Here is a 54,851-nt window from a genome sequence, read left to right as displayed (position 1 = left end):
CGAGACCCTGCCCGGGCCGCTCCTCATGGACGGCGCCCTCGAAGCCCTCTTCCGGGCCGTCATGCCCTACAGCAGCGACACCCTCGACCTGCCCGAACAGGACGCCGCCGTCGAGGAGCTGGCCGCGGAGCTGCTCGCCGCCGGCGACGAACTCGCCCGGCACGTCACCATCGGCCTGCCCGCCCCCGCGAGCGCCCGGCTCCGGGTCGCCGCGCTCAGCGCCGAGAGCCAGCTCGGGCACATCAACACCGGCCGCAGCCCGTACGCCGTGAAGACCTGGGCCGTCGCCAACGAACTCTCCACCGCCCTCGGCCTCGCCAAGATGCGCGCCATCGCCGCCGTCTGGCCGGTCGTGTGGCAGCGGGCCCTCGACGGGGACCTCCGCTACGGCAGCGCCGCCCGCGTCCACCGCCTGTGGACCCGGCTCCGCCACCGGCACCCCTGGCTCGCCCCCGACCCCGTGGACGGCCTGCACCGCCTGATGCACCGCTGGCAGATCGACCGCACCGTCCGCCTCACACCCGACCTGCGCCGCACCGTCGCCCTGCGCAGCATCCGGGCCTGGGGCGCCGGACTGCCCACCCTCACCGGGTTGAGCGCCGACGACGTCGCCGCGCTCCTCGCCGAGGCCACCCGGCCCCACCCAGAGCTCCTCCCGGCAGGCGTCAGCGCCTGACCCGGAGGTGAAACAGCACCACTCACGCACCACCCACCCAAGGAGAAGACATGAACGACAAGCAGATCGCCCTCGACACCAACGCCGCCGAGCTCGTCGAGCTGGAGATGCAGGAGCTCGAGGCCATGCACGCCCCGGGCTGGGCCACCAACGTCGGCGTCTCCGTCGGCATCTCGATCGTCTCCGTCGCCTGGAGCCTCACCTGATCGAGCCGGCCGCCGGCCGCCCGCTCCACCCCCACCCACAGCCGAACCCACCTCAGGAGAAACAGAGATGAACGAGAACCAGGACATCACCACCGCCGCCGCCCCCGAGCTCGTCGAGCTGGAGATGCAGGAGCTGGAGGCCCTGGAGGCCCCGGGCTGGGGCACCTGGAGCGTCGCCTTCTCGACCGGCGTCTCGGTCGGCGTCTCCATCACCCTCACCTGATCCCCCCCGTACCCCCTCACCGATCAACTCACCCAAGGAGAGACAGACATGAGCGACAAGCAGATCACCCTCGACACCGCCGCCGCCCCCGAGGTCGTCGAGCTGGAGATGCAGGAGCTGGAGACCCTGGAGTCCCCCGGCTTCTGGACCGGTGTCTCCGTCGGCGTCGGCATCTCCGCCTCGGTCGCCACCTCGATCACCCTCACCTGAGCGTCGAGGAACCGAGCACGACACCGGCGAGCGCACTGACGCGGTGGGAGACGGCGTGACCGACTCCCCGCCGCACCTCGGAACCCCACTCGGGTGACGACCGAGGATCTGCGGTGGTCCGGCCGGCCCCCGGTCCGGCCGGACCACCGCAAGGGTGTCGCACGCTCCTCCCCCTGCCCGCCGCCTCGACAAGGAACATCCCGTGAGCGCTGTCACGAGTCCCCCCGCCCCCACTCTCCCGGCCCACGCGAAGCGCCCTCGCCTCGCCCCGAGCGCCGAGGTCCACTCGCCCGCCGACGGGCAGGGCGAATGGGTCCTCCAGCACGGCGCCCGCTACGTCCGCATCACCCCGCACATCGCCCAGCTCGTCCGGGAGTTCGACGGCGAGCGCGACCACGAGGCCCTCGCGGCCCGGCTCGGCGGCGTCTGGAACGCCGAGAACGTGGGCAGCGCCGTCACCCGCCTGGACACCCTGCGCCTCCTCGACGACGGCGAGACGCCCGCCCCGCCCGTCGCCCCCCGCTTCCAGCTCGTCCCCCCGATGACCCTCCAGCTCACGCTGCTGCGCCCGGGGAAGACCATGCAGGCCATGCGGCCGTTCTTCGCCCGCCTCTTCTCCCGCGGGGCGACGGCCGTCGCCGCCCTCGGCATCCTGCTCGGCATGGGCGCCATGGCCGCCCAGTGGGACGCCGTCGTCACCACCCTGAACAGCCCGCTCTCCGCCGCCGCCTTCACCGGCGTCCTGATCGCCCTGCTGATCGGCGTCTCGATCCACGAACTCGGCCACGCGGCCGTCCTCATCCGCTACGGCGGACGTCCGTCCCGCATCGGCGTCATGCTCTTCTACCTGATGCCGGCGTTCTTCTGCGACGTCTCCGACGCCTGGCGGCTCCCGGACCGCAGGCAGCGCGTCCACACCGCGCTCGCCGGCCCCGCCGTCCAGACCTCGCTCGCCGCCGTCTCCGCCTTCGCCGCCTGGCCGCTGGCCGACGGCACCGCCAAGACCTGCCTGCTCTTCTTCGCCGTCTCCAGCTACGCCACCGCCCTGCTGAACCTGACGCCCTTCATCAAGCTCGACGGCTACATCGCCCTGATGAGCCACGTGGACGTGCCCTTCCTCCGCGACCGCTCGATGACCGACGCCCGCCGGTGGCTCGCCCGGACCCTCTTCGGCGGCACGTACGAGCGGGAACTGCCCACCCGCTGGACGACCGTCTACGGCCTCGCCTGCCTCGCCTTCCCGCTGTACTTCCTCACCACCGCCCTCCAGACCTGGCTCGGCACCCTCCAGCGCGTCGGCTGGGTCGGCCTCCTCTTCGCCGCCACCGGCCTCTCCTACGCCCTGTGGATCCTGATCCGCGGCGCCCTCCGGCTCTCCGCCGAGGTCAGGGCGGCCGGCGTCCGCCGCGGCCGCGTCCTCGCCGTCTGCGCCCTGCTCGCCGCGGCCGCCGCCGGCACCCTGTTCCTGCCGGTCCAGCAGACCGTCTCCGCCGCGTACGTCACCGACACCGGCGGCGCCACCCGCCTGGTCCTCCCCGAGGGCGACGCGGCGGAGCTCGTACGGCCCGGGCAGCGGGTGACGCTGACGACCAACGGCCTGATCCTCAACGACGCCGTCGGCACCGCCCGGATCGGGTCGGCGCCCGCCGCCGCCACCCAGGTGCCGGTCTCGACCTACTTCCCGGTGGACCTCGGCGGCGCCGTGGGCATGGACTCGACCGCCTTCCCCCTCGACCTCGACCGGGCGCCGGCCCCGGCCGCCGGAACGGCCGAGGTGGAAGTGGGCCGGGTGCCGCTGTGGACCTCGCTCCACCGCACCTACGTCCTGCCCTTCCTGCCCTTCTGATCCCCCTGGAGACACCGTGCTCGACACCCGGTTCATCAACTTCTGCCGCGCGGACACGCTCTTCTACGACGCGCCCGCCACCGAGTCCACCGGCCAGGACTTCCGCGAGGGCCGCCCGCTCCCCGAGGGGTGGACCGCCACCCGCGGCCAGGAATGGACGGTCTGCGTCCCACCGGACTCCCGGACACCCGACCAGGGCTGGAAGATCCACGTCGCGGCCTCCCCCGGCAACGCCGCCGAACTCCTCGACGCGGTCGTCCCCTACTGCGTCGAGCACCGGCTGATGTTCAAGTACATCTCCGACCCCGAGACCCTCGGCCGGCGCGGCAGCAAGTACGGCGACCGCAGCGCCAGCGGCAAGTTCATCACCCTCTACCCGGTCGACGAGACCGAGCTGGAGCGGGCGCTGAACGACCTGGAGGAGCTGGTCGGCGGCACCCCCGCCCCCTCCATCCTCAGCGACCTGCGCTGGCGCGAGGGCCCCCTTCACGTCCGCTACGGCGGCTTCGTCCTCAAGACCACCCGCCTCAAGGACGGCACCCTCGCCCCCGCCATCACCACCCCCGACGGGGAACTCGTCCCCGACGAGCGGCGGCCCGGCTTCCACCCGCCGTCCTGGGTCGAGATCCCGCCCTTCCTCCAGGCCGCCCTCGCCGAACGGCGCGCCCGCACCCTCGCCGACTTCCCCTTCCGCGTCCACAAGGCCCTCCACTTCTCCAACGGCGGCGGCGTCTACCGGGCCGTCGACAAGCGCGACGGCACCGAGGTCCTCCTCAAGGAGGCCCGCCCGCTGGCCGGCCTCGACGCGGCCGGCGACGACGCCGTCACCCGCCTCGAACGCGAGCACTGGGCGCTCTCCCGCCTCGCGGGACTCCCCTCCGTCCCCGCCCTCCGCGACGTCCGCCGCGGCAACGAACACCACTTCCTCGCCCGCGACTACGTGGAGGGCACCCCGCTCACCGAGCTGGTCCGCACCCGCCACCCCTACGGTTCCACCGACAACTCCGCCCGGGCCCGCGCCGAGTACACCGCCTGGGCGCTCCACATCCTCGACCAGGTCGCCGCCGGCATCGACGCCATGCACGAGCGGGGCGTCGTCTTCGGCGACCTGCACCCCGGCAACATCCTCGTCGGCGAGGACGACACCGTCGCCTTCATCGACCTGGAGACCGCCACCCCCACCGAGGAGGAGCGGCCGCAGGCCATGGGCTCCCTCGGCTTCCGCGCCCCCGACCACCTGCGTGGCAAGGCCGTCGACCTGTTCGCCCTCGACGTGCTGCGGCTCACCCTCTTCGTGCCGATGCCGCACGTCGTGCCGTGGGGCACCGAGAAGATCCGCACCCTCCTCGACGCGGCCGTCCGCGACTTCCCGCTCCCCGCCGCCTTCGTGGAGCAGATCCGGCGCGGCCTCGGCGACGACGTCCTCGGCGCCCGCACCGACTACGGCGTGACGTGGCCGGCCGGCGCCCGCGACACCGTCCTCACCTCGGCGATCGCCGCGTCCATCCTCGACGCGGCCACCCCCGAGCGGGACGACCGGCTCTACCCCGGCGACGTCATGCAGTTCGTCCTCGCCGACGGCGGCGTCACCTTCGCCTACGGGGCCGCCGGCGTGCTCTGGGCGCTGCACCGGGCCGGCACCGAGGTGCCCGCCGCGCACGTCGACTGGCTGCTGCGCAAGGCCGGGACGGCGACCGGCGAGGGCCCCGGGCTCTTCACCGGCCTCTCCGGCATCGCGTACGTGCTGGGCGAACTCGGTCACCCCGACACCGCGGACACGGTGCTCGACCGCGCCTTCGCCCTTGCCCAGTCCGACCCCAACGTCGGCTCGACCGTCGCCAACGGCCTCTCCGGCCTCGGCCTCGCCGCCCTGCACCGGGCGGGCGCCGGCGGCGGCGACCGCTACCTCCGGAAGGCGGTGGAGCTCGCCGACCGGCTCCCCGACACCCCCGCCCCGAACCGCATCGGGCTGCTCAACGGCCGCTGCGGCCACGCCCTGTTCCTGATCCGGCTGTACGAGGCCACCGGCGACGCCCGCCTCCTGGACCGGGCCGTGGAGGAACTCCGCGGCGACCTGGACCTCCTCGAGGACCCGCGCTTCGACGAACGCTTCCTCACCTCCGGCCTCGACGGCTCGGCCGGCATCGCGATCGCGCTGCGCGCCGCCCTGCCGCACCGGCCCGGCGACGAGCGGCTGCGGGCCGCCGCGGACCGGCTGCTCGCGGTGCGCCGCGGCGGCTTCTCCACCCCGTGCGGGCTGCTGCACGGCCGGGCCGGCGAGATCCTGGCGCTCGGCGAGGGCACCCGCCCCAGCGAGCGGCACGTCCTCGACGCCCACCTCGACGCGCTCGGCTGGGAGGCCATCGCCTCGGAGCCCGGCCGGGTCGACTTCCTCGGCCAGTACGGCTACCGGCTCTCCACCGACCTCGGCACCGGCTCGGCCGGCGTCCTGCTCGCCCTGACCGCCCTGCGCGACGGCCGCCCCGCGCTGCCGTTCCTCTCCCCGGCGGCGCCCGCGCCCCTGGCGGTGGCGTGATGATCGACGTCCCGGCCACCCTCGCCCCCGCCACCGGCGTCGCCCTGCGCTACGCGGTGACCCCGCCACACGCGGGCGAGCCGCTGTGGAGCAGCGCCGTCGAACTCCCGCCGGTCGGCCTCGACTTCGTACGCGAAGAGGCGGACGTGCCGCTCTCGGCGCGGTTCGCCGGCGCCAGCGGCCCGTCCCGCACCGACGCCCTGCTGCGCGGGGCCGGCGAGGCCGTCGAGCGCCGGGCCCTGCACCCCTCGGCCGCGCTCCCCGCCCGCCGGGGCACCGCCGCCGAGCTGGGCGCGCTCACCCTGGACGCGTACCACCCGGGCCACGCCCTGGCCCACCCGGACGCGGCGACCGCCGTCCTGGACTGGCACGAGGCCCGCGCCCTGGACACGGACCGCCCCGTCCTCGTCCCCGCGGACCTGGTCAACTGGCCGGCCAGGAACGACGTCCTCTTCGACCCGAGCCCGTCCGGGGCGGCGGCCGGCGCCGGTCACGACGCGGCGCTCGGCGCGGCCCTGGTCGAGGTCGCCGAGCGCGACGCCCTCACCGTCGCCTGGGGCCGGCAGCTGCGGCTGCCGACCTACACCCCGGCCCCGGAGGACACCCGGCTGCGGGCGGTCTGGCAGCAGGCCGAAGCGGAGGGGCTGCGGCCCGTCCTCGCCCGGATCCCGGTCGCCGCGACCGGCCTGTGGTGCATGACGGCCCTGCTGATCGAGGCCGACGCGCCCGGGGCCGCCGTACCGCTCGCCGCCGTCGGCATGAAGGCGTCGACCCGCCCGGCGGAGGCCGCCGTCAAGGCCTTCCAGGAGGCCCGCCAGGTGCGCACCGCGCTGCGGGCACTCCGCGCGCAGGGCGGGACCGGGCCGCGCGGCCCGCTCGTCGTCACCGAGCACGACCGGCTCTGCCACATGCTGACCCGGCCCGCGTACGACGCGGTGCGCGCCTGGGCGGACGGCTTCCTGGAGCCCGTCCCGCTGCCCGGCCCGTCCACCGTCTCGCCGCTGCCGGTAAGGGAGTTGACGGAGTCCATGAACGCCGACGGCGCCGCCCTGCTCGTCGTCGACCTCACGCCCCGGCTCCCGGCCCCGGTCGCCGACATGGGCTGGAAGGTCGTGAAGGTGCTGGCCCCCGGGTACCAGAATCTCCGCATGGACGAGACGCACCGGTGGAGCTGGCACCTCCCCCGGCTGGCCTCGGCACCGGAGCGCACCGGCTGCCCCGCCCGGCTCGACGACCCCCGTGACGCCGCCCCGCACCCCCTCCCCTGACCGCCCCGACCGCCCGCCCCGCCCTGGAACCGAAGGAAGACTGAGATGCTGGAACTGGAAGAACTCGTACGCGACTTCGGGGGTCACCGCGCCGTCGACCGGGTGTCCTTCCGGGTCGCGGAAGGCCGCATGACGGGCTTCGTCGGCGGGAACGGGGCGGGCAAGACCACGACCATGCGCATGATCATGGGCGTGCTCGCCTCGAACGGCGGCACCGTCCGCTGGCAGGGCTCCCCGGCCACCGCCGAGGACCGCCGCGACTTCGGCTACATGCCGGAGGAGCGCGGCCTGTACCCGAAGCAGACCGTCCACAGCCAGCTGGTCTACCTGGCCCGGCTGCGCGGCCAGGGCACCGCCGAGGCCCGCCGCGAGACCCTGGACCTCCTGGAGCGCCTCGGCCTCGCCGAGAAGGCCCAGGCCCGCCTGGAGTCGCTCTCGCTCGGCAACCAGCAGCGGGTGCAGATCGCGGCGGCGCTGCTCGGCAGCCCCCGGCTGCTCGTCCTGGACGAGCCGTTCTCCGGCCTCGACCCGCACGCCGTCGACACGATGGCGGAGCTCCTACGGGAGTACGCGGCGGCCGGCGTCCCGGTCCTCTTCTCCTCGCACCAGCTCGACCTGGTGGAGCGGCTCTGCGACGACCTGGTCGTCATGGCGAAGGGCCGGGTCGTCGGCAAGGGCACCGCCGACGAGCTGCGCCACCGCGACCGCCCCCGCTACCGGCTGGTCACCGGCGCCCCCGCCGGCTGGACCCGCGCCCTGCCCGGCGTCACCGCCGTCGAGGAGCTCCCCGACGGCGCCCGGGTCGAGCTGGCCGCCGACGCGGATCCCGGCCGGCTCCTCACCGAGGCCCTCGCCCGGGGCCCCGTGCACGCCTTCACCCCCCTCGTCCCCAGCATCGCCGACATCTACCGGGAGATGACCGCCGCATGAGCACCGTGACCCAGTCCCCCGCACCGCGGACCGAGCCGGCGGCCACCCCCGTACGCCCCGAGCCCGCGCCGCGCGCCGCGTCCTCCTCCCGTACCGCTCCCTGGCGGATCGTCACCGCCCGCGAGATCCAGGTGAAGCTGACCAACCGCGGCTTCCTCCTCTCCACCCTCGTCACGCTCGCCCTGATCGTCGGCGCCATCGGCCTCCAGCTCTACCTGGCCGACGCGATGGGGAAGATCACCGTCGCCGTGGCCGAGCAGCCGGCCGGCAAGCTGGCCGGCCAGGCCGAGGCGCTGGCCGTCGGCGCCGGCCAGGACGTGGAGATCACCGTCCGCCAGGAGGCGTCCGCCGAGCAGGTCCGGGCGACCGTCCGGGCCGGCGAGGCCGAGGCCGGCCTGGTCCGGGAGGACGGCCGCTGGGTCCTCCTCGGCGACACCGGGCAGAACGACATCGCCGCCACCTGGATCGGCGCGGCCGTCCAGCAGACCGCGCTCGCCGAGAACGCCGCGGCCGCCGGCACCAGCCTGGAGGCCCTGAGCAAGGACACCGGCCTGGAGCGGGTCCTGCTGTCGCCGGACAAGACGCCCGAGGGCCCGGTCCGGATGACCACCTACTTCTTCGGCTTCCTCTTCTACCTGGCGGCCGTGCTGCTCGGCGCCGCCCTCGCCACCAGCGTCGTCGAGGAGAAGCAGAACCGGATCGTCGAACTGATCGCCAGCTCCGTGCCGGTCCGCTCGCTGCTGATCGGCAAGATCGTCGGCTCGACCGTCCTCGCGCTCGCCCAGATGACCCTCTTCAGCCTGGTCGGCGTCGCGGGCCTGCTCTTCACCGGCGAGAAGGAGCTGCTGGCCGACATCGGCTCCGGCCTCGGCTGGTTCCTCGTCTTCTACGTCGTCGGGATCGCCGTCCTCGCCTGCCTGTTCGCCGCGGCCGGCGCGCTCGCCACCCGTACCGAGGACATCCAGTCCACCACGACCCCGGTCAACGCGATCACGGCGCTCGTCTTCATCGTCGGCGTCACCGTCTCCGGCTCCACCCGGGAGATCCTCTCCTTCGTCCCGCTGACCTCGACGGTCACCATGCCGGCCCGGGTCCTCGCAGGCGAGGCCGCCTGGTGGGAGCCGGTCGTGGCGCTCGGCCTCTCCCTGGCGGCGGCCGCTGCCATCGTCACGGTGAGCGCGCGGGTCTACCGCCGGGCGCTCCTCCAGACCGACCGCAAGCTCTCCTTCGGCCAGGCGCTGAAGCTCACGGACTGACCTCCCGGCCGGTCCCCACGAACCCGGCTCCGGCCGCCCCCACGGCGGCCGGAGCCCGTCACCCCCCTCACCGGACCCGAAGGAAAGGAACCCCCATGTCCTCCTCCACCGCCACCTCCCACCGCACCCTCCTCGCCGCCCTGCTCGCCGTCCTGGCGATCGCCGAGGTCGTCCTCGTCACCGGCGACGCCTCCGACGGCCTCCGCTACGGCGGCGGCGCGGCCCTCGCGGTGGCCATCCTGGCCGTCGTGTACCGCCTCTCCAAGGGCTCGTCCGCCCGCTGACGCGTCCCCCCGCCCCGCTCCCCGGACCGGCCGCCGCCCGCACGGCCGGTCCGGGGCACCCACGTCCCGGAGCCGACCATGCCCCCGTTAGCGCCCCCGCAGCAGCCGCCCCGGCCGACCCGGTCCGACCAGACGGCCCCGCTGCCCCAGCCGCCCCAGGTGGCCCATCTGCCCCAGGTGGCCCTCGTGGGCCCGCCCGGAGCACCGCCCGCGCTCGCCGCGATCCGCTTCATCGCCCTCCTCCCGCCCGGCTGGCGGGCCACCCTCACCGACTGCGACGAGACGGCGGCCCTGCTGCGCCTGTCGGCCCCCGCCGCGACGCCCCCGGCCGAGGCGACGGCCGCCCTCGCCGCCCTCCTCACCGACCCGGCCCTCACCGGCTGGCGGCTGACCCTCCCCGACGCCCCGGCCCCCGGCCGCACCGCGACAACGCCCGCCGACCCGCCCGACGGTGCCTAGACTCCGCAGTCATGACGACCAAGCACCACGACCGCCACGACATCGCCGCGATCGCCGCCGACCTCGCCCCCACCGGGGTCCTGCGGGCCTCCATCAACCTCGGCAACCCGGTGCTCGCCCAGGGCAGCCCGGAGGCCCCCGCCGGCATCACGGTCGACCTCGCCCGGGAGATCGGCCGGCGGCTCGGGCTCCCCGTGGAGACGCTCTGCTTCGACGCGGCGCGCAAGTCGTTCGAGGCGATGGCGGACGGCCGTGCCGACCTGTGCTTCCTCGCCGTGGACCCGGCCCGGGAGAAGGAGGTCGCGTTCACCGCCCCGTACGTCGTCATCGAGGGCGTCTACGCCGTCCCCCGGGACTCGCCGCTCACCACCGTCGAGGAGATCGACACCCCCGGGGTCCGCGTCGGCGTCAAGCAGGGCTCGGCGTACGACCTCCACCTCACCCGCACCCTCACCCACGCCACCGTCGTCCGGGGCGCGGAGGGCGTCGACACCTTCCGCACCCTGGACCTGGAGGCCGGCGCAGGCATCCGCCAGCCGATGGCCGCCTATGTCGCCGCCCACCCCGAAGTGCGCCTGATCGACGGCCGGTTCATGGAGATCCGGCAGGCCGTGGGCACCACGGCGGACAGGGCGCCGGAGACGGTCGCGTACCTCCGCTCGCTCGTCGAGGAGCTGAAGAGGAACGGCTTCGTCACCGACGCCCTGCGCCGCTCGGGCCAGGACCCGGCCCTGGTCGCGCCCTGACCGCCCGCGCCGGACGACGCGCGCCCTGACCTCGCGCGCCCTGGCTACTCCGCCAGCAGAGCCAGGAGTTCGGCCTCGCGCGCCCTGGCTACTCCGCCAGCAGAGCAAGCAGTTCGGCCTCGCGCGCCGGGCTGAGCCCGGCCCGGCGCTCCCGGTCGAGCCCCTGCTCCCGCTCCCAGGCCAGCGTGTCCGCGATCGTCTCGGCCGAGGGCCGCTGCCGCAGCCCGGCGGCGGCGGCGGCCGCGCCCGTACGCGCCTGGAAGCCGGCCCAGTCCTCCGCCACGATCCACAGCGGCAGCGACTCGGGCCCCATGAACTCCTCGACCCCCTGCTCCAGCAGCCACGCCGACGCGGCCGGCACGACCGGCCCGGTGTGCCCGGCGACCTCGCGCGAGAGGGCGATCCACTCGCCGAGGAACATGTTCCGGCCCACCGTGTCGAAGGTGCCCGCCAGCCCCTTCTCCGCCGAGTCGAGGATCCAGTCGACGAGGTCCCGCACGTCGATCACCCGCGTCGGCAGCATCGGCTCGTCCGGCACCAGCATCGGCTCCCGCGGCTCCCGCGCGGCCCGGGCCGCCCAGTAACCGGTCCGGTCGCTGACGTCACCGGGCCCGCCGATGAGCCCCGCCCGCGCGATCAGCAGCCGGTCTCCGACGGCGGCGGCCGACGCCAGCTCGCAGGCCGCCTTGGCCTCCCCGTACAGCTCCCGCCCGACCTCGTCCAGCTCGGTCGGCGCGAGGATCTCCGCGGACTCGTCCGCCCCGATCTCGGACTGCGAGGCGTACACGTTCCCCGACGACACGTACGTCCAGTGCCGGGCCCGCCCGCCGAGCGCGTCGAGCGCCCCCCGGACGAACCCCGGCTGCCAGGACACCTCGACCACGGCGTCCCACTCCCGGTCGAGCAGCCCGTCGTACGCCCCCGGCTCCCGCCGGTCCGCCGCCACCAGCCGCGCCCCCGCGGCCACCTCCCCGCTCTCCCCCCGCGCCAGACACGTCACCGCGTGCCCCCGCGCCAACGCCCGCCGCGACACTTCCCGCCCCAGCCAGGCCGTACCGCCCAGCACCAGAATCTCCATGCCGCCCAGTCGACCACCCAACCCCCCACTCCGGGAAAGCAGTTCGCCGTCGGCGCACGAAATGCGCCGACGGCGAACGAACGGCTCCGGCGAGGGCCGGGAACAGCCCTGCCCGAGGGCCCCGAAAACCCACCCCGGCGTCCCCCGGAAAGCCCCCTCACGGCCCCGCCAAGGCCCCTCCGCCACGACCTCGGGCCCCGCCCGGGGGGACGACTTACCGAACGCCCGGAACGCCCCTCACGCACCCTCACAGCCCCTCGCCCGCCACCCCCAACACCCCCTTTGACCTGGGCATTTGACGCTCCCACCCCTACCCTGGAACTCACGTCGAGGGGAGATCCACATGGAGCAGACGGTGCCGAGGACGGACCGGAACATCCGCACGATCGAGGACGTCCTGACCCTGCTGGACGGGCTGTTCGCGCCCGGGGCCGACCGGTGGACGGAGGGCGGTGCCGCATGGTGGGACGGCTTCTACGCGGACCGGGAGCGGCCGGTGCCGTTCTTCGTGCCGAAGCCGGACGAGAACCTGGCGGCGTACGCGGAACGGGGCCTGCTCAAGGGCGGCGGACGCGCCCTCGACCTGGGGTGCGGCCCGGCCCGCAACGCCCTGTACCTCGCCTCGCTCGGCTACGAGGTGGACGCCGTGGACCTCTCGGCGACGGCGATCGGCTGGGCACGGGAGCGGGCCCGGGAGAACGGCGTCGAGAACATCCGCTTCCTCTGCGGCAACGCCTTCGCGCCCGGCACGGTCGAGGGCCCGTACGACCTCGTCTACGACTCCGGCTGCCTCCACCACCTGCCCCCGCACCGCCGCGTCAGCTACCTGGCCCTCCTGGACCGCGTCCTCGCCCCCGGCGGCCACTTCGCCCTGACGGCGTTCGCGGCGGGCGAGGGCGGCATGGGCTCGGAGCGCCCCGACGCCGACTTCTACCGCGCGGGCGCCCTGGAAGGCGGCCTCGCCTACACGGACGCGGACCTCCGCGCCCTCTTCGCCGACCGCCTCACCCCGCTCGAACTCCGCCGCATGCACGACGAACCCGCCGACTCCCCCCACTTCGGCAGAAGCTTCCTCTGGACGGCCCTCTTCCGCCGCCCGTAGCAACGGGCGGAGGGCGCCGAAATCGCGGGCACGGCCGCCCCGTCCGCCCCTACCCTGCCCCCATGGGAGTCAAGAGGTCCTCGTACGTGTGCCTGCCGTGCCGGGGCTCGTACAAGCAGGGGGACGAGCACGGTCACGAGCACCGGTGTCCGCGGTGCGGCGAGCCGATGGTGGGCGTCGGCACCGCGTTCCAGCCGCCGAAGCGGCGGGACGACGAGGCGTGGCGGGTGCTCTCCGTGCTGCTGCACGCGGGGGTGCGGTTCCACACCAGCTGCTGCCAGGGCTGCGGCCCCGGCTACCGCCCCCGCACCCTCGCCGAGGTGAAGGCCCGCGTCGCGTACGCCCGCCGCACCGGTGAACCGCTCGCCGAGGCCCTCGTGCGGCCCGTCGTCTGAGTGCCGGGAACGCGCCGAGGGCGGCACCCCCTTCGCGGGGGTGCCGCCCTCGGTTCGCGTGTCAGCGATGAACCACCGATCCCTCGGGATCAGAAGTCCATGTCACCGCCCGGCATGCCGCCGCCGGCCGGGGCCGCGGCCTTCTCCGGCTTGTCGGCGATGACGGCCTCGGTGGTGAGGAAGAGCGCGGCGATCGACGCGGCGTTCTGCAGCGCGGAGCGCGTCACCTTGGCCGGGTCGATGATGCCCTCGGCGACCAGGTCGACGTACTCGCCGGTCGCGGCGTTGAGGCCGTGGCCCGGGGTCAGGTTGCGCACCTTCTCGACCACGACGCCGCCCTCGAGGCCGGCGTTGACCGCGATCTGCTTGATCGGGGCCTCCAGGGCGAGCTTGACGATCGCGGCACCGGTGGCCTCGTCGCCGTCCAGCTCCAGCTTCTCGAAGACGCTGGAGGCCTGGAGCAGGGCCACGCCACCGCCGGCGACGATGCCTTCCTCGACGGCCGCCTTGGCGTTGCGCACGGCGTCCTCGATGCGGTGCTTGCGCTCCTTGAGCTCGACCTCGGTCGCGGCACCGGCCTTGATGACCGCCACGCCGCCGGCGAGCTTCGCGAGGCGCTCCTGGAGCTTCTCGCGGTCGTAGTCGGAGTCGCTGTTCTCGATCTCGGCGCGGATCTGGTTCACGCGGCCCGCGACCTGCTCGCTGTCACCGGCACCGTCGACGATGGTGGTCTCGTCCTTGGTGATGACGACCTTGCGGGCGCGGCCCAGCAGGTCGAGACCGGCCGACTCCAGCTTGAGGCCGACCTCCTCGGAGATGACCGTGCCGCCGGTGAGGATGGCGATGTCCTGGAGCATGGCCTTGCGGCGGTCGCCGAAGCCCGGGGCCTTGACCGCGACGGAGCGGAAGGTGCCGCGGATCTTGTTGACGACCAGGGTCGACAGGGCCTCGCCCTCGACGTCCTCGGCGATGATCAGCAGCGGCTTGCCCGACTGCATGACCTTCTCCAGGAGCGGGAGGAGGTCCTTCACGGAGGAGATCTTGGAGTTGACGATGAGGATGTACGGGTCCTCGAGCGCGGCCTCCATGCGCTCCATGTCGGTCGCGAAGTACGCCGAGATGTAGCCCTTGTCGAAGCGCATGCCCTCGGTGAGCTCGAGCTCCAGACCGAAGGTCTGGGACTCCTCGACCGTGATGACGCCTTCCTTGCCGACCTTGTCCATCGCCTCGGCGATGAGCTCGCCGATCTGCGTGTCGGCGGCGGAGATGGAGGCGGTGGAGGCGATCTGCTCCTTCGTCTCGACCTCCTTCGCCTGGTCGAGGAGGGCGCCGGAGACGGCCTCGACGGCCTTCTCGATGCCGCGCTTGAGGGCCATCGGGTTGGCACCGGCGGCGACGTTGCGGAGGCCCTCGCGGACGAGCGCCTGGGCGAGGACGGTGGCGGTGGTCGTACCGTCGCCGGCGACGTCGTCCGTCTTCTTGGCGACTTCCTTGACCAGCTCGGCGCCGATCTTCTCGTACGGGTCCTCGAGCTCGATCTCCTTGGCGATGGAGACACCATCGTTGGTGATCGTGGGGGCGCCCCACTTCTTCTCGAGGACGACGTTGCGGCCCTTGGGGCCAAGGGTGACCTTGACGGCGTCAGCGAGCTGGTTCATGCCGCGCTCGAGACCGCGCCGGGCCTCCTCGTCGAACGCGATGATCTTGGCCATGTGAAGTGGTCCTCCCGGACATGGGGTGGATAACGCTCCAGGACCGCGCCGACGCCCGCGACGGACGGCCTCCGCGTTCCGCGTGGTTCCTTGCCCCACCCGGGTCGGCGGCCTCGCCGTGCTCGGTCCTCGTAGCACTCTCACCTTCCGAGTGCTAACGCCAATGATTAGCACTCGACCCATGCGAGTGCAAGCGACTCTCGTGGATCGGGCAGGGGAGCGGGCGGCGGATCGGGCGGTGGATCGGGCGGTGGGCCGGCCAGTGGATCGGGCAGCGGATCGGCGACTCCGCGCCGGAGCGGCGAGACGCTCCCGGGAACGCGTGAGGGGCCCGCATCCCTGGGGATGCGGGCCCCTCGACGACGAGACGTCGGTGGCCGATCGCGCCGCGCCTCAGGCGGTCACCTTGACCATGTCCGCCTGCGGACCCTTCTGACCCTGCGAGATCTCGAACTCGACTCGCTGGCCCTCTTCGAGGCTGCGGTACCCATCCATCTGGATGGCGCTGTAGTGGACGAAAACATCCGCACCACCGTCGACCGCGATGAAGCCGTAGCCCTTCTCCGCGTTGAACCACTTGACGGTGCCCTGAGCCATGCCTAACTCCCCTATTACGTACTGGCCCTTGAGCGGACCCGCACTTCGCGGACCCGGGTCAGAACCTGCGCCGGAACGCGTCGACCGCCGCTGAATGTATCTGTCCAACTGCCCTCTGCAACAGGGCAATCGAGCGGGAATTCTGGAAGGCGCGGAAAGGGGGATCGGGAAGAAATCCCAGAATTGCGGGGCAAGTCGGGCCGGGCGAAAGGCACATAAGGGGCAGACTGTGCGCGCTTTTCGGCCGCTTGTTGTCGCATTCTTGTCAGGTCCGAGGCCGCTCTCATATGCGTCCGGCATGAGCGGCGGAGGGGACTTCCCCAACTCTACCGCGCTCAACCATGCAGAATTGCCCCCTCCGCTTTCTCTCGCGGAAGGGGCAATTCTGGAACGAAAGCTACCAACAGGTAGGGATCAGCCTCCGGCGACGGCCGGGATGATCGAGACGCCCGCGCCGTCCGGCGTGGCGGTCTCCAGGCCCTGCTCGAAGCGGACGTCGTCGTCGTTCACGTAGACGTTCACGAAGCGGCGCAGCTTGCCCTGGTCGTCGAGGACGCGGGCGGCGATGCCGGTGTGGTTCTTCTCCAGGTCGGCGATGACCTCGGCGAGGGTCGCGCCCTCGGCGGCCACCTCGGCCTGCCCGCCCGTGTAGGTGCGGAGGATGGTGGGGATGCGGACGTTCACGGCCATGGCTGTCGTCGTGCCTCTCTGGGTCAGTGGGCCAGGCCCGCGTCGCGGAACGCGTCCAGGCTCGGGCGGATGGTGGCGGTCGCCTGAGAACTGTCGGCCACGGCGTCCAGGGTCTTGAGCCCGTCGCCGGTGTTGAGGACGACGGTGGTGAGGTTCGGGTCGATGACGCCGGCCTCGACGAGCTTGCGCGTCACGCCGACGGTCACGCCGCCCGCCGTCTCGGCGAAGACGCCCTCGGTCCGGGCGAGCAGCTTGATCGCGTCCACGATCTGCTCGTCGTTCACGTCCTCCACGGCGCCGCCGGTGCGGCGGGCGATGTCCAGGACGTACGGGCCGTCGGCCGGGTTGCCGATCGCGAGGGACTTGGCGATGGTGTTCGGCTTCTGCGGGCGGACCACGTCGTGGCCGGCCTTGAAGGCCGCTGACACCGGGGAGCAGCCCTCCGCCTGGGCGCCGAAGATCTTGTACGGCTTGTCCTCGACCAGGCCCAGCTTGATCAGCTCCTGGAGCCCCTTGTCGATCTTGGTGAGCTGGGAGCCGGAGGCGATCGGGATGACCAGCTGGTCGGGGATGACCCAGCCGAGCTGCTCGCAGATCTCGTACGCGAGCGTCTTGGAGCCCTCGCCGTAGTACGGACGCAGGTTGACGTTCACGAAGCCCCAGCCCTCGCCGAGCGGGTCGCCGATGAGCTCCGAGCAGAAGCGGTTGACGTCGTCGTAGTTGCCCTCGATGGCGACCAGGTCACCGCCGTAGACACCGGCCATGACGACCTTGCCCTGCTCCAGGTCGTGCGGGATGAAGACGCAGGAGCGGAAGCCGGCGCGGGCGGCGGCGGCGCCGACGGCGCCGGCCAGGTTGCCGGTGGAGGAGCAGGAGAGGGTGGTGAAGCCGAAGGCGCGGGCGGCCTCGATGGCCTGGGCGACGACCCGGTCCTTGAAGGAGTGCGTCGGGTTGCCGGAGTCGTCCTTGACGAAGAGCCTGCCGGGGGCGACGCCGATCTCGCGGGCCAGGTTGTCGGCCTTGACGAGCGGGGTCCAGCCGGGGTTCAGGTTCGGCTTCTCGGCGACGTCGGCCGGGACGGGCAGCAGGGGCGCGTACCGCCAGATGTTCGCGGGGCCGGCCTCGATCCGCTTCCGCAGCTCCTCGGGGTCGCCGGCCGGCAGGTCGTAGGCCACTTCGAGGGGGCCGAAACACAGCTCGCAGGCGAAGATCGGGCCGAGGGCGAAGACCTCGCCGCACTCGCGGCAGGAAAGCCCGGACGCGGGACCGAGGTCGACGGCGGGGGCGGCGTTGTCGGCAGCGGCGGGTGCGACAGTCTGTACAGCCATGGAGGCGAGGCCCTTTCTCCTCATCTTCCTCATGGCGCATTTCGCCATGAGACGGATTTGGCACCTTCCCTAGCCGGGGGCCTCGCTGGCGCAAGACAAACCGACTGGAGGGTTGCCGGGGCTTCAACGGGCCGTATCCCTCTGCCCCTCTGGATGAGCGGTATTCGATTGTGGGACGCGGGTGGGACCCCGACATGCATCGGGCCTCCGCGTTGTTCAAGACTGTAACCGAAGGCTTCGAAGGTGGAGACGGTCGTCCGATCCGCGAGATGGAGATCACGTTGCTGGAAGAAGTGGAGCGCTGGCTGACCCGGCGGTCCTGGTCCGTGTCCGACCGCCCCCTGGAACGGGTGCTCGCCGCCAAGCGGGGGACGAAGGTCAGCGTGGTGCTGCCCGCGCTGAACGAGGAGGCGACCGTCGGGGACATCGTCAGCGTGATCCGGCGCGAGCTGATGACCGAGGCGGTGCCGCTGGTCGACGAGCTGGTGGTGATCGACTCGGGCTCCACGGACCGCACGGCCGAGGTCGCGGCCGCGGCCGGCGCACGGGTGGTCGCGCGGGACGACGTACTCCCCCGCATCCCGGCCGTCCCGGGCAAGGGCGAGGTCCTGTGGCGCTCACTCATGGTGACGAGCGGGGACGTGGTCTGCTTCGTCGACGCGGACCTGAGGGACTTCTCCGCGGACTTCGTCACGGGGATCGTGGGCCCGCTGCTCACCGACCCGGACGTGGACTTCGTGAAGGCGATGTACGACCGCCCCTTCGCCGGCACCCCTGGTCAGGGCGGCCGGGTGACGGAGCTGGTGGCGCGCCCGCTGCTCAATCTGCACTGGCCGCGGCTGGCCGGCTTCGTGCAGCCGCTGGGCGGCGAGTACGCGGCACGCCGCTCGCTGCTCGAACGGCTGCCCTTCCCCGTCGGTTACGGAGTGGAGCTGGGCCTCCTCGTCGACGCGCTGCACACGGTGGGCCTGGACGCGCTCGCGCAGGTGGACGTGGGGGTCCGCAAGCACCGGCACCAGGACGGCCAGGCGCTGGGCCGGATGGCGGCGGCGATCTACCGGACGGCGCAGCTGCGGCTCTCCCGGGGCCATCTCGTGCGCCCGCAGCTGACGCAGTTCGAGCGGGGGGAGAAGGGCTTCGAGCCGCGGACGTACGCGGTGGACACGGAGGAGCGCCCGCCGATGGCCGAGATAGCGGAGTACGCGCGGCGGCGCGTGGCCTGAGGGGCCGGTGGGGCCGGTGATGCCGGCGGGGTCGGTGGGGCCGGAGATGCCGGTGGGGCCGGCCGGATCGGTGAGGGGCGGCGAGGGGCGGCGGGGCCGGGGAGGGAGCGGGTGCACCGCCGCGTGGCGTAACGCCACCACATAGTGCGCTTTGCCTACATTGCCCTTTTATGCGCTTCGTACGATCTCACCCCGCCGGGGTGCTCGCGGCGGGCCTCCTCGCCGCGGCCGCCCTCCCCCTGGCGGCGCCCGGCCCGGCCGCCGCCGATGTCGTCGAACCCTTCGGGGAGCGGTACCAGGAGTCCCTGTACGGGGACTTCACCACCGTCGGCAACACGGTCATGGGCTGCCCGACCGCCCCCGCCGACCCGGCGGCCCGCTGCGCCGCCGCCACGAAGGGCGAGGGCGCCGACAACAACAACACCTTCGTCATGCGGCGCCTCGACACCGACGGCACCGGCGCGGCGTACGGCTCCAGCACCGGCCGGGTCCGGATCCCCGAGGGCGCCGAGGTGGCCTACGCCCGCCTCTCCTGGGGCGGCAACGACGGCACGTACCGGGGTCCCGGCGGGGCGCGGCTGAACCGCTGCGACCTGTCCGGCGCGGACGTCGAGCGCTCCCCCGGCGACCCGGCGACCACGGCCCCGCTGCTCGCGGTCGGCGGGAAGCCGGCCGCGCCGGTCTCGATCGACAGCATGGTCGTCGACCCGGCCGACACCGGCGGGCCGCACTACTACACGGGCGAGTCCGACGTGACCGCCGCCTTCGCGGGCGTCTCGGGGACGAGCGCGCCGGTGGCGGTCGGCGTGGGCGGGGTGTGGGCGCCGAACGGCAAGGGCTGCGTCGCCGGCTGGTCCCTCACCGTCGTCCACCGCTTCCCGGGCCCGGACCCGGTGAAGGCCCCCGAGCGGCGCTCCGTCCACGTCTACGGCGGGCACGTGCTCCAGCGCTCGGCCTCGCCGGCCACCACGGTCACGGTGGACGGCTTCCACCGCTCCCCGGGAAAGGCGCGGGCGAGCGTGACCGCGTACGAGGGCGACCGGAACACGCCCGGCGACACGTTCCTGGTGGACGGGAAGAACGTCACGGAGGCCCACACCGGCAACACGAACAACTTCTTCGTCGGCGGGGACGACGGCGCCGTCTCCCCGGACCTCGTCGACAACCTGTCCCTCGACGCGAAGGAGTTCGAGATCCCGGAGGGCGCGATCCCCGCCGGCGCGACCTCGGCCGAGCTGACCTTCGCCACCAGGGGCGACACCTACGTCCCCTCCGGTCTGGCCTTCTCGGTACCGGTGCCGGACCTGGAGGTCACCAAGACGGCGCGCCCGCGCACGGTGAAGCCGGGCGACACCCTCACGTACACGATCACCGCGAAGAACGTCAGCGGACGCGACTACCGGAACGCCTCCTTCACCGACGACCTGACCGGCACCCTCGACGACGCCGCCTACGCGGGCGACGCGAGGGCGGACCTCGGGAAGGTCACGTACGCGAGGCCGCGGATCGGCTGGAGCGGTGACATCCCGGCCGGGAAGACGGCCACCGTGACGTACTCGGTGACGGTGAAGGACCCGGTCACCGGCGACGGGAAGCTCCGCGACGCGGTCGAGGTGGCGTCCCCGCGCTCCACCTGCGGCGAGGGCAGCGAGGACCCGGCGTGCGCGGTGACCACGGTGGTGGAGACGCCGTCCCCGTCCTCCCCGTCCCCGTCCACCTCGTCACCGACCCCGAGCCCGGCCCCCTCCACCCCGGACCCGACCGACTCCACCTCCCCCACCGGCCCGGCCCCCTCCCCCTCCGTGACGACCGCGGTGGCGCCCGCCCCCGGCCCCGGCCACGCCGGCCCCGGCCGCGCCGGCACGGAAGGCACCGGCACGGGAGGCCGCGGTTCGATGGCCGAGACCGGCGGCAACGGGGAGCGGCTGTGGCTGCTCGGCGCGCTGGCGGTCGTCCTCGCGGCGACGGGCCTGGTGGCGAAGGCGGCGATGCGCGACCGCCGCGGCTGACGGGCCGGACCCGGCTGACCTGCGGCGCGACGCAGCGTGGCCGGATCGACGCGTCTCGTATACGTACGTTTGAGCGTTTACGGGACGGGCTAGGTTCGGCACATGGTTTCCGTACTCGTGGCATCCAACCGGGGGCCCGTCTCCTACACGATCGGTGACGACGGCACGCTCTCCTCCCGCAGGGGCGGGGGCGGCCTCGTCTCCGGCCTGAGCGCCGTGGACTCGCAGGACAGCCTCTGGGTGTGCGCGGCCCTCGGCGACGGCGACCGCGAGGCCGTCCGGCGCGGGGTCGCCGAGCCGGGGGTGCGGATGCTGGACATCGACCCGGAGGTGTACGCCGACGCGTACAACGGCATCGCGAACTCGGTGCTCTGGTTCCTCCACCACCACCTGTACGACATCCCGCGCGAGCCCGTCTTCGACGCGGAGTTCCGGCGCCGCTGGGAGTCGTACCGCGCCTACAACCGCGCCTTCGCCGAGGCGCTGGCCGCCGAGGCCGGCGAGGGCGCGGCGGTCCTGGTGCAGGACTACCACCTGGCGCTGGTCCCCGGGATGCTCCGCGAGCTCCGCCCCGACCTCCGGATCGGCCACTTCACGCACACCCCGTGGGTGTCGTCGGAGTACCTGCGGATGGTGCCGGACGACATCGTCGAGGAGCTGCTGTGGGGCATGCTCGGCGCCGACGAGCTCGGTTTCCACACCTGGGGATGGGCGTCGTACTTCATCGGCTGCTGCTCCCAGCGCGACGACTCCACCGGCATGGCGCAGGGCGTCTGGCCGAGCGGCGACCCCTGGTACGGGGTGGAGTGGCGGCGGTACGGCCTCGGGAAGGGCCGCACCCGCGTCCAGGTGTACGCGCTCGGCGTCGACGGCGACGACCTGCGGGCCCTGGCCCACCGCCCCCAGGTCGACGAACGGCTGGCCCGCCTCCGCGAGGAGGTCGGGGGCCGGAAGACCATCGTCCGCGTCGACCGGACCGAGCTCTCGAAGAACATCCTCCGCGGCCTCCTCGCCTACCGCGAACTGCTCACGACGCACCCCGAGTGGCGCGACAAGGTCGTCCACCTGGCCTCCGCCTATCCCTCCCGGCAGGACCTGGAGTCGTACCGCGCGTACACGGCCTCGGTCGTCGCCCTGGCCGAGGAGATCAACGCCGAGTTCGGCACCCCCGACTGGCAGCCCGTCCTGATCTCCGTCGAGGACGACTTCACCCGCTCCCTCGCCGCCTACCGCCTGGCCGACGTGGCCCTGGTGAACCCGGTCCGCGACGGCATGAACCTGGTCGCGAAGGAGATACCGGTGGTCTCCGACGCCGGCTGCGCCCTGGTCCTGTCGACGGGCGCCGGCGCCCACCAGGAGCTGCGCCAGGACGCCCTCACGGTCAACCCCTACGACGTCTCCGCGACCGCCGAGGCCCTCCACCAGGCGCTCGCCATGCCCGCCGACGAACGCGCCGCGCGCACGGCCCGCCTGGCGGAGGCGGCCACCGCCCTGCCGCCCCAGCGCTGGTTCCTCGACCAGCTGGAGGCCCTCCGCAACCCGTCCTAGCCCGGCCCGGTCCCCTCCCGCCGCTCGCGGCCCCAGGCGGCGAGCGGTTCCAGGGCGTCGTTGAGGCGGACGCCGTCCTTGGTGAGCCCGTACTCGACGCGCGGCGGGACCTCCTCGTACGAGACGCGGCGGACGATCCCGTCCGCCTCCATCTCCCGCAGGTGCGAGGCGAGGACCTTCTCGGTGATGCCCGGCACCATCCGCCGCAGCTCCCCGAAGCGCCGGTCGGGCCCGTCGTGGAGGGCCCACAGGATGAGCACCTTCCACTTGCCGCCGATCACCTCCATGGCGGTGTCGATGCCGCAGACGTGCTCGCCGTCCTCCTCGGGCCGGTTGACCGTCGCCATGTGCACCCTCCTGACCTGCTCGCTCACCCCAGGGTAACCACCCACTCCGAAGTGGGTACTTGAGCAGGTCAGAGCCCTGCCACAGCCTTGGAGGCATGACAGCGAACCCCCTGCCCCAGACCCCCGTCACCCTCCTCGGCCTCGGCGCGATGGGCACCGCCCTCGCCCGCGCCTGGCTCGCCGCCGGCCACCCGCTCACCGTCTGGAACCGCACCGCCGCCCGGGCCGAGCCGCTGGCGGCGGACGGCGCGGCGGTCGCCGCGACCGCCGCCGAGGCGGTCGCCGCGAACGGACTGGTGATCGTCTGCCTCCTCGACGACGCCTCGGTCGAAGCCGCGCTGGAGACCAGCGACCTCACCGGCAAGGACGTCGTCAACCTGACCACGACGACCCCGGCCCAGGCCCGGACCCGGGCCGCCTGGGCCGAGGCCCGCGGCGCGCGCTACCTGGACGGCGGCATCATGGCCGTCCCGCCGATGATCGGCGTGCCGGAGGCGGGCGGCTACGTCTTCTACAGCGGCGCCCGGGACCTCTTCGAGACCCACGCACAGACCCTCGCCGTCCCCGCCGCCACCCGCTACGTCGGCACCGACCCGGGCCACGCGGCCCTCCACGACGTGGCCCTGCTGAGCGCCATGTACGGCCTGTTCGCCGGCGCGGCCCACGCGTTCGCCCTGATCCGCAAGGAGGACATCGACCCGACCGCCCTGGCCCCGCTCCTCACCGAGTGGCTCACGGCCATGGCCGGCCCCCACATCGCCCAGACCGCCGACCAGCTGACGACCGGCGACTACACCACCGGCGTGGTCAGCAACCTCGGCATGCAGACGGCCGGCACCCCCACCTTCCTCGCCACCGCCGCCGACCAGGGCGTCAGCCCGGAACTCCTCACCCCCTACTTCGCCCTCATGCGCCGCCGCCTCGCGGAGGGCGACCCGTCGGAGGACCTGACGGGCGTGGTGGACCTGCTGCTCCGCTGACGTGGTGCGGGGCCGACCGGGAAGACCGGCCCGGCACGACGCGGACCCCGCCGGGCAGAGCACCTTGTCGAGGGTGATGCCGACGGGGTCGGGGGGGGGAGGGGGTTCGCGTCTCAGGACTCGGGCGTCACGTGGAAGCGGATGGCCGCCGCCAGGTCCTCGCAGCGGCGGACGGCGGCCGCGCGGGTGGGGGCCGTCGCGAAGACGTAGCCCTTGTCGCTGGCGAGGAGGGAGTCCATGGAGGCCGTGCGGTCGCCGACGTGCTTGGCGAGGACCACGCCCTCGTCGACGCCGGTGAAGTCCTTCAGGTACGGGATCATGTGCGGCGGCGTGGTGCCCTTCGGGACCCAGCGGACCGGGACCGGCAGTTCGTCCACGCCGCTGATCGCGGTGATCACTCCCGCTTCCGCGTCGAGGAAGCGGATCGCGGCGCCGCGCTCCGGCTCCGGGGCCTCCTCCGGGAGCCGGTCGATGCCCAGCGGGACGGTGAGGAAGAGACGGGCCGGGTCCCAGCCGGTGGAGCGGTTGACCATCTCGGGGATGCCGGCGCCCGAGAGCCTGTTGTGCGTCTCCAGGAGGCGCGGGCCGTTCGGAGTGAGGACGAACTCGCTGTGCGAGGGGCCGTCGGTGAGGCCGACCGCGTCCAGGACGCCGGCGGTCACCGCGTGGATCTCGTCCCGGAAGGGCGCGGCCTGGTCGCTGGAGACGCTGCACTCCCACTCGACGAAGTGCTCGTTCACCCGGTACTCGCAGATGCCGAGGACCACGTGCCGGCCCTGGTGCGAGAAGGCCTCGACGCTGACGACCGGGCCCTGGAGGAACTCCTCGGCGAGGACGCCCCCGTAGCCGAAGTCCGCCACGGCCCGCACCGCCGCCGCGGCCTCCTCGGGCGTCTCCACCCGGTGGATGTGCAGGCTGCCGGCTCCCTTGCCCGGCTTGAGGACGATGGGGCCGCCGACCTCCGCCAGGAACGCGACCGCTTCGGCCTCGGTCTCGACGATCCGGTGGCGGACCGGGCTCAGCCCGTGGCGGTCGAGGGCGGCGCGGGTCAGTGCCTTGTCCTGGATGATCCGGGAGACCTCGGGGTCGGTGCCGGGCAGGCCGAGCTTGGCGTTGACCTCGCCGACGGGGACGGCCGCGAGCTCGGTGGTGGTGAGGATGAACTCGAAGGGGTCCTCCTCGTGCAACGGCTGGAGGAGCGCGAGGAGTTCGCCGGTGTCGGTGATGTCGCCGGTGAGGATCGCGGAGACGTGCTCCTCGGCCTCGGCACGGTCGAACTGGCCCTCGGTGTGGACCAGGGTGACGTCGATGCCGAGCTCGCGGGCGCCGTGCACGGGGGCGGGGCGGCCGCCGACGACGGCGATGCGGCGCGGGCGCGGGGTGGTGGTCATGCGGTCGCTCCTTCGATGGCGGTCGGGGTGGTGGGGGCGTGGCCCAGGGGGGTGGACGGGTGCACCTCGCGCTCGACGCGCGGCAGGATCTCCGGGAGGTAGATGTCCTGGATGGCGGACTCGTCGCCGTGCCGCTCCCAGTGCTCGCGGCTGGCCCAGCGCTCGACGAGGACGAACCGGCCGGGCGCCTCGTGGGACTGGTACGCCTCCCAGCCGACGCAGCCCTCCTCGGCGAGGCAGACCGGGCGCATCCGGGTGAGGGCGTCGGCCACCGGGGCGATGTCCTCGGGGCTCCTGGCGTCGATGACGACGATGAGGTCGAACATCACTGTTCCCTGCCTTCCTGGGCCTGCTGGGCCTGCTGGGTTTCCGGGGTGTCCCCGGCGGTGGTCCGGGCGAGTTCGGGGAGCCACTCGGCGATCGGCGGGAACCGGTGGCCGAGGGCGACGAGCCGGTCGGTCGTCACCCCGAAGTCGACGGGGAAGGAGTACGGGGACAGGGCCGGGTCGCCCGTCGGGTCGTCCTTCTCCGTGACGGTGGCACGGAGCCCGGTGGCCCGTTCCACAGCCGTGATCATGTCGTGCGGGCCGGCGGTGTCGGGGGAGGCGACGTTGACGGTGCCGGTCGCGTCGGAGACGGCGGCCCAGGCCAGGAAGCGGGCCGCGTCCTCGGCCCGCACCAGCGAGGTCCTGCCGGGCTTCGCGTGGACGGTGATCGGTTCGCCCGAGACGATCCGGTCGTGGTGGAAGCGGAACCTGCCGGTGAAGTCGCCCTCGGCGGCGAGGACATGGGAGACGCGGGCCACCAGGACCGGCACCAGGGCCGTCCGGAGGAGCGCGGCCTCGGCCTGCCGCTTGCCCTCGCCGTAGTTCTCCTCCAGGTACGACATGTCGAGCCAGGGCAGGTCGGTGTCGTAGTCGTACGCGGCGGGGTCGAGCTCGTCCTCGTGGGCGAAGACGCTGATCGGCGGGGCCGGGATCCTCCAGCGGAAGGTGTCCCTGTTGTAGACCTCGATGGTGCTGGTCAGGACGAGCTTCCCGGCCCGGTCGCCGAAGGCGCGGGCCGCTTCGACCGCCGCGTTCGGCGTGTAGCACATCTGGTGGATGACGGCGTCGAAGCGCTCGCCGGCCACCGCCTCGGTGAGCTCGCCCGGCCGGTTGACGTCGGCGCGCAGCCGGCGGACCGAGTCGCCGAAGGGGTCCGGGGTGCGGCCCCGGTTGACCAGGGTGACGCGGTGCCCCCGGTCGAGCAGCTCACGGACGAGGATCTTCCCGAAGTAACGGGTCCCGCCCACGACACAGATGTCGGCCATCTGTTCCTTCTCCTTGGTGCCTTGGTTCCTTGGGTCCTCGGGTCCTCGGACCCCAGGTCTTCTGTCGCTCGTCGCCCCGGGAGGGACGGGCGGTCAGGCGGCGGCCTTCTCGCGTTCCGGAGTGCCGGGCGTCGCGGGGTCCGGAGTCGTCTCCTCGTCGCGGCCCGCGAGGCAGGCCACGGCGCAGACCGCCGCCACGGCCGCCGTCACGTACCAATTCGCGCCGGGCAGGCCGGTATTCCGTGCCAGGTCGAAGAGGACGCCGGCCGACAGGGAGCCGATCATGTTGCCGGCGCTGCGGAAGAAGTGCATGGCGCCCATCGCCTTGGCGAGCCGCTCCTCGGGGACCTTGCGGGCCACCCAGATGTCGAAGGAGGGCACGAAGAGGATCTCGCCCAGGACGACGACGAAACAGCCGACGACGATCCACGGGACGCTCCGGCCGGCGCCGAAGGAGAGGAACGCGACGGTCATCCCGCCCAGGCCCACGGCCATGACGGCACCCGGGCGCAGCCGCTTGATCAGGAAGGTGAAGACCGGGTACTGCAGCGCGAGCACGGTCAGACCGGTGATCCAGAAGGGCGCGGAGGGGGCCCAGTCGGCCGCGTACCGCTGCATGTGGAGGGGGATGCCGACGACGAAGCCGATGGAGAGGAACCAGAAGACCGCCGACAGGAGGAAGTAGCGGGTGGCGCCGCGTACCTCGATGCCCTGGAAGACCGCGGTGCTGAACAGCGCGGGGCGCCGGCCGTCCGCCGGAGCCGAGGGTTCCCCGAAGCCGGCCTTCGGGATGAGGAAGGAGGCCACCAGGCAGTACGCCATGAAGAAGGCGAAGACCAGGGCGAAGAGGGTCCGCAGGTCGAACCCGATGACGAGACCGCCGAGCAGGGCTCCGCCGAACAGGCCGACCTGGCCGCACATCTGGAAGGTCGAGAAGGCCTTGGGGCGCTCGGCGTCGGGGAACGCCATGAGCACGTTCTTCAGGCCCGGGAAGGAGGTCCCGGAGCCGAAGCCGATGAGGAATCCCAGCGCGCCGTAGAGGGCGAGCTGGTCGACGAAGCCCATCAGCCCCAGGGCGACGGCCTCGGTCGCGGTGCCGAGGAAGACGGCCCCGCGGACCCCGGCGCGGGCCGCGATCCCCTCGTAGAAGAAGGTCGCGAGCAGCCGCCCGACGTACGTCATGCACATCACGACGCCGGCCCAGAGGCCGCTGCCGGTGCCGCCGAGCGTGGCGACGAGGACGGGGAACCAGATGAAGCTGCCGGTGTTGGCGAGCAGGATTCCGGCGTTGACGCCGATGAGCGCCCGCCGGCGGTCGGTGGTCACAGGGTGGCCTTCCCCTTCGAGTCGTTCGAGCGGAGCTCCGCGATGGCGCGCGCGAGGGCCGGGCGGTCGACGGGGACGCCCTGGACGACGGTGGCCAGCGGCAGGGCCGACAGGGGCCGGCCGGGTGTGTGCAGGTTGTAGGTGGCGTGCGCGCCGACGGTGAGCGGGTGGCGGCCGGAGCGGTCGCCGCTCAGCTCGTCGAAGTAGCGGCGGCCGCCGACGGTCGCCTGGTGGCGCAGGGCCTCGGCGAGCGCCGGGCCGGTGTCGTCGCCGCGCAGGGCGTCGAGCTCGCCGAGGAACGAATAGCCGTGGTACGCGCCCAGGTTGCCGGCGTCGGTGCCGATGAGCAGGTCGCCCCGGCGGAGCGCGGCGAGCGCGTTGTTCCGCATGTCGCGGAGGGCGGCGCTCCGGGTCTCCTGGCAGCCGTACTCGATGCCGAAGGGCTTCTCGACCGTCTCGACGAACGCCAGGTTGTACGGGTCCTGGGTCTCGCGGAAGCCCTCGCGGCCGTACTCGGTGAGGAAGTCCTCCCGCGTCATGATCATCGAGCGGAGTCCGGCGAGGGTGGAGACGAACCGCGCCCCGCTGAGGCCTTCCCACTCGGCGTCGGTGAGGGTCCGGTCGCGGACCGAGTGGGCGAAGAGCCGGAAGCCGCACGCGTAGGCGAAGCGGGTCTCCTCCAGGGTGTTGCAGTCGATGACCGCCGTCACCCCGCGCTCGGCGGCCATCCTCGCGGTGAACCGCATGACCCGCTCGGAGAGCCGGGAGAAGCGGACCGGGCTGCCGGGCTGCTCGGTGCCGTCCGTGAACATCACCTTGAGGAAGGTGCCGCCGCGCTCGGCGTTGGAGCGCAGCGCGTGGTCCAGGTCGGCCTCGACGGAGATCAGGTGGACCGGGGCCGGGAACTCGACGCCGTGGCCGGTGAGTCCGGCCGCGTCGGTCACCGCCGTCACCGCGTAGCCGGGGTGCACGAGCTCGGGGTACGGCCAGGGAGAGGCGGCCCGGCCGGCCTCCCAGCCCTCGGCGAGGAGGGGGAAGCCGAACATGTCCACGATGTGGGTGACCCCGTGGTACAGGTACTGCAGGGCCGTGATCCGGGGGTCGTCGACCGTGTCGTCCCAGTTCGGGGGGAGCGAGACGTGGGCGTGGGTCTCGGTGTAGCCGGGCCACAGTTCGGTCTCGGCGCCGGTGCGGGTCGCGCCGGTGGCCTCGAAGGCGGTGAAGACGCCGTCCTCGGAGGTCACGTCGTACACGGCGGCGGGGTCGAGGGACGGGACGGCCACCCCGTGCTCGACGACGCGGCCGGGCTCCACCGTGAGGTGGACCGGGAGGTTCATCGGGCCACCTCGACGCGCATCCTCAGGTCGATCAGGTCCAGGCCCTCCTCGCAGCGCTTGTTGACCTCGTCGCGGTCGGCGCCGGTGAAGATGATGTGGCCGATCCAGTCGAAGTTGCTCGTGGAGAGCCGCGCCACGTCCGTGCCCGGCTTCTTGTACGCCTGGGCGCTGTGGAAGCCGGGAGCCCCGGACAGCGCGTCGAAGCCGATGGACTCGACGGTGCCGGCGACGGGGGCGCCGAACCAGTGGCCGCCGGCCGTGGTGCTTCCGGGGAAGGGCAGTTCGGGGCGCTCGCCCAGGGCCTGGCGGATGACCTGGAGATAGGCGTCGACGCCCGAGGAGATCTCCATCAGGGTCGGCACGATCCCGCCGACGAGGCGGCCGTTGACCTCGCACAGGACCGGGCCGTCCGGGCTGAGCAGGTACTCGGTGTGGATGAAGCCGAAGTCGATGCCGAGCTCCTCCAGGACCTTGGTGGTCGTGGCGAACAGCTCCTCCTGGAGCGGGTGGCCGTCGAAGTAGGTGGCGCCCATCTCGATGAAGTACGGGAAGCCGCTCAGCGGGCGGTCCGTCACGCCGAGGTTGACGATCTCCCCCTTGCCGAGCACGCAGGACTCGACGGAGATCAGCTCACCGGGCACGAACTCCTCGATGAGGATGTCCGGGATGCGTACGACGCCGCGGCCGTAGTCGACGACGTCGGCCAGCTCGGCCAGGTAGGCGGCGAGGTCGTCCTCGTCCCTCAGGTGCAGGACGTGGAGGCTGGCCGTGCCGTCCGAGGGCTTCACGACGCAGGGGAAGCCGACCTCGCGGACCGCCGCCTCGACCTTCGTCACGTCGGAGACGTGGGCGAAGCGGGGCTGGCGGACGCCCTTGCCGTCGAGGGTGAGGCGGGTGAGGTGCTTGTGGCGGGCGTTGCGGGCGCCGTCGATGCTCATGCCCGGCAGGCCGAGCGCCTGGGCGACGGCGGCGGTGTGGACGGTGTGGTACTCGCTGTAGGTGGTGACGCCGTCGATCGGGTGCTCGGCGTGCAGCTCGGTGGCGAGGGCGATCAGCTCGTCGATGGAGAAGGCCTGCTCGCTCTTGACCACCCGGCAGCCGGGGTGGGCGTAGGCGGCCTCGGCGAGCGGGGAGACGGCGAGGTAGAAGTCCGGGTCGACCGAGACGAGGGTGACCTCGTGGCCGAGCTCCAGGGCGCCGGCGATGCCGGCGATGCCGTTCGGATTGCATTCGATCATGAGGATGTGCATGGGGACTCCCGAGTTCTGAGAAGGATGTCGGCCGGGTCGGCGGTGCGTCAGACGGCGGCGGCGAGGGCCCGGTCCCGGGTGCGCGCCCGGTGGACGGCGCCGAACACGGCGGGCAGGTCGATGCCGAGCGAGGCCATGACCTCCTCGTGGTCACCGCCCCGGGCGGGCCAGCTCCGGTCCGCCGCCACACCGGTGACCTCGTGGGAGGGCAGCAGCAGGGCCAGTGCCTCGGCGGCCCCGCCCTGTGCGCGGTGCTCCTCGACCACGACGAACCTCCGGTGGTGTGCGCCGAGTTCGGCGGCGGAGCGGGCGAGGTGCTCGTGGTCCACGTAGACCAGGTGGGCGTGCGAGACGCCGGGCAGGGCCTGCCGCGCGGCGAGCGCGAGCCGGGTGCCCTCCTCGCCGACCGAGACGAGGCAGACGTCGTCGTCGGCGGAGCGGGACTCCCACAGGACGGGCGGAAGTTCGGCGCCGTCCCGCTCGCCGTCCCAGGGGAGGGAGGCGTACGCGGCATTGCGTCCGGTCCGGATGTAGTGCGGCTTCCCGGAGCGGACGGCGGCCCTGACCACGGCCCGCATCTCGGCCTCCCCGTAGGGCGCGGCGATGGTGACGCCCGGGATGCTCCGCAGGACCGCGAGGTCCTCCAGGCAGTGGTGGGTGGTGCCGAACCAGGCCCCGGACACCCCCGCGTACGGCGCGACGACGGTGACGCCCGCGGCGAGGTAGCCGAGCGTCAGCTTCAGGCTCTCCGCCGCCCTGAGCGCCGCGAACGGCGCGAAGGTGCTGACGAAGGGCTTGTAGCCGGCCGCCGCGAGTCCCGTCGCCATGTCGACCATGGCGCCCTCGGCGATGCCGAGGTTGAAGAAGCGGTCGGGGTGGGCGGTCTGGAAGGGGTGGCCCTTGCCGCCGAGGTCCGCCTCCAGGCAGACGACCGCGGGGTCCTCGGCGGCGAGCCGGGTGAGCTCGGCGCGGTAGGCGTCCCGGCCGGAGAGCGGCGCGGGGGTCGGCGGCGCGGGAGCGTCCTGGGGGGCGGCGGTCATCGGATGGCTCGCTTCCACTTGGCGGCGCGGGTGGCGTCGATGGTCACGTAGTGGCAGCCGGCCTTCCCCTGCACGGCGGGGACGCCCTTGCCCTTGACGGTGTCGGCGATGACGGCCAGCGGCCGGCGCTCGGCCGTGCGGTCGCCGGCGAGGATCGCGGTCAGCGCCCCCAGGTCGTGCCCGTCGGTGTGGACGGTCTCGAAACCGAAGGCCTCGAACCGCTCGCCGAGCCGGGGCAGCGGGGAGATGTCCTCGACGTAGCCGTCGTTCTGGCCGCCGTTGCGGTCGACCACGAGGACGAAGTTGCCGAGGCCCTGGGCCGCCGCGACCTGGACGGTCTCCCAGACCAGGCCCTCCTGGAGTTCGCCGTCGCCGGCGACGGCGATGCCGAGTCCACCGTGGCCGCCGAGGCGGCGGGCGAGCGCCCAGCCGGCGGCGTACGGGACGCCGTGACCGAGGCTGCCGGTCGGGAAGCGGACGCCGGGGACCTTGGGGCCCGGGTGCCCGGTGTAGGGCTGGTCGGCCCGTCCGTACAGCGGCGCCGGGTTCTCCGGCAGGATCCCGCTGACGTACAGGGCCGCGTAGAGTCCGGCGGCCGCGTGCCCCTTGCTGAGGACCACCTCGGTGCCGTCCCCGGCCGAGGCCCGGTGCAGGGCCGCGATCAGGATGTCGAGGACCGAGAGGCTGCCGCCGAGGTGGCAGCCGCGCGGACTGGCCGCCATGTCGACGACGAGGCGCCGGGCCTCGGCCGCACGGGCGGCGAGGGCGGCGACCGTCTCGGCGCCGGTGGCCGTCTCGGCGCCGGTGGGCTCCGTCGCCGCAGGGGTGTCGAGCAGGACGGACATCAGCGGCTCCCCTCGGGCAGGGCGAACCAGCGGTTGACCGCGTCCGCCAGGAGGGAGCGGGCCGTGCGGTACTCCATGCCGCCGATCCGCTCCTCGTCGGTGTGGTCGAGCGCGGAGTCGCCGGGTCCGTACGCCACCATCGGCACGTCCTTCCACGTGGTGGCCAGCGTGTTCATGTCCGAGGTGCCCTTCTTCACCACGAACCGGGGACGGACCCCGGCCTCGGCGAAGGCCCGCGTGAAGACCTTCACCAGGGAGCTGGAACGCCCGCCTGCATAGCCGGGGGTGGCCCGCAGCACCTCGACGACCACCCCTTCGCGGGGGCCGAGCGCGGCGGTGCGCAGCTCGGCGAGGTCGGCCGAGGGCGGCACCCGGAAGTTGAGGGTGCCGGTGGCGCGGTGCTCCTCGCGGCCGGTCTCGCAGGTGATGTCGATGACCGCGCTGAGCGCCTCGGGCGCCTTCGCGAGGACGGCCTCGCGGATCTCTCCGAGGGCGCGGATCAGCAGGTCGGGGGCGGAGACCGCGTCCATGCCGGCCGAGTGGCCGCTGGAGACGGCCGCCGTCACCCGGAGCTTGAAGAGACCGAAGTAGCCGAGCGTCAGCTTCTGCGAGCCGCTGGGCTCGCCGATGACGACCGCGTCCGCCGGGTAGTGGTCGCGGACGTGATAGGCGCCCTTGGAGGAGGAGATCTCCTCCTCGACCGCGCCGACCACGCACAGGTGGCCGTCCTCGGGGATGTCCGCGTGGGCGAGGACCTCCAGGAAGTTGGCGAGGCTGCCCTTGGCGTCCACGCTGCCCCGGCCCCACAGCTCGTCGTCGCGCCATTCGACCGGCCAGTGGTGGGGGACCGTGTCGAGGTGGCCGAGGAGGAGCAGCCGGCGCGGGCCGGTGCCGCGGCTGGCGACCAGGTTGCCGGCCTTGTCGACCTCGGCGGTCATGCCGCGCTCGCGGCACCACTCGGCGAGGAAGGAGGCGAGCTCGTTCTCGTCGCCGGAGACGGACGGCACGGAGACCGTCTTGGTCAGCAGGGACAGGTCGGCCGCGGGCTCCTTGGCCCGCCAGAAGCGGGTCCAGCCGGCCGGGTCCGCCATGGTGTGCGGCCCGGTGATGGCGACGTCGGCGCTGCCCTCCAGGGCGATCTCGGCCGCCCGCACCTTCTGGCGCATGCGGCCGCCGGCGTACCGGGCGCCCTCCCCGGGGTGGACGTTGACGAGGGTCGAGGTGGGGTCGGCCGGGTCGGTGAGGAGACCGGCCGTGCCGGTGACCAGGCGCAGGTGGTCGGCGCCGAGGGCGTTGGCGAGGGCGGCGGCGAGGACGTCGGCGTCCACGTTGAGCGGGGCGCCGCCGTCCCGGTCGGCGACCGGGGGAGACAGGCACACCACGTCGTACGTGTCGAGCAGTGCGGCGAGCCGCACGGCGTCGACGTCGGCGGGGACGCCGGCGCGGTGATCGCGGACGACGAGGGTGCGTCCCTCGGCCGAGACCGCCTTGAGCGGGCGGTTGGCCCGGCCGGTGACCAGGCCGCCGCGGGCGGCGACCGCCGTGAACGCCGCGAGGCCGAGGGCCTTCAGCTCGCGCTCGACGGCCGGGAGGGTGACCCGCTCGTAGGCGTCGACGAGGTGGACCATCTCCTCCGGCGGGCAGTAGCGCACGGAGTCGCCGCCGACGAGGGTGAGGTGCGGCATCGGGCGGCCGATGGCGGCGTAGTGGCGCTCGATGCCGGTGGCGCCGCCGGCCACCAGGAGCACCCGGGCGCCACGGGCGACGAGGCCCGCGACCTCCCGGTGGATCGTGCCCCGGTCGAGGGTGGCGCTGCCGGCCTTGATCACGTAGAGCGGGCGGGTCACGGCGACACCGCCGTGGTGGGGAGCCCGGCCGTCTCGTCGAGGCCGCAGATCAGGTTCATGGCCTGGATGGCCTGGCCGGCCGCGCCCTTGATGAGGTTGTCGAGGGCCGCGACGGCGACGACCTGGTCGTCACGGACGGCGATGGCGACCTCGGCGACGTTCGAGCCGACGACGGCCTTCAGCATCGGGAAGTCCTGCGGCGCCTTGGGCGCCGGCCGGACCCGGACGAAGGGCTTGCCGACGTACGCCTTGGCGTAGGCCCGCTTGACGTCGAGGGCCGAGACGCCGGGGCGCAGCCTGGTGTACGCGGTGACCATGATGCCGCGCGCCACGTCCAGACTGTGGGTGGAGAACCGCAGGTCGATGCCGGCGCCGGTGAAGTCCGCGAGGGCCTGGCGGATCTCGGGGGCGTGCCGGTGGCCGTGCAGCTTGTGGACCCGGAAGTTCCCGGTGCGTTCGGCGGGCGGCTCGTCGCTGCCACGGCCGCCGCCGGTGGAGCCGGTCTTGGCGTCGACGATGACCTGCTCGTTCACGAGGGACCCGGCGAAGAGCGGGTACAGGGCGTAGATGCTGGTGACGGCCATGCAGCCGGGAAGGCTGATGAACCGGCTCTCCGGTACGGAGGTGCTCAGCTCCGGAACGAAGTAGGCGAACTCCTCCAGCGGCGGGTGGGCCGCCGTCTTCGGGTAGTGCGTACCGATCTGCTTCTCGTCCCGCAGCCGGAAGTCGCCACCGAGGTTGAGGACCCGCTTGGCGTGCGCGGCGATCAGCGGCAGCAGCTCGGGCAGCGCTCCGGTGGGCAGGCAGCCGAAGGCGATGTCGACCGGCTCGATGTCGGCGAGTTCCGCCAGCGGCCGGAACTTGAGGCCGGCGGCCTTGGGGTGGTTGCGGATCCAGGGGTGGACGCTGCCGACGGCGGCGCCCGCGTTGCGCTCCGCGGAAAGGAAGGCCAGCTCGACCTGCGGGTGTTCGAGGAGGAGCCGGATGACTTCGCCGCCGGTGTAGCCGCTGCCGCCGATGACGGCGACGCGAACCCGGCCGGACTCGATGTCGTCAGCCAAGGCGGGCCGCCTTCTCGTACGGACGCCGGTACTCGTTCGTCTCGACGAGCTTGCGGATGGCGTCGGGGCGCTTGGCCACCTTGTGGAAGGCGTCGGCGTACCGCTGCGCGCGCTCCCACTCGACCGGTGAGCGCAGCTCGCGGCAGAGGACGAGGGTGCTGTCGAGCATGCCGAGGGTGACCGGGAAGTCCTCCGGGCGGTGGTCGCGGGCGGCCTGCGGGTTGAGCGAGAACGGGTAGCCGTTGCCGAAGCCGGCGCGGTGCGTGAAGGGCAGGTGGCAGGGGATGGGGGTGTTCTGCCACTCGCGGGCGGGCACGCCCTCGGCGACGAGGAGTTCGTGGACGGCCTCCTTGACCGCCCACACGGGCAGGTCGTCGAGGCCGACGGCCTCGGGGTGCAGCGTGATCCGGTACATGTTGTACGCGTGCACGTGGCCGTCCGGCACGTGCGGCGGCGTGAACAGGCCGGTGCGGGAGAGGGATTCGGCGAGGAGGCGCGCGTTGCGGGCGCGGATCTCGTCGTAGTACGGCAGCCGCTTGAGCTGGCTGGAGCCGAAGGCCGCGGCCACCCAGGACATGCCGTAGTCGATGCCGTGGCGGTCCAGGTAGGTGACGGCGCGCTCGTACGCCTCCGCGGTGGAGAAGAAGGCGATGCCGCCCTCGCCGCCCAGCGGGAAGTTCTTGTCGGCCATCAGGCTCTGCCCGGCCGCGTCGCCGAAGGAGCCGGCGACCCGGTCGCCGATCTTCGCCGAGTGGGCGTGCGAGGCGTCTTCGACGAGGGCGAGGCCGTGCTTGTCCGCGAGGGCGCGCAGCGCGGGCACGTCGGCCGGCAGGCCGTGGACGTGGACCGGCATCAGGGCGCGGGTCCGCGGGGTGATCGCGGCGGCCGCGGCCTCGGGGTCCATGCAGTACGTGAGCGGGTCGATGTCCACGAAGACCGGGACGGCGTGGGCCGCGACGACCGCCTGCGCGGTGGCGATGAAGGTGAAGGCGGGCACGATCACCTCGTCGCCGGGCCGCACGCCGGCGCCGACGAGCGCCATGTGGAGGCTGGAGGTGCCGCTGGCGGTCGGCAGCGCGTACTCGGCGCCGACGTACTGGCGGTAGGCCTCGGCGAAGTCGGCGACGACCTTGTCGGGCGTCTGGCGCTGCGCCAGCATCAGGTTGAAGACGTCTTCCTTGGTGATGACCGGGAAGAGGGTGCGGCGCAGGGCCTTGGGGATCATCTCGCCGCCGCCGAGCGCGGCGAGCTCGTCCTCGATGTCCGCGGCGGAGGGCAGGGGAAGCGGCGAAGCCGGGAAGTCAGTGATCACGATCGTGCTCCGGAGGCGACGGGTCGCGCCGCCTGGGTCAGGGCCATGCGTACGCAGGCGGCCACCAGGGGGCTGAGGCGGTAGTTGAACTGGACGCCGGGGACCAGGTCCGCGTCGGCCTCCTCCTGCGTCCACATCGTGCGCAGGTCGTAGGCGCCGAAGATCTTGAGCCGTTCGGCGCGGTTCCAGACGTTCCGGTCGTCGGTGAGGACGGCCGCGGCGGGACCGAAACCGAGGCCGGTCAGGTCCACGACCAGGGCGGGCGCGGTGGCACCGGAGGCGAGTTCGCCGAGCCGGTCCGCGTTGGCCGGGTCCAGGGCCAGGTAGTCGTAGGCGGCGGGGCCGTCTCCGGCGACGGTGACGCCGAGCCAGGCGAGGAACGCCGTCGTCTCCGCGTCCGTCCCGGCCAGGGAGATGGTGTCCCCGTGGCCGATGCCCTGGCCGGCGAGGGCAGCGTGCAGCGCCCCGGTGCGGCTGTTGAGCAGGACGGCATGGGCGCGGCCGGTCTGCTTGGTGAGCAGCCGTTCCAGACCGGGGAGTTCCCGGTCGCTCTTCTCGATGCTCATGACCACGCCCGAGGTGAGGACGCGGGTGAGCACCGTTGCGGTGTCGAACAGTTCCATGGGAGGTCTTCTCCGTCTTGAGCGGTCTACGGGCGGCCGACGGCGTCGCGCGCGGGCGTGCGGCCCACGGCGTGCGGCCTGCGCGGAGGTGTGCGGCGAACGGCTCGCGGCCTATGCGGCGGCGACGACCGGGGCGGCGAGCTGCTGCGCGACGTACGCGGCGAGGTGGCCGGCCACGTTCACTCCGTGCACGGCGGAGGAGCGGGCGAATTCGGGGTTGGCGTTCACTTCGAGGACGAGGAGCTCGCCGGTGGCCCGGTTCTCGACCAGGTCCACTCCGTAGAAACCCTCGCCGAAGGCGTCGACGACCTGGCCGCAGAGCTTCTCGATCTCGGTGGTGAGCTCGACGCGCTGGACCTCGGCTCCGAGGTGGGTGTTGGTGCGCCAGTCGTCGGAGACCCGCTGGATCGCGACCACCGGCGTGCGGCCCACGACGACCACGCGCAGGTCGTGGCCGGGCTTGTCGACGTACTCCTGGACGACGACGGGGAACAGCTTCCCGCCGGCGTCGACGGACTCCCGGCCGCCGGCCCAGGCCTCGACGCACTCGGGGCTGGTCAGCTTGGCGACTCCGCGCCCCCACGAGCCGCTGACCGGCTTCACGACGACCGGCAGCCCGAACTCGGCCGCGAGTTCGCGGACCTGGTCGTAGCTGAAGGCGTGCCGGGTGACGGGGTGGGGGATGCCGTGCCGGGCGAAGACGAGGGACTGCAGTCCCTTGTCGTTGCACGTCTCGATGGTGGAGGCGCGGTTGAAGGTGGGGATCGCCGCGTGTTCGAGCCGGCGGGAGACGCTGATCGCGTCACGGTGGGAGAGGTTCCTGATCAGGGCGAGAGCGGGCGGGCCCGAACGGCCCGCCACCACCCCGGCCAGGTCCTCCATCAGCAGGGGCTGGGCCGTCAGGCCCTCGTCCCGCAGGGCTCCGAGGAGAAGCTTCTCGTCGGGCCGCAGCATGGTGACCGAGAGCAGGACCTGGGTGTCGGTCGTCACTCGCCCCAGTCCTCCTCGACCTCGGGGGCGAGGTCGAGGCGCGCGCCGGCCTCGGTCTTCTCTACCACCTCGTGCTCCTGGCCGCAGGCCGTGCATTCGGTGATCTCACCCTTCTCCCAATCGGGCTGGACCTCGAAATCGGTGTCGCAGACGAGGCATTTCGGGGCGGCAATAGCGGTGGTCATTCTCTTTGCTCCTTTATCACTTGGGCATGCCGAAGAATCCGGGCGATGACTTTGTCTGTCAGGTCGGTGGAGAGCGCGCCGGCACGGGAGTGCGGCCGGTCGGCGGTCGGCGGCGCGGTGCGGCCGACGTGCCCGGAGGACGTGAGGGACGTCACGGGCGGTGAATGAAGTGCGCGGGAGGTGTCCCGGGTGCCGCGAGAGGGGCGACCCGGTACCCCGCGAGAGGGGCGTCTCGGGCCCCGGGCGGGAGCCGGCTGTCGGGCTTCGCCCGTGGGGCGGTTGGGCCCGGGGCAGGATCAGCCCCAGCCCGGGTCCCCCGGAGCGGCGGTGCCGGCGGCGACGACGGAGTGGCCGGCCGGGGCGGGCGCGACGGCGGCGCCGACGATCGCCGCGGAAGCCAGCGAAAGGGCGGCCACGACCTTGACGAGAATCCTCTTCAACTTCATTTCTTATTTCCCCCTGCCGATTAGGGCCACCGGCCTCTCCGGCGGCCCTGATGAAATCCTGCACCAGGGGTCGGGTTGCGGGAAGCCGCACCAGGCCTCAAGATCATGCACTGCTGAAATGTGAAGGGGGAGACATGTGCCGTATACAGGCTTCCGAGGACGCCGAAGAACACCCAGAGATCTGCGACGAGGGCCGAAGACTCTACAGAACCGCCCTGACCAGCGGAGCTGTCGACAGGGACGAGGCGCCGGAGTGCCTGACGACCCTCGGGCTCCTGGCCCCCTCCATGGGGGAGCCGAGCGCGCTGGTGCCCGTACCGCCCTCGGTCGCGACCACCGCGCAGACGTATCCGGTGGAGCAGGCGATCCTGGCCAAGCAGCGGAGGCTGGTCGAGCTCCGCCGCGTGATCTCCGAGGTCGAGTCCATCTACCAGGAGGCCGGTCACGCCGGAGAGCCCCAGATCCAGCGGCTCGTCGGCGCGTCGGTGATCAGCGCGGCCCTCGACGAGGCCACGCGCGGCGCCGGAAGCGAGCTGCTGACCGCGCACCCGGGAGGGAGCAGGCCGCAGGGGATCCTCGACGAGTCCCTCAAGCGGGTCATGCTCGCCCAGGAGCAGGGGGTCGTCCAGCGCACGCTCTACCAGCACACGGTACGGACCCACGCCCCGACGCTGGAGTACATCCGGACCGTCACCGCGGCCGGGGTCGAGGTGCGCACCCTCGACGAGGTCTTCGAGCGGCTGATCGTGTGCGACCGGTCGACGGCGTTCATCCCGGACAAGGGCGGCGAGCGCAGCAACCACGCGATCGTCGTACGGGACGTGGGCGTCGTGCAGTTCTTCGTCTCCGTCTTCGAGCACGCCTGGGAGCGGGCCGAGCCGGTCGCCTTCAACCCGGACCAGCAGAGGCCCCCGCTGCTCACCGAGAAGACCAGGCTGCGGGTGCTGCGGCTCATGGTCGACGGGTACACGGACGCGGCGATCGCCAGCCGCCTCGGCATCAGTACGCGGACGGTGGCGACGCACCTGAAGAAGACGTCCGACCTGCTCGGCAGCAACAGCCGGGCGCAACTGGCCTACTTCCTGGCCCAGACCGGCCTCCTGGACGGCCAGCCGGGCACCGGTGGCGGAGCGGGGGCCGAGGCCGCCCCGGGCCCGACGGGCAGGGCGCCGGGCGGCTGCGACTGCGAGAAGCACGGGGGCGAGGAGTCCGGGTCCTGACCCGGGACGACCGACCGGGGGCGCCGACCGGTTCCGCGGTGACGGGGGATCCGTTGCCCCGGTGATTCGGTTCCGTTAATCGGAGACGACCCCTCCTCCTGGGAGGGGTTCTCGTGTCAGACTCTGCGCGATCGTTCCCCCAGGCGATCCGTACACCTCAACGGAACCACCGCGAACCATGCGGCACACCCCCCGCATGTGAGCGAAGGGATCGCAATACACGTGAAGAAGATTGTCGTGGGCATGACCCTCGGGTCGGCGCTCACCGCACTCCTCGCCGCGGGGCTCACCCCCGCCGCCGCGCAGGAGGCCGGGGACTCCGCTCCGTCCGGCAGCAGCGCGCACCGGTCGGACAACCGGCCCGGGCCGCTCACCAAGCAGCGCACCGAGCTGCGCGAGAAGGCGATCGACCTGGTCGCCAAGGGCAAGGCCAAGGCGAACGCCCGGGGCGTCGTCGAGGTCGCGCCCGGGAAGTTCGCCGAGACCGAGACCACCACCGCCGTGCGGCAGGAGAAGATCCTCACGATCCTCTCCGAGTTCGGCGACCAGGGCTCCGGCAAGCTCGGGACCGTCCCCGGCCCGCTGCACAACCAGATACCCCAGCCGGACCGGACCACGGACAACTCCAACGCCTGGGCCCCCGACTTCGACAAGGCGTACTACGAGAACCTCTTCAACGGCTCCGGCGAGTCGATGAAGACGTACTACGAGAAGCTGTCGAACGGCGCCTACTCCGTCTCCAACGTCGTCGAGGACTGGGTCAAGGTCCCCGGCAACGCCTCCACCTACGGCGACAACGCCGTCGAGGACAACGGCGGTTCGTGGGCCTTCATCCAGGACACCGGCAACGCCTGGTGGGACGCCCAGATCGCGGCCGGCAAGACGCCCGCCGAGATCGACGCGTACCTCGCCCAGTTCGACGTCTGGGACCGCAACGACTGGGACCACGACGGCAACTTCGACGAGGCCGACGGCTACATCGACCACTTCCAGGCCGTCCACGCCGGCATGGGCGAGGACGCCGGCGGCGGCGCCCAGGGCGAGGACGCCATCTGGTCCCACCGTTGGTACGTGAACGGGGACGACTACGGGCTCACCGGGCCCGAGGTCGCCGGCACGCAGAACAAGGCCGGCGGCGCCCGCATCGGCCAGTCCAAGTACTGGCTCGGCGACTACACCACCGAGGGCGAGAACGGCGGACTCGGCGTCTTCTGCCACGAGTTCGGCCACGACCTCGGCCTGCCGGACTACTACGACACCGACGGCGGCGAGAACTCCACCGCCTTCTGGACCCTGATGAGCTCCGGCTCCTGGCTCGGCCACGGCGCCGCCGCCGACGCCGGCATCGGCACCCACCCGGGTCTGATGGGCGCCGAGGAGAAGCTCTTCCTCGGCTGGCTCGACTACGTCGACGCGCCGCTCGGCGCCACCGGCAGCTACACCCTCAGCCCGGCCGCCCTCCAGGAGGCCGGCAAGGCGCAGGCCGTCCGCGTCGCGCTCCCGGACAAGGCCGCCAGCACCACCTACGCCACCCCGACCTCCGGCGCGAACGCCTGGTGGACCGGCTCGGCGGACGGCCTCAACCAGGCCCTCACCCGCTCCGTCCCGGCCGCCCCGCGGGTCACCGTGAAGGCGAACGCCTGGTACGAGATCGAGGCGGACTTCGACTACCTCTTCGCCGAGTACTCCCTCGACGGCGGGGCGAACTGGCTCCGGGCCGGCGCGGCCGTCGACGGCTCCTCGGCCGGCAAGTGGACGACCCTGCGGTTCTCGTACGACGCCGCCGGCCGGCCGTCCCTCTTCCGCTTCCGCTACCAGACGGACGGCGGCGTGCACCTCGCCGGCGCCTTCCTGGACGACATCTCGCTGTCCAGCGGCGGTACGACCCTGGTCACGGACGACGTCGAGCAGGGTCTCAACGGCTGGACCGCTCAGGGCCGCTGGAAGGTCTCCACCGGCACCGAGTCCGCCACCTACCCGCAGTACTACCTGGTGGAGAACCGCGAGTACGTCGGCGCCGACGCGCTCCTCGCCGAGGGCCCGTACCAGTTCAGCAAGCCGCTGACCGCCCCCGACTGGGTCGAGTACTTCCGCTACCAGAACGGCATGCTCGTCTGGTACGTCGACCGGTCCTACGACGACAACAACGTCAGCAACCACCCCGGCGGCGGCTCGGCCATGGCCGTCGACGCCCGCCCGACGCCGTTCACGTACCCCAACGGCGCCGCGCCCAGCAACCGCCGCCAGCCCTTCGACGCCACCTTCGGCCTGGAGGCCACGGACGCCACGTGCCTCCACACCGAGGTCCTGGCCGGCAAGGGCAAGCAGCAGACCGTCGAGACCCTCGCCGCCTGCGCCCCGTCGGCGCCCGGCATCCCGGTCTTCGACGACACGGACCCGAACGCCTACTACGACACCTCGGCGCCGCAGGCCAGCGTCAAGGTCGCCGGACACGGCGTGAAGGTCACCGTCACCGGGGACGCCGGCGACGACCTGACGATCACCGTGGCCAACCCGGCCGCGCACTGATCGACCCGTACGGCCCCTGAGGGCGGTACGGGAGGGCGCTCTCAGCCCTCCCGTACCGCCCTCGCCAGTTCCCCGAGGAACGCGACCACGCCCGCCGGCCCGTCCACCGCGAGGTCCGCGCGCTCGGCCAGCTCCGGGACCTCCGTCGAACCGGAGCAGACCAGCAGCCCGGGCAGGCCGTCGCCGCGCAGCTTCTCCACCGCGGCGAAGGCCGGCAGGTCGCCCAGGTCGTCCCCGGCGTAGAGCACGGACCCGGCGCCCTTCTCCCGTACGAACTCCGCCAGCGCGACGCCCTTGTCCATGCCCGGGGGCCGCAGCTCCAGGACGAGCCTGCCCGGCTCCAGGACGAGGCCGTGCGCGGCGGCCAGCCCGCCCAGCGGGTCCTTCAGGGCCTCGAAGGCGCCCTGCGGGTCCCGGGCGCGGCGGGTGTGGACGGCGACCGCGCGGCCCTTCTCCTCGATCCACACGCCGGGCCAGGCGCCGTGCCGGTCGAGGAAGCCGGGGAGCTCGGCGCGGACGGCGGCGACCCCGGGGTGCGGGGCGGCGGCCGTGACGGTGCCGGTGGCGGCGTCCCAGCGTTCGGCGCCGTAGTGGCCGAGGACGGTGAGGTGGTCGAGGCCGGGGACTCCGGCGAGCCCGCCGTGGCGGACGGCGACCCCGGCGGGGCGGCCGGTGACGATGACGACGGCGGCAAGGTGGGGGGCGAGGGCGGCGAGCGCGGGGACGGCGCCGGGGTGGGCGCGGGCCCGCTCGGGGTCGGGGACGATCTCGGCGAGCGTCCCGTCGAAGTCGAGGGCGACGACGGCCTCGGAAGGGCGCGCCAGGAGCGCGTCCAGGCCGTCGCGGCCGGCGGGTGTGGCCGGGTGCGGAAGGCTGCTGACCATACGGTCGACCCTACCGACGCCTCCGCCCGGCGTCAGCGTGGCCGGACTCACCCGCCCGGACGGGTTTACCGCCGGCGCCGCTTCTCCTCGCGGACCCGGCGCAGCCGGTTGACCGTGACGGGGTCGTGGGCGAGGGCGCGCGGGTCGTCGAGGAGGGCGTTGAGGAGCTGGTAGTAGCGGGTCGGCGAGAGGCCGAGGCCCTCGCGGACGGCCCGCTCCTTGGCGCCGGGGCCGGGCCAGGAGCGGCGCTCGACGGCGAGCACGGCCCGCTCCCGCTCCCCCAGCTCGGAGGGGTCGGTCGCGGGCGCCTGCTCTTCGGTCATACGACCAACCTATATAAGGGCGCTACTCCGCCGCCTCCGCCGCCGTCGCCGTGCGGGCGATGGTGCCGAGGACGTCGCCGGGGCGGCCGGTGGGGGTGACGGCCTTGCCTATGCCGGCCTTGATGGTCTCGCTGACCCTGGCCCAGGAGGTCTTGCCGACGGGCGGCAGCTGGGCGGTGGGCAGGGCCTTGAGGAACTCGCGCAGGCCGGCGTGCTCGGAGTCGCTCTCCATGCGGGTGGAGGCGGTGACGGTGACGGGCAGCAGGTCGTTGTCGCCGGCGAACTTCAGCACGTTCTCGTCGCTGAAGACGAAGTCGAGGAAGGCGCCCGCCTCCTTGCGGTGGCCGTTCTGCTTGAAGGCCATGATCCAGTCGGCGACGCCCATGGTGGCCTTGGCGGGGCCGTCGACGCCGGGGAGCGGGGCCTGGCCGACCTTGACGCCCTGCTTGGCGGCCTCCTGGAGGAGCGAGGGGTGGCCGTTGAGCATGCCGACCTCGCCGCGGGCGAAGGCGGCGAAGGCGGCCTTGCGGTTGAGCTTGCCGGGGGCGACGGGGCCGGTGAGGCCCTGGCCGACGAGCTCGTCCTTCAGCCAGGTGAAGGTCTCGACGTTGACCGCGGAGTCGACGGCGTACCGGTCGGACTCGTCGGTCCAGCCGCCGCCGGCGGCGAGCAGCCACATCAGGGACTCGGCCTGGGCCTCCTCGGGGCCGAGGGGGAGGGCGAAGGGGGTGCGGACGCCCTCCTCCTTGAGCTTCCGCGCGGCCTCGGCCAGCTCGTCCCAGGTGGTGGGGGGCTTGACGCCGGCCTTGTCGAAGAGGTCGGCGTTGTAGAAGAGCGGGCGGGTGGAGGCGACGAAGGGCAGCCCGTACTGGGTGCGGTCGTGCTCGCCGGCCTCGGCGAGGGCGGGGACGAAGTTGGCCTGCACGGGGATGGTGAGGAGTTCGTCGGCGGAGTAGAGCTGTCCGGCGGCGGCGTAGTCGGCGTAGGCGCCGATCTGGGCGATGTCGGGGGCCTGGCCGGCCTTCACCATCTCCGCGACCTTGCGGTCGACGTCGTCCCAGGACTCGATCTGCACCTGGACCTTGATGCCCGGGTGGCCGGCCTGGAAGGCGGCGACGAGGTCGTCCCAGTACTTCTTGGTGGTGGTGCCGCCGGTGAGGTCGTAGTCGGCGGCGACCAGGCGGAGGGTCACGTCGCCGCCGTCACCGCCGAGGGTGCCGCAGCCGGCGACCGTGGCGGTCAGGCCCAGGGCGGCGGCGGCCGCGGTCAGTCCAAGGAATCGTCGCCGCTCCACGGCTTCATCCACCTTTTGCTCGTCGTTGAGCAGCAGTGAGCTGCAAATTCTTCGGGGCAGGGTCCGAAAGTCTCCCCCACCCCAGAGGAAGAGGTCTACACCAGTCGGGTACCACTTCCGCAACTCCGGGGGGAGCTTCGCCACAAACCCCCCACACCGCCGGGCTCGAATTTGTATCCGAGCGCAACAATCCTCGGCAGTGGACTAGACCTTTAGGGCGGTCTCGCGCGAGACTGTCCCCCGTGAGACACGTCATCGCCCTGGATGTGGGCGGCACCGGCATGAAGGCCGCCCTCGTCGGGGCGGACGGCACCCTGCTCCACGAGGCCCGCCGCGCCACCGGGCGCCGCCGCGGCCCCGAGGCCGTGGTGGAGACCATCCTCGGCTTCGCCGAGGAGCTCCGCGCCCTCGGCCAGGAGCGGTACGGCGAGCCCGCCGCGGCCGCCGGAGTCGCCGTCCCCGGCATCGTCGACGCCGAGAACGGCATCGCCGTCTACGCCGCCAACCTCGGCTGGCGCGACGTTCCCATGCGCGAACTCCTCAGCACCCGGCTCGGCGGCATCCCCGTCGCCCTCGGCCACGACGTGCGCACCGGCGGCCTCGCCGAGGGCCGCATCGGCGCCGGAAACGGCGCCGACCGCTTCCTCTTCGTCCCGCTCGGCACCGGCATCGCCGGCGCCATCGGCATCGGCGACCGCATCGAGGCCGGCGCCCACGGCTACGCCGGAGAGATCGGCCACATCGTCGTCCGCCCCGGCGGCACCGACTGCGGCTGCGGCCAGCGCGGCTGCCTGGAGCGGTACGCCTCCGCCTCCGCCGTCTCCCTCGCCTGGGCCGAGGCGTCCGGCGACCCCGAGGCGGACGCCGCCGACTGCGCCAAGGCGGTCGAGTCCGGCGACCCCGTCGCCGTCCGGGTCTGGCAGGAGGCGGTGGACGCCCTCGCCGACGGCCTGGTCACCGCGCTCACCCTGCTGGACCCCCGGACCCTCGTCATCGGTGGCGGTCTGGCCGAGGCCGGGGAAACCTTGTTCACACCCCTTCGGGCCGCGGTGGAGGCACGCGTGACCTTCCAGAAGCTGCCCGCCATCGTCCCGGCGGCCCTCGGGGACACCGCCGGATGCCTGGGCGCGGGCCTCCTCGCCTGGGACCTGCTCGCCGACCAGCACCCCACCGACCCGGAGGTCTCCGCCTGATGTCCGATCACAAGGTTCTCGCCGGCGCACGCGTCGTGCTGCCCACCGGGATCGTCGAGAACGGACGCGTGATCGTCGACGGCGGCCGCATCGCCGGCTCCGCGCCCGAGGGCGCGCCGGTGCTCGACCTCGCCGGCCACTGGCTCGTGCCCGGCTTCGTCGACATGCACAACCACGGCGGCGGCGGCGCCTCCTTCACCTCCGGCACCGTGGACGAGGTCCTCAAGGGCGTCCACACCCACCGGCTGCACGGCACCACCACCGTCGTCGCCTCCTTCGTCACCGGCGACATGGACTTCCTCACCGCCCGCGCCGGCCTGCTCTCCGAGCTCGCCGAGCAGGGCGAGATCGCCGGCCTGCACTTCGAGGGCCCGTTCATCTCCCCCTGCCGCAAGGGCGCCCACGACGAGACCCTGCTGCGCGACCCGCACCCGGCCGACGTCCGCAAGCTGATCGACGCGGCCCGCGGGCGGGCCAGGATGGTCACCCTCGCGACCGAGCTGCCCGGCGGCATCGACTCCGTACGCCTGCTGGCCGAGCACGGCGTCATCGCGGCCATCGGCCACACCGACGCCAGCTACGAGCAGACCGTCGAGGCCATCGACGCCGGCGCGACCGTCGCCACCCACCTCTACAACGCGATGCCCGGCCTCGGCCACCGCGCGCCCGGCCCGATCGCCGCCCTCCTGGAGGACGAGCGGATCACCGTCGAGCTCATCAACGACGGCACCCACCTCCACCCGGCCGCCCTGGAGCTCGCCTTCCACCACGCCGGCCCCGAGCGCGTCGCGTTCATCACCGACGCCATGGACGCGGCGGGCTTCGGCGACGGGCGCTACATGCTCGGCCCGCTGGAGGTCGAGGTGAAGGACAGCGTGGCCCGCCTCGTCGAGGGCGGCTCCATCGCCGGCTCCACCCTCACCCTGGACCGCGCCTTCAAGCGCGCCGCCACCGTCGACCGGCTCCCCGTCGAGTCCGTCGTCCAGGCCATCTCCGCCAACCCGGCCCGCCTCCTCGGCGTCTACGACCGGGTCGGCTCCCTGGAGCCCGGCAAGGACGCCGACATCGTCGTCCTCGACGACGCCTTCGACGTGAAGGGCGTCATGCGCAAGGGCGAGTGGATCGTCGCCCCGCAGGGAGTCGCCGCCCGGGTGCCGCAGAACGCCTGACCTCCCGGAGGGCGCCGGCCTCCGGTGAGGCACTGACATCCCGCCTGATCAGGGCGGAAACGGGACGGCGAAAGGTCCTGGGTCTGGGCCGATCGCCGTTCCTTTGGCATGATCGCGCTGTCTCCACAGGTCTTACCGGAAGTACGGGGGGTGGACAGGTGATTCTCACGGTCACCCTCAACACGGCGCTGGACGTCACCTACGAGGTGCCCGCCCTCGTCCCGCACGCTTCCCACCGCGTCGCCCGCAGCGCCGAACGGCCCGGCGGGAAGGGCGTCAACGTGGCGCGGGTGCTCGCCGCGCTCGGACACGAGACCGTCGTCACGGGCTTCGCCGGCGGACCCACCGGCGACCGGCTCCGCGAGCTGCTCGCCCCCGTCCCCCGGCTGACCGACGCGCTCGTCGCCACCGAGGCGGCCACCCGGCGCACGCTCGCCGTCGTCGACACGGGCGCCGGGGACGCCACCCAGTTCAACGAGGCCGGCGCCGCCGTCACCCCGGCCGAGTGGACGACCTTCCGGGAGCGGTACGCCGAGCTCCTGCACGGCGCCGCCGCCGTCGCCCTGTGCGGCAGCCTGCCGCCGGGCGTCCACGTCGGCGCCTACGCGGACCTGGTCCGCACGGCCCGCGCCGCCGGCGTCCCGGTCCTCCTCGACACCTCCGGGGAACCGCTCCGCCGCGGCATCGCCGCCCGCCCCGACCTGGTGAAGCCCAACGCCGACGAACTCGCCGGTCTGACCGGCTCCCGGGACCCGCACCGCGCCACCCAGGACGCCCGCCGCCGCGGCGCCCACGCCGTCGTCACCTCCCTGGGCCCCGACGGCCTGCTGGCCGCCACCCCGGACGGCCTCTGGCACGCGGCGCCCCCGTCCCCGGTCCACGGCAACCCGACCGGAGCCGGCGACTCGGTGGTGGCCGCCCTCCTGGCGGGCCTCGTCGAGGCGACCCCCTGGCCGGACCGCCTGACCCACGCGGCAGCCCTCTCGGCCGCCACGGTCGCGGCCCCGGTGGCCGGCGAATACGACCCGCAGGTCCTCGCCGACCTCCTCCCGAAGATCCGCGTCACGACGCCTTCGGCGGCGTAAAACTCCATTACTTCACGCCAGAAAATGATGCTTCTCGGGCCATACCTGACTCACTACCACCCTCCATTGAGCGCTGGTTCGGTTACGTGAGCGAGGGTGGGACAACTCGACCCCACTCAGCGAGGGATACGCACATGCCGAAGAAAGCCATCACCGCTGCCGGCGTTCTCATTTCTGCGCTCGCCCTGTCCGTTTCGACGGGCGGGTCAGCAAACGCCGCCACCGGCTTCACCGCCATCAGGGGCTGCGGCACGACCGGCGCCTACGGCGATATGTCCGCGACCAACTGGTACGGGCCCGACGCAACGATTAACGTCAAGTTCACTCTGACCGACACCGCTGCCGACGGGCTCAGCGTCCGGATACGACTGGTTTCCAAGGACACCTTCGGACGAATTCACTACTGGCCGTGGCGCACGAACGCGCAGGGAAACGGCACGACGAGCACCTGGCACACCACGGCCTCGCACACCAACGGTCTTTTCGACATCGGAATTCAGGTGGCTCGCGTCAACGGTGACGGCAGCACGAAGAACCACTGCACCGATTGGTAGGCGTCCGAACTGCGACCCCCGCGCGGCCCAGGGCTACTGCCGGGAGGCCGCCGGGTGGCGCGAGGCTGACGTCCGCGGCTGACACGTCAGCCGCCGACCTTGCCTGCCACGAGGTAGACCTGATCGATGATCGCCTCGCAGGAGTTGCCCTGCTCGCAGGAAATCTTGAGGGAGTTGCTGCCCTTGTCGAGCGTGGCGTAGCCGTAGGTCGTGGTCCAACCCTTCTCCCAGTCACCCGCCGGGGCGAGGGCGTAGTTCTTCATGTTGACCTTGTACGGCGGGCTGCTGTTGACCGTCAACATGGCGTCCGCGTCCTTGCCGGGCACGCTGTAGGTGATCTTGAGCGTGTAATCGCCCGCCTCGGGGATGTCCACGGTCCAGCTTGCAGAGCCGCCGACGCCGTTGAGCGCCACATAGGCGCCGCCCGGACCCTTCGCACCCTTGATGTCCGTGCCTACGGTCGCAACGCCGCCGAGCGTGAGCGTCGCCGCGTCCTGCTTCGGCAGCGGGGCCTCGGTGGGCTCGGTGGAGGGTTCCTGGGACGAGCTGGGGTCCTGGCTGGGGGTCGCCGGGGCGGAGGCGGTCGGGGTGGTGCCGGCCGTCTGGTCCTTCTTGTCGCTCTGGTTGCCGATGATCGCCGCGGTGATGCCGGCCACGACGACCGCGACGACCGCGACCGCGCCGATCAGCAGGCCCTTGGTGTTGGGGCCGCGGCCGCCGCCGCGCGGGCCCTGCGGGGGCGGGGTGTGGCGGGGCGGCTGGGCGCCGCCGTAGGTCTCGGGCGCCGCGTACTGCGGGTGCGGCTGGCCGTACGCCGCCTGCTGCTGCGGCGGCACGTGCGGCTGGGCCGGCTGCTGCCCGTACTGGCGCTCGCCGACCGTCCTGACCTGGTTGTACGAGGTACGGGGGACGCCCGGCTGGGCCTGCGCGGGGCCTGGGTAGCCGTAGCCGCCGCCCTGCGGGGCGCGGCCGGCCGCTGCCTGTCCGTCCGCGTACAGGTAGCCGAACGGATCGTCGTCCTCGGGCTTGTTCGCGCCGTCGTTACCGGCAGCCATCCGGGTCATCCTCTCCATGCTCGCCAGCCGTCGCCGACCCGGCGAGCCTACCCCGAACGAATGAACCCGCCGTGCCGGGAAGGATCATCCCGCCCTGCGGTGCACCTTGGCACGCGACCGCTTCTCCACGTACATCCGCTGGTCGGCGGAGTTCAGGACCTCTTCGACGGTCATCCCGCACTCGGCCCAGCCGATGCCGAAACTGGCCCCGACCCGGACCGCGCGGCCGTCCACCCGGATGGGCGGGATGATCGCGTTCCGCAGCCGGACGGCGAGGTCGGCGGCGTCGGCGGCGCCCAGTCCGTCGGCGAGGACGACGAACTCGTCACCGCCCAGACGGGCGACGGTGTCACCGTCCCTGACGCCGGTGGTGAGCCGGCGGGCCACCTCGATGAGGACCGCGTCGCCGGTGTGGTGCCCGAAGCGGTCGTTGATCGACTTGAAGCCGTCGAGGTCGCAGAAGAGGACGGCGAGCCCCTTGGTGCCGTCGTCGGTGTCGCCGCCGGTCGGCGCGACCGTGTGCACATGGTGGTCGTACGCCCCGCCGCCGGCCTGCTCGAAGCCGAAGCCGTGCTCGTGCTCGTGCTCGTACTCGTAGCCGTCCTGGGCGAGCGGCAGCGGGTCGGGGCCGTACCCGAACCCGGCGTCCGGACCAGGCCCCTGGTAGGCGCCTGTGTGCGCGGGGCGCTCGCAGAGCCGGGCGGAGAGCCGGGAGCGCAGCTCGGCGCTGTTGGGCAGGCCGGTGAGGGCGTCGTGGGAGGCGCGGTGGGCGAGCTGGAGCTCGTGCCGCTTGCGCTCCTCGATGTCCTCGACGTGGGTGAGCAGGAAGCGGGGCCCGTCGGCGGCGTCGGCGACCACCGAGTTCCGCAGCGACACCCAGACGTAGGTGCCGTCGCGCCGGCCGAGCCGCAGCTCGGCGCGGCCGCCCTCGGCGGAGGTGCGGAGCAGGGTGCCGATGTCCTCGGGGTGGACGAGGTCGGCGAAGGAGTAGCGGCGCATCACGGAGGCGGGCCGGCCGAGGAGCCGGCAGAGGGCGTCGTTGGTGCGGAGGAGCCGGCCGTGCTGGTCGCCGCCGAGCTCGGCGATGGCCATGCCGGAGGGGGCGTACTCGAACGCCTGCCGGAAGGATTCCTCGCTGGCCCGGAGGGCCTGCTGCTCGCGCTCCAGGCGGATGAGGGCGCGCTGCATGTTGGAGCGGAGCCGGGCGTTGCTGATCGCGATGGCGGACTGGGAGGCGTACATCTGGAGGGCTTCCTGCCCCCAGGGTCCCGGGTGCCGGCCGTTGCGCGGGCGGTCGACGGATATGACGCCGAGGAGTTCGCGTCCCGTCCCGGACGCGTACATGGGGGCGTAGAGGCGGTCGTGGGGGTGCCACTCGTCCTCGAAGCGGGGGGCGGGGCCGTCGGTGTGCCACTGGGGGACGTCGTCGTCCATCAGGACCCAGCCCTCCGTGTGCGGGATGAACCGCAGGTCGCCCCACGACACGCCCATGGAGAGCCGCCGGTCCCAGGCCTCGCGGGAGCCGACCCGGCCGGTGATGAGGGACTCGGCCGCGGGGTCCCCGGCGAAGGCGGCGACGACCAGGTCACCGTCGGGCCGGACGAGGTTGACGCAGGCCAGCTGGTAGTTGAGGCCGGCGACGACGCCGTCGGCGACGGTCTGCACGGTGTCCGCCAGGCTGCGGGCGGTGTTGAGGTCCGCCACGACCTGATGCAGCTGTCGCAGGGTCGAGAGACGGACGTAAGGCTCCGACTCGGTCTCCATCGCTCGCTCTCCCCGAGACCTCGACAGCAACTCCAGGGTTCTCATCGGCTTCGTGCTGTACTGTCCCCGCCACTGAATCACAGCGAGCTGCGCACCCGGTACACAGGGTCAGCAAATAGTGCGCTCTGTGACTCAAGTCACAGCATGCTGTGGCGGAATCCGGCGGGTCGGCGGTGACCGGCGCGGCGGGCGTGCCCCCGGTACCCGCAGGGGTAGGGCTCCGGCCGCACGGTCCTAGGTCCCGCGCCCCGGTGCGGCCTGGTCCCCCGGCCCGATGCGGCCCGCTCGGGACCCTGGCTAGCGTGCCGGTGTGCTGCAGAAGACCGCGCCCTCGCCGCCCGTCACGGACCTCGCCATCCCTCATGCTGAGGGGGTGAGCGACGACGAGTTCCGGGCGGCCATGTCCCGCCTCGCGGCCGGTGTGGTCCTGGTGACCGCGCACGATCCCGACGACGGCCCGCGCGGCGAGGACGTCGGCATGACGGCGACGGCGTTCCTCTCGGTGTCCCTGGACCCGCCGCTGGTCCTGGTCAGCCTGCGCAACGGCTCCCGGATGGACGACCTCCTGGAGGAGGTCCCGGTCTGGGCGGTGTCGGTGCTGGCGGAGAGCCAGCGGCACGTCGCCGGGCGGTTCGCGATGAAGGGCCGCGTCTCCGACCGGCTGCTCTTCGCCGACCTGCCGTACACGCGGGGCGAGGTGAGCGGGGCGCCGCTGCTCGGCGGGGCGCTCACCACCCTGGAGTGCCGCACGGAGAGCCGGGTGGTGGCGGGCGACCACACCCTGGTGATCGGCCGGGTCCTCTCGGTCGGCCTGCCGTCCCCGGACGGCGAACCGCTCACGTACTTCCGCGGCCGCTACCGCCGCCTGGGCTGACCGCCGGCTGTCCGGGACCACCTGCCGCGTGCTCGGCCCGGACTCGGCCTCCGGCTCGGCCCGGGACGGCTCGGCCCCGGGGCCAGGACTCGGGCCCGGGCTCAGCCCCAGTCGCGGCCCTGCCGGCCGCGCTTGGTCTCGGCGCGCTGCTTCTTCTCGCGCAGCCGGCGCTCGTTGATGCCGCGGGGGATGCGGGTGGCCCGTCGCGGCTTCGGCGGCGGGGCCGTCGCCTCGGCGAGGAGCGCGGCGAGGCGCACGGCGGCCGTCTCGCGGTTGCGCCACTGGGAGCGGTGCTCCGAGGCCCGTACGGTCAGCACGCCATCCACCAGCCGGGAGGCGAGCCGTTCCAGGGCGCGGGACTTCCACACCTCGGGCAGCGCCTCGGTCGCGGCGAGGTCGAACCGCAGCTCGACGCGGGAGTCGGAGGTGTTCACGTGCTGGCCGCCGGGACCCGAGGAGCGCGTGAAACGCCACTGGAGCTCGGCCTCGGGAAGCGAGACGGAGCCGCGGATCTGATACGGACCTGACATGCCCTCCATGTTCCCCGCGGCGGGTCCCGACCGTCATCCTGTTTTCACGCATCCGGGAACCGTCGGGCGGTCTGCCGCGTTTCTCCGGGCGAACGACCACGTGAGCGTCACGATGAAAGGGACTTCCATGGCAGTGAGCCTCGCCAAGGGCGGCAACGTCTCCCTCACCAAGGAGGCGCCGGGTCTGACCGCCGTCACCGTGGGCCTCGGCTGGGACGTCCGCACGACGACCGGCACCGACTTCGACCTGGACGCCTCCGCGATCGGCGTCGACGCCGCGGGCAAGGTCGCCTCGGACGCCCACTTCGTCTTCTTCAACAACAAGTCGACCCCGGACCAGACCATCGTCCACACGGGTGACAACCGCACCGGCGAGGGCGGCGGCGACGACGAGCAGATCAACGTCAACCTCGCGGGCCTCCCGGCCAACGTCGAGAAGATCGTCTTCCCGGTCTCCATCTACGACGCGGTCTCCCGCGCGCAGAACTTCGGCCAGGTCCGCAACGCCTACATCCGCGTCGTCAACCAGGCCGGCGGCGCCGAGATCGCCCGCTACGACCTCTCCGAGGACGCCGCCGTCGAGACCGCCATGGTCTTCGGCGAGCTGTACCGGAACGGCGCCGAGTGGAAGTTCCGCGCGGTCGGCCAGGGCTACGCCTCCGGCCTGGAGGGCATCGCCCGCGACTTCGGCGTGAACATCTGACACGCGGCCCGCGGAGCCGTCGAGCCCCGGCCGGTCCTCCGACCGCCGGGGCTCTACCCTGACCGGGTGATCGTCGAGACCCTCGCGCCCAAGGCCCTGGAGGACGGCGCCGCGCTCCCCGGCCCGCTGCTCACCGAACTCACCGCGCTGTACGCCTCGAACCGGGAGTTCCAGCAGCTCAGCGGCGACTTCCCGGACCCGGACGCGATCCGCCCCGAGCAGGTCGCCGCCGCCCTCGCCGACGACCTGGCCCAGCCCTCCGCCGAGGTGCTGCTGGCCCGCTCCGAGGGCCGGCTCGTCGCCGTCGCCGTGACCCTCGGCCGGCACCCCGACCCGGCCGACCCCGACCCCTGGATCGGCCTGCTGATGGTCCACGCGGACGCGCACCGCGCCGGCTTCGGCCGCCGGCTCGCCGCCCACGTCGAGGACGGCTTCCGCACCGCCGGCCGGACCGGTCTCCGGCTGGCCGTCCTGGAGAACAATCCGAAGGCCCTCGCGTTCTGGACCTCCCTCGGGTACGAGGAGACCGCCCGCCGCCCCGACCTGGCGCACGGCCGCCCGTGCGTGGTCCTGCGCAAGGCCCTCCAGGAACCCTAGGGCTCGGCCGGCCGGTCCTTGCCGTACAGCCAGACGTCCCACACCGCGTCCAGGTCCCGCCCGGCCACCGCTTCGGCGTAGCCGGTGAAGTCCCCGGTGGAGGCGTTGGCGTGCCGGTACTTCGCGGCCCAGCCGCGCAGCAGCTCGTCGAAGACCTCGTCGCCGACGGTCTCGCGCAGCTTGTGCAGGACCATCGCCCCGCGCTGGTAGACGGGCGGGTCGAAGAGGTTCTCGGCGCTGGGCGGATCGGCCGGCGGGAAGGCCCAGTTGGCCTCCTCGGCGAAGGCCGCCAGGAAGCTGTCCCGGGCCGGGACGGAGCCGTGCTCCTCCGCGTACAGCCACTCGGCGTAGGTGGCGAAGCCCTCGTTGAGCCAGATGTCCTGCCAGCTCTCGGGGGTGACGGAGTTCCCGAACCACTGGTGGGCCAGCTCGTGCACCAGCGTGGTGCGGTCGAAGGAGGAGG

55 protein-coding genes and 1 riboswitch (2 of these 56 only partly in view) are annotated in these 54,851 nt (G+C 73.0%); of the genes, 27 read left to right on the top strand and 28 right to left on the bottom strand.

The window, feature by feature from the left end:
* From mpaC to ABFY03_RS21035, 12 genes are all read left to right on the top strand, one after another.
* On the top strand, positions 1 to 676 hold the 3' portion of the coding sequence (gene mpaC, locus ABFY03_RS21090; protein ID WP_346170602.1) for a daptide-type RiPP biosynthesis dehydogenase. It extends 521 nt beyond the left edge of the window; only the last 676 of its 1,197 coding nucleotides appear in the window; the start codon falls outside the window, past its left edge; it ends in the stop codon at positions 674 to 676.
* A 50-nt stretch (positions 677 to 726) separates the two neighbouring features.
* Positions 727 to 882, top strand: a complete 156-nt coding sequence (locus ABFY03_RS21085) for a daptide-type RiPP (RefSeq protein ID WP_199806719.1) — start codon at positions 727 to 729, stop codon at positions 880 to 882.
* A 67-nt stretch (positions 883 to 949) separates the two neighbouring features.
* On the top strand, positions 950 to 1,105 hold the full coding sequence (locus tag ABFY03_RS21080) for a daptide-type RiPP (RefSeq protein WP_319014065.1): 156 nt from the start codon (positions 950 to 952) through the stop codon (positions 1,103 to 1,105).
* A 48-nt stretch (positions 1,106 to 1,153) separates the two neighbouring features.
* Entirely contained in the window at positions 1,154 to 1,315 is a 162-nt protein-coding gene (locus ABFY03_RS21075; RefSeq protein ID WP_319014066.1) for a daptide-type RiPP, read from the top strand.
* A 202-nt stretch (positions 1,316 to 1,517) separates the two neighbouring features.
* On the top strand, positions 1,518 to 3,161 hold the full coding sequence (gene mpaP / locus ABFY03_RS21070) for a daptide biosynthesis intramembrane metalloprotease (protein WP_346170601.1): 1,644 nt from the start codon (positions 1,518 to 1,520) through the stop codon (positions 3,159 to 3,161).
* A 16-nt stretch (positions 3,162 to 3,177) separates the two neighbouring features.
* Positions 3,178 to 5,697, top strand: coding sequence for a class III lanthionine synthetase LanKC (gene lanKC, locus ABFY03_RS21065; RefSeq protein ID WP_346170600.1), 2,520 nt, complete (start codon positions 3,178 to 3,180; stop codon positions 5,695 to 5,697).
* Complete coding sequence (locus ABFY03_RS21060) at positions 5,697 to 6,965, top strand: YcaO-like family protein (RefSeq protein WP_346170599.1); 1,269 nt, start codon at positions 5,697 to 5,699, stop codon at positions 6,963 to 6,965. Before lanKC ends, ABFY03_RS21060 begins: the two co-directional genes overlap by 1 nt.
* A gap of 45 nt (positions 6,966 to 7,010) precedes the next feature.
* Positions 7,011 to 7,895 (top strand): ABC transporter ATP-binding protein, encoded by an 885-nt coding sequence (locus tag ABFY03_RS21055; RefSeq protein WP_319014070.1) that lies wholly within the window; start codon positions 7,011 to 7,013, stop codon positions 7,893 to 7,895.
* The gene (locus ABFY03_RS21050; protein WP_319014071.1) at positions 7,892 to 9,151 is read left to right on the top strand and encodes an ABC transporter permease; all 1,260 of its coding nucleotides are present in this window, start codon (positions 7,892 to 7,894) and stop codon (positions 9,149 to 9,151) included. The genes ABFY03_RS21055 and ABFY03_RS21050 overlap by 4 nt, the downstream gene beginning before the upstream one ends.
* A 95-nt stretch (positions 9,152 to 9,246) precedes the next feature.
* A complete protein-coding gene (locus tag ABFY03_RS21045; RefSeq protein ID WP_319014072.1) occupies positions 9,247 to 9,435 on the top strand; it encodes a hypothetical protein in 189 nt (62 codons plus the stop codon).
* Between the two features lie 78 nt (positions 9,436 to 9,513).
* Positions 9,514 to 9,894: a hypothetical protein gene (locus ABFY03_RS21040; protein WP_346170598.1), complete on the top strand. Its 381-nt coding sequence runs from the start codon at positions 9,514 to 9,516 to the stop codon at positions 9,892 to 9,894.
* A gap of 11 nt (positions 9,895 to 9,905) precedes the next feature.
* A complete protein-coding gene (locus ABFY03_RS21035) occupies positions 9,906 to 10,640 on the top strand; it encodes a transporter substrate-binding domain-containing protein (protein WP_319014074.1) in 735 nt (244 codons plus the stop codon).
* 88 nt (positions 10,641 to 10,728) lie between these two features.
* Here the strand turns inward: ABFY03_RS21035 and ABFY03_RS21030 are convergent, their stop codons facing one another.
* Complete coding sequence (locus ABFY03_RS21030; RefSeq protein ID WP_346170597.1) at positions 10,729 to 11,718, bottom strand: NAD-dependent epimerase/dehydratase family protein; 990 nt, start codon at positions 11,716 to 11,718, stop codon at positions 10,729 to 10,731.
* Positions 11,719 to 12,061: 343 nt separating this feature from the next.
* Here ABFY03_RS21030 and ABFY03_RS21025 point away from each other — a divergent pair, with 343 nt between their 5' ends.
* Complete coding sequence (locus ABFY03_RS21025) at positions 12,062 to 12,820, top strand: class I SAM-dependent methyltransferase (protein WP_319014076.1); 759 nt, start codon at positions 12,062 to 12,064, stop codon at positions 12,818 to 12,820.
* 62 nt (positions 12,821 to 12,882) lie between these two features.
* On the top strand, positions 12,883 to 13,215 hold the full coding sequence (locus tag ABFY03_RS21020; protein WP_319014077.1) for a deoxyxylulose-5-phosphate synthase: 333 nt from the start codon (positions 12,883 to 12,885) through the stop codon (positions 13,213 to 13,215).
* Between the two features lie 89 nt (positions 13,216 to 13,304).
* On the opposite strand, the gene groL is transcribed toward ABFY03_RS21020, so the two are convergent.
* The 4 genes from groL to thrC form a co-directional block, all read right to left on the bottom strand.
* Positions 13,305 to 14,927, bottom strand: coding sequence for a chaperonin GroEL (gene groL, locus ABFY03_RS21015; protein ID WP_031012284.1), 1,623 nt, complete (start codon positions 14,925 to 14,927; stop codon positions 13,305 to 13,307).
* Between the two features lie 393 nt (positions 14,928 to 15,320).
* Positions 15,321 to 15,524 (bottom strand): cold-shock protein, encoded by a 204-nt coding sequence (locus ABFY03_RS21010; RefSeq protein WP_030498267.1) that lies wholly within the window; start codon positions 15,522 to 15,524, stop codon positions 15,321 to 15,323.
* Between the two features lie 414 nt (positions 15,525 to 15,938).
* Positions 15,939 to 16,214, bottom strand: coding sequence for a MoaD/ThiS family protein (locus ABFY03_RS21005; RefSeq protein ID WP_319014078.1), 276 nt, complete (start codon positions 16,212 to 16,214; stop codon positions 15,939 to 15,941).
* Between the two features lie 23 nt (positions 16,215 to 16,237).
* On the bottom strand, positions 16,238 to 17,542 hold the full coding sequence (gene thrC, locus ABFY03_RS21000; protein ID WP_346170596.1) for a threonine synthase: 1,305 nt from the start codon (positions 17,540 to 17,542) through the stop codon (positions 16,238 to 16,240).
* Between the two features lie 17 nt (positions 17,543 to 17,559).
* Positions 17,560 to 17,702: riboswitch (SAM riboswitch) on the bottom strand.
* A 121-nt stretch (positions 17,703 to 17,823) separates the two neighbouring features.
* Here thrC and ABFY03_RS20995 point away from each other — a divergent pair.
* The 3 genes from ABFY03_RS20995 (at position 17,824) to ABFY03_RS20985 (ending at position 22,322) form a co-directional block, all read left to right on the top strand.
* Complete coding sequence (locus ABFY03_RS20995) at positions 17,824 to 18,765, top strand: glucosyl-3-phosphoglycerate synthase (RefSeq protein ID WP_346172278.1); 942 nt, start codon at positions 17,824 to 17,826, stop codon at positions 18,763 to 18,765.
* A gap of 170 nt (positions 18,766 to 18,935) precedes the next feature.
* Positions 18,936 to 20,774 (top strand): DUF7927 domain-containing protein, encoded by a 1,839-nt coding sequence (locus ABFY03_RS20990; RefSeq protein ID WP_346170595.1) that lies wholly within the window; start codon positions 18,936 to 18,938, stop codon positions 20,772 to 20,774.
* A 102-nt stretch (positions 20,775 to 20,876) separates the two neighbouring features.
* Positions 20,877 to 22,322 carry an alpha,alpha-trehalose-phosphate synthase (UDP-forming) gene (locus ABFY03_RS20985; protein ID WP_319014081.1) on the top strand — a complete coding sequence of 482 codons (1,446 nt, stop codon included), beginning with the start codon at positions 20,877 to 20,879 and terminating at the stop codon, positions 22,320 to 22,322.
* Here ABFY03_RS20985 and ABFY03_RS20980 read toward each other — a convergent pair.
* Positions 22,319 to 22,669 (bottom strand): winged helix-turn-helix transcriptional regulator, encoded by a 351-nt coding sequence (locus ABFY03_RS20980; RefSeq protein ID WP_346170594.1) that lies wholly within the window; start codon positions 22,667 to 22,669, stop codon positions 22,319 to 22,321. The genes ABFY03_RS20985 and ABFY03_RS20980 overlap by 4 nt on opposite strands.
* Before the next feature lie 95 nt (positions 22,670 to 22,764).
* On the opposite strand from ABFY03_RS20980, the gene ABFY03_RS20975 reads away from it, so the two are divergent.
* Positions 22,765 to 23,649: an NAD(P)-dependent oxidoreductase gene (locus ABFY03_RS20975; RefSeq protein WP_346170593.1), complete on the top strand. Its 885-nt coding sequence runs from the start codon at positions 22,765 to 22,767 to the stop codon at positions 23,647 to 23,649.
* Positions 23,650 to 23,762: 113 nt separating this feature from the next.
* On the opposite strand, the gene ABFY03_RS20970 is transcribed toward ABFY03_RS20975, so the two are convergent.
* The 15 genes from ABFY03_RS20970 to ABFY03_RS20900 form a co-directional block, all read right to left on the bottom strand.
* Positions 23,763 to 25,040, bottom strand: a complete 1,278-nt coding sequence (locus tag ABFY03_RS20970) for an ATP-grasp domain-containing protein (protein ID WP_346170592.1) — start codon at positions 25,038 to 25,040, stop codon at positions 23,763 to 23,765.
* Positions 25,037 to 25,366 (bottom strand): putative quinol monooxygenase, encoded by a 330-nt coding sequence (locus ABFY03_RS20965; protein WP_346170591.1) that lies wholly within the window; start codon positions 25,364 to 25,366, stop codon positions 25,037 to 25,039. Before ABFY03_RS20965 ends, ABFY03_RS20970 begins: the two co-directional genes overlap by 4 nt.
* Complete coding sequence (locus ABFY03_RS20960; protein ID WP_346170590.1) at positions 25,366 to 26,352, bottom strand: NAD-dependent epimerase/dehydratase family protein; 987 nt, start codon at positions 26,350 to 26,352, stop codon at positions 25,366 to 25,368. The genes ABFY03_RS20965 and ABFY03_RS20960 overlap by 1 nt, the downstream gene beginning before the upstream one ends.
* A gap of 93 nt (positions 26,353 to 26,445) precedes the next feature.
* Positions 26,446 to 27,678 (bottom strand): MFS transporter, encoded by a 1,233-nt coding sequence (locus ABFY03_RS20955; protein ID WP_346170589.1) that lies wholly within the window; start codon positions 27,676 to 27,678, stop codon positions 26,446 to 26,448.
* Entirely contained in the window at positions 27,675 to 29,015 is a 1,341-nt protein-coding gene (locus ABFY03_RS20950; protein WP_346170588.1) for an amidohydrolase family protein, read from the bottom strand. Before ABFY03_RS20950 ends, ABFY03_RS20955 begins: the two co-directional genes overlap by 4 nt.
* On the bottom strand, positions 29,012 to 30,265 hold the full coding sequence (locus ABFY03_RS20945) for an ATP-grasp domain-containing protein (RefSeq protein WP_346170587.1): 1,254 nt from the start codon (positions 30,263 to 30,265) through the stop codon (positions 29,012 to 29,014). Before ABFY03_RS20945 ends, ABFY03_RS20950 begins: the two co-directional genes overlap by 4 nt.
* A 47-nt stretch (positions 30,266 to 30,312) precedes the next feature.
* Positions 30,313 to 31,305, bottom strand: coding sequence for a transketolase family protein (locus tag ABFY03_RS20940; protein WP_346170586.1), 993 nt, complete (start codon positions 31,303 to 31,305; stop codon positions 30,313 to 30,315).
* Entirely contained in the window at positions 31,302 to 32,150 is an 849-nt protein-coding gene (locus tag ABFY03_RS20935) for a thiamine pyrophosphate-dependent enzyme (RefSeq protein ID WP_346170585.1), read from the bottom strand. Before ABFY03_RS20935 ends, ABFY03_RS20940 begins: the two co-directional genes overlap by 4 nt.
* Positions 32,150 to 33,997, bottom strand: a complete 1,848-nt coding sequence (locus ABFY03_RS20930) for a M20/M25/M40 family metallo-hydrolase (RefSeq protein ID WP_346170584.1) — start codon at positions 33,995 to 33,997, stop codon at positions 32,150 to 32,152. Before ABFY03_RS20930 ends, ABFY03_RS20935 begins: the two co-directional genes overlap by 1 nt.
* Positions 33,994 to 35,058, bottom strand: coding sequence for an N-acetyl-gamma-glutamyl-phosphate reductase (argC, locus tag ABFY03_RS20925; protein ID WP_346170583.1), 1,065 nt, complete (start codon positions 35,056 to 35,058; stop codon positions 33,994 to 33,996). Before argC ends, ABFY03_RS20930 begins: the two co-directional genes overlap by 4 nt.
* The gene (locus ABFY03_RS20920) at positions 35,051 to 36,370 is read right to left on the bottom strand and encodes an aminotransferase class I/II-fold pyridoxal phosphate-dependent enzyme (protein ID WP_346170582.1); all 1,320 of its coding nucleotides are present in this window, start codon (positions 36,368 to 36,370) and stop codon (positions 35,051 to 35,053) included. Before ABFY03_RS20920 ends, argC begins: the two co-directional genes overlap by 8 nt.
* Complete coding sequence (locus ABFY03_RS20915; RefSeq protein WP_346170581.1) at positions 36,367 to 36,993, bottom strand: DegT/DnrJ/EryC1/StrS family aminotransferase; 627 nt, start codon at positions 36,991 to 36,993, stop codon at positions 36,367 to 36,369. The genes ABFY03_RS20920 and ABFY03_RS20915 overlap by 4 nt, the downstream gene beginning before the upstream one ends.
* A 111-nt stretch (positions 36,994 to 37,104) precedes the next feature.
* Positions 37,105 to 37,983: a RimK family alpha-L-glutamate ligase gene (locus ABFY03_RS20910; RefSeq protein WP_346170580.1), complete on the bottom strand. Its 879-nt coding sequence runs from the start codon at positions 37,981 to 37,983 to the stop codon at positions 37,105 to 37,107.
* Positions 37,980 to 38,168, bottom strand: a complete 189-nt coding sequence (locus ABFY03_RS20905) for a lysine biosynthesis protein LysW (RefSeq protein WP_346170579.1) — start codon at positions 38,166 to 38,168, stop codon at positions 37,980 to 37,982. Before ABFY03_RS20905 ends, ABFY03_RS20910 begins: the two co-directional genes overlap by 4 nt.
* A 296-nt stretch (positions 38,169 to 38,464) precedes the next feature.
* On the bottom strand, positions 38,465 to 38,614 hold the full coding sequence (locus tag ABFY03_RS20900) for a hypothetical protein (protein WP_346170578.1): 150 nt from the start codon (positions 38,612 to 38,614) through the stop codon (positions 38,465 to 38,467).
* 134 nt (positions 38,615 to 38,748) lie between these two features.
* On the opposite strand from ABFY03_RS20900, the gene ABFY03_RS20895 reads away from it, so the two are divergent.
* Both ABFY03_RS20895 and ABFY03_RS20890 read left to right on the top strand, forming a co-directional pair.
* Positions 38,749 to 39,834, top strand: coding sequence for a helix-turn-helix transcriptional regulator (locus ABFY03_RS20895; protein WP_346170577.1), 1,086 nt, complete (start codon positions 38,749 to 38,751; stop codon positions 39,832 to 39,834).
* A 222-nt stretch (positions 39,835 to 40,056) separates the two neighbouring features.
* Entirely contained in the window at positions 40,057 to 42,363 is a 2,307-nt protein-coding gene (locus ABFY03_RS20890) for an immune inhibitor A domain-containing protein (protein ID WP_346170576.1), read from the top strand.
* Positions 42,364 to 42,404: 41 nt separating this feature from the next.
* Here the strand turns inward: ABFY03_RS20890 and otsB are convergent, their stop codons facing one another.
* The 3 genes from otsB to ABFY03_RS20875 all read right to left on the bottom strand — a co-directional run bounded on the left by otsB (position 42,405) and on the right by ABFY03_RS20875 (position 44,876).
* On the bottom strand, positions 42,405 to 43,247 hold the full coding sequence (otsB, locus tag ABFY03_RS20885; protein WP_319014085.1) for a trehalose-phosphatase: 843 nt from the start codon (positions 43,245 to 43,247) through the stop codon (positions 42,405 to 42,407).
* Between the two features lie 65 nt (positions 43,248 to 43,312).
* The gene (locus ABFY03_RS20880; protein WP_319014086.1) at positions 43,313 to 43,570 is read right to left on the bottom strand and encodes a DUF3263 domain-containing protein; all 258 of its coding nucleotides are present in this window, start codon (positions 43,568 to 43,570) and stop codon (positions 43,313 to 43,315) included.
* Between the two features lie 22 nt (positions 43,571 to 43,592).
* Entirely contained in the window at positions 43,593 to 44,876 is a 1,284-nt protein-coding gene (locus ABFY03_RS20875; RefSeq protein ID WP_319014087.1) for an extracellular solute-binding protein, read from the bottom strand.
* Between the two features lie 230 nt (positions 44,877 to 45,106).
* Here ABFY03_RS20875 and ABFY03_RS20870 point away from each other — a divergent pair, with 230 nt between their 5' ends.
* The 4 genes from ABFY03_RS20870 to ABFY03_RS20855 all read left to right on the top strand — a co-directional run bounded on the left by ABFY03_RS20870 (position 45,107) and on the right by ABFY03_RS20855 (position 48,865).
* A complete protein-coding gene (locus ABFY03_RS20870; RefSeq protein WP_346170575.1) occupies positions 45,107 to 46,057 on the top strand; it encodes an ROK family protein in 951 nt (316 codons plus the stop codon).
* Positions 46,057 to 47,226, top strand: a complete 1,170-nt coding sequence (gene nagA / locus ABFY03_RS20865; RefSeq protein WP_319014089.1) for an N-acetylglucosamine-6-phosphate deacetylase — start codon at positions 46,057 to 46,059, stop codon at positions 47,224 to 47,226. The genes ABFY03_RS20870 and nagA overlap by 1 nt, the downstream gene beginning before the upstream one ends.
* Positions 47,227 to 47,384: 158 nt before the next feature.
* On the top strand, positions 47,385 to 48,311 hold the full coding sequence (locus ABFY03_RS20860) for a 1-phosphofructokinase family hexose kinase (protein ID WP_319014090.1): 927 nt from the start codon (positions 47,385 to 47,387) through the stop codon (positions 48,309 to 48,311).
* 134 nt (positions 48,312 to 48,445) lie between these two features.
* Positions 48,446 to 48,865, top strand: a complete 420-nt coding sequence (locus ABFY03_RS20855) for a hypothetical protein (protein WP_346170574.1) — start codon at positions 48,446 to 48,448, stop codon at positions 48,863 to 48,865.
* Between the two features lie 86 nt (positions 48,866 to 48,951).
* Here ABFY03_RS20855 and ABFY03_RS20850 read toward each other — a convergent pair whose 3' ends face one another.
* Together ABFY03_RS20850 and cdgB are read right to left on the bottom strand one after the other, a co-directional pair.
* A complete protein-coding gene (locus ABFY03_RS20850) occupies positions 48,952 to 49,920 on the bottom strand; it encodes a carbohydrate-binding protein (RefSeq protein ID WP_346170573.1) in 969 nt (322 codons plus the stop codon).
* An 84-nt stretch (positions 49,921 to 50,004) separates the two neighbouring features.
* Positions 50,005 to 51,684: a diguanylate cyclase CdgB gene (gene cdgB, locus ABFY03_RS20845; RefSeq protein ID WP_319014092.1), complete on the bottom strand. Its 1,680-nt coding sequence runs from the start codon at positions 51,682 to 51,684 to the stop codon at positions 50,005 to 50,007.
* A 310-nt stretch (positions 51,685 to 51,994) separates the two neighbouring features.
* Here cdgB and ABFY03_RS20840 point away from each other — a divergent pair, with 310 nt between their 5' ends.
* A complete protein-coding gene (locus ABFY03_RS20840) occupies positions 51,995 to 52,558 on the top strand; it encodes a flavin reductase family protein (RefSeq protein ID WP_319014093.1) in 564 nt (187 codons plus the stop codon).
* Positions 52,559 to 52,659: 101 nt separating this feature from the next.
* On the opposite strand, the gene arfB is transcribed toward ABFY03_RS20840, so the two are convergent.
* On the bottom strand, positions 52,660 to 53,097 hold the full coding sequence (gene arfB / locus ABFY03_RS20835) for an alternative ribosome rescue aminoacyl-tRNA hydrolase ArfB (RefSeq protein ID WP_319014094.1): 438 nt from the start codon (positions 53,095 to 53,097) through the stop codon (positions 52,660 to 52,662).
* A 118-nt stretch (positions 53,098 to 53,215) separates the two neighbouring features.
* On the opposite strand from arfB, the gene ABFY03_RS20830 reads away from it, so the two are divergent.
* Positions 53,216 to 53,791 (top strand): TerD family protein, encoded by a 576-nt coding sequence (locus ABFY03_RS20830; RefSeq protein ID WP_319014095.1) that lies wholly within the window; start codon positions 53,216 to 53,218, stop codon positions 53,789 to 53,791.
* A gap of 66 nt (positions 53,792 to 53,857) precedes the next feature.
* Complete coding sequence (locus ABFY03_RS20825; RefSeq protein ID WP_319014096.1) at positions 53,858 to 54,388, top strand: GNAT family N-acetyltransferase; 531 nt, start codon at positions 53,858 to 53,860, stop codon at positions 54,386 to 54,388.
* On the opposite strand, the gene ABFY03_RS20820 is transcribed toward ABFY03_RS20825, so the two are convergent.
* Positions 54,385 to 54,851, bottom strand: the final stretch of a protein-coding gene (locus tag ABFY03_RS20820; protein ID WP_346172277.1) for a M1 family metallopeptidase. It continues 952 nt past the right edge of the window; 467 of the gene's 1,419 nt are visible here — the last part of the coding sequence; the start codon falls outside the window, past its right edge; the stop codon is at positions 54,385 to 54,387. The two genes, ABFY03_RS20825 and ABFY03_RS20820, sit on opposite strands and share 4 nt — an antisense overlap.

It is taken from the genome of Streptomyces roseofulvus (genome assembly GCF_039534915.1).
GTDB classification, from domain to species: Bacteria; Actinomycetota; Actinomycetes; order Streptomycetales; family Streptomycetaceae; genus Streptomyces; species Streptomyces roseofulvus.
This window is presented reverse-complemented; position numbering and strand designations above follow the sequence as displayed.

Excerpts from the sequence above, each read along its gene's own strand:
- ABFY03_RS20960 (WP_346170590.1), bottom strand. The coding sequence starts at position 26,352 with ATGGCCGACATCTGTGTCGTGGGCGGGACCCGTTACTTCGGGAAGATC.
- ABFY03_RS20900 (WP_346170578.1), bottom strand. The coding sequence starts at position 38,614 with ATGAAGTTGAAGAGGATTCTCGTCAAGGTCGTGGCCGCCCTTTCGCTG.
- ABFY03_RS20915 (WP_346170581.1), bottom strand. The coding sequence starts at position 36,993 with ATGGAACTGTTCGACACCGCAACGGTGCTCACCCGCGTCCTCACCTCG.
- ABFY03_RS20970 (WP_346170592.1), bottom strand. The coding sequence starts at position 25,040 with ATGACCACCACCCCGCGCCCGCGCCGCATCGCCGTCGTCGGCGGCCGC.
- ABFY03_RS21035 (WP_319014074.1), top strand. The coding sequence starts at position 9,906 with ATGACGACCAAGCACCACGACCGCCACGACATCGCCGCGATCGCCGCC.
- ABFY03_RS20975 (WP_346170593.1), top strand. The coding sequence starts at position 22,765 with ATGACAGCGAACCCCCTGCCCCAGACCCCCGTCACCCTCCTCGGCCTC.
- ABFY03_RS21050 (WP_319014071.1), top strand. The coding sequence starts at position 7,892 with ATGAGCACCGTGACCCAGTCCCCCGCACCGCGGACCGAGCCGGCGGCC.
- ABFY03_RS21045 (WP_319014072.1), top strand. The coding sequence starts at position 9,247 with ATGTCCTCCTCCACCGCCACCTCCCACCGCACCCTCCTCGCCGCCCTG.
- ABFY03_RS20980 (WP_346170594.1), bottom strand. The coding sequence starts at position 22,669 with ATGGCGACGGTCAACCGGCCCGAGGAGGACGGCGAGCACGTCTGCGGC.
- ABFY03_RS20950 (WP_346170588.1), bottom strand. The coding sequence starts at position 29,015 with ATGAACCTCCCGGTCCACCTCACGGTGGAGCCCGGCCGCGTCGTCGAG.
- otsB (WP_319014085.1), bottom strand. The coding sequence starts at position 43,247 with ATGGTCAGCAGCCTTCCGCACCCGGCCACACCCGCCGGCCGCGACGGC.
- ABFY03_RS21055 (WP_319014070.1), top strand. The coding sequence starts at position 7,011 with ATGCTGGAACTGGAAGAACTCGTACGCGACTTCGGGGGTCACCGCGCC.
- ABFY03_RS20940 (WP_346170586.1), bottom strand. The coding sequence starts at position 31,305 with ATGACCGCCGCCCCCCAGGACGCTCCCGCGCCGCCGACCCCCGCGCCG.
- thrC (WP_346170596.1), bottom strand. The coding sequence starts at position 17,542 with ATGGCTGTACAGACTGTCGCACCCGCCGCTGCCGACAACGCCGCCCCC.
- ABFY03_RS21060 (WP_346170599.1), top strand. The coding sequence starts at position 5,697 with ATGATCGACGTCCCGGCCACCCTCGCCCCCGCCACCGGCGTCGCCCTG.
- cdgB (WP_319014092.1), bottom strand. The coding sequence starts at position 51,684 with ATGGAGACCGAGTCGGAGCCTTACGTCCGTCTCTCGACCCTGCGACAG.
- ABFY03_RS21040 (WP_346170598.1), top strand. The coding sequence starts at position 9,514 with ATGCCCCCGTTAGCGCCCCCGCAGCAGCCGCCCCGGCCGACCCGGTCC.
- ABFY03_RS21005 (WP_319014078.1), bottom strand. The coding sequence starts at position 16,214 with ATGGCCGTGAACGTCCGCATCCCCACCATCCTCCGCACCTACACGGGC.
- ABFY03_RS20935 (WP_346170585.1), bottom strand. The coding sequence starts at position 32,150 with ATGTCCGTCCTGCTCGACACCCCTGCGGCGACGGAGCCCACCGGCGCC.
- ABFY03_RS20895 (WP_346170577.1), top strand. The coding sequence starts at position 38,749 with ATGTGCCGTATACAGGCTTCCGAGGACGCCGAAGAACACCCAGAGATC.
- ABFY03_RS21075 (WP_319014066.1), top strand. The coding sequence starts at position 1,154 with ATGAGCGACAAGCAGATCACCCTCGACACCGCCGCCGCCCCCGAGGTC.
- ABFY03_RS21080 (WP_319014065.1), top strand. The coding sequence starts at position 950 with ATGAACGAGAACCAGGACATCACCACCGCCGCCGCCCCCGAGCTCGTC.
- nagA (WP_319014089.1), top strand. The coding sequence starts at position 46,057 with ATGTCCGATCACAAGGTTCTCGCCGGCGCACGCGTCGTGCTGCCCACC.
- ABFY03_RS20830 (WP_319014095.1), top strand. The coding sequence starts at position 53,216 with ATGGCAGTGAGCCTCGCCAAGGGCGGCAACGTCTCCCTCACCAAGGAG.
- ABFY03_RS20850 (WP_346170573.1), bottom strand. The coding sequence starts at position 49,920 with ATGGCTGCCGGTAACGACGGCGCGAACAAGCCCGAGGACGACGATCCG.
- ABFY03_RS21085 (WP_199806719.1), top strand. The coding sequence starts at position 727 with ATGAACGACAAGCAGATCGCCCTCGACACCAACGCCGCCGAGCTCGTC.
- groL (WP_031012284.1), bottom strand. The coding sequence starts at position 14,927 with ATGGCCAAGATCATCGCGTTCGACGAGGAGGCCCGGCGCGGTCTCGAG.
- ABFY03_RS20905 (WP_346170579.1), bottom strand. The coding sequence starts at position 38,168 with ATGACCACCGCTATTGCCGCCCCGAAATGCCTCGTCTGCGACACCGAT.
- ABFY03_RS21020 (WP_319014077.1), top strand. The coding sequence starts at position 12,883 with ATGGGAGTCAAGAGGTCCTCGTACGTGTGCCTGCCGTGCCGGGGCTCG.
- ABFY03_RS21030 (WP_346170597.1), bottom strand. The coding sequence starts at position 11,718 with ATGGAGATTCTGGTGCTGGGCGGTACGGCCTGGCTGGGGCGGGAAGTG.
- ABFY03_RS21010 (WP_030498267.1), bottom strand. The coding sequence starts at position 15,524 with ATGGCTCAGGGCACCGTCAAGTGGTTCAACGCGGAGAAGGGCTACGGC.
- ABFY03_RS20985 (WP_319014081.1), top strand. The coding sequence starts at position 20,877 with ATGGTTTCCGTACTCGTGGCATCCAACCGGGGGCCCGTCTCCTACACG.
- ABFY03_RS20990 (WP_346170595.1), top strand. The coding sequence starts at position 18,936 with ATGCGCTTCGTACGATCTCACCCCGCCGGGGTGCTCGCGGCGGGCCTC.
- ABFY03_RS21025 (WP_319014076.1), top strand. The coding sequence starts at position 12,062 with ATGGAGCAGACGGTGCCGAGGACGGACCGGAACATCCGCACGATCGAG.
- ABFY03_RS20880 (WP_319014086.1), bottom strand. The coding sequence starts at position 43,570 with ATGACCGAAGAGCAGGCGCCCGCGACCGACCCCTCCGAGCTGGGGGAG.
- ABFY03_RS20965 (WP_346170591.1), bottom strand. The coding sequence starts at position 25,366 with ATGTTCGACCTCATCGTCGTCATCGACGCCAGGAGCCCCGAGGACATC.
- arfB (WP_319014094.1), bottom strand. The coding sequence starts at position 53,097 with ATGGAGGGCATGTCAGGTCCGTATCAGATCCGCGGCTCCGTCTCGCTT.
- ABFY03_RS20855 (WP_346170574.1), top strand. The coding sequence starts at position 48,446 with ATGCCGAAGAAAGCCATCACCGCTGCCGGCGTTCTCATTTCTGCGCTC.
- ABFY03_RS20945 (WP_346170587.1), bottom strand. The coding sequence starts at position 30,265 with ATGCACATCCTCATGATCGAATGCAATCCGAACGGCATCGCCGGCATC.